The sequence below is a fragment of the Bordetella tumulicola genome (assembly GCF_965138755.1).
Taxonomy (GTDB): domain Bacteria; phylum Pseudomonadota; class Gammaproteobacteria; order Burkholderiales; family Burkholderiaceae_B; genus Bordetella_A; species Bordetella_A tumulicola.
In genome coordinates this window covers 216,819-272,636 of sequence record NZ_CBCSFP010000002.1, presented here as the reverse complement: position 1 = coordinate 272,636, position 55,818 = coordinate 216,819, and the positions used below count along the sequence as shown (strand labels likewise).

Genomic DNA, 55,818 nt, shown 5'->3' with positions numbered 1-55,818 from the left:
CAATGGGGCTTGAGTTTCTGGGTCGCACTAGCGGTCGTACCGCTGCTCGTGGGCGCCTGTGCCTGGATCGTCGAAAAAGTGCTGTTGCGGCATGTGTACGCACAAGCCCATGAATTCCATATCCTGGTCACCGTCGGTCTGGCTCTGGTGCTGCAAGAAGTCATCATCGTGATCTGGGGGCCGCTTGGCGACAACGTTGCGGTGCCGGCGGCGTTCCAAGGCGTCGTGATGTGGGGCAGTTTCATTTATCCCAAATACCGCTTGTTTGTCATCGGTTTCACCGCCGTGTTCGCATTGCTGCTGTGGTACGTACTCGAAGGCACACGGCTGGGCAGCGCCGTGCGCGCGGGCAGCGAATCGACCGAAATGGTGTCCCTGCTGGGCATCAACGTTTTCCGTGTCTTTAGCCTGGTGTTCGCGCTGGGAGCCGCTACCGCGGCGCTGGCTGGCGTACTGGCCGCACCCATACGTGGCGTTGAGCCATTCATGGGTATCGAAGCCTTAGCGATTGCCTTCGTCATTGTCGTGGTGGGCGGCATGGGCAGTTTTTCGGGTGCGCTAGTGGGTGGCCTGCTGATCGGTATCGTGCAAAGTGTCATGAGCACATTGTGGCCCGAAGGCGCCCGCCTGATGATCTACGTGGCCATGGCCTTGGTGTTGCTGTTGCGGCCGCACGGCCTGCTAGGGAGAGGTTGATGGTCCGCTTGAAATCCCACATGCAACTCGTACTGGCGCTGCTCGTCGCGATCGCGCTACCGTTGTGCATGCAGTCCGGGTCGCTGGCGACCGAAGTCCTGATCTACGCCATGGCCGTGCTGGGCTGCAATCTGCTGCTGGGCTTTACCGGTCTGCTGTCGTTCGGACAAGGTATTTTCTTTGGATTGGGTAGTTACACGGTCGGCATCCTGCTGACGCGCTTCGCGCTGCCCATGCCGCTGGCGCTGGCGGCCGCCGTCGTGGTGGGCGCCCTGGCCGCCGCCCTGGTGGGCTGGTTCGCCATACGCCAACGCGGCGCGTATTTCGTCATGCTGACACTGGCCTTTGCGCAGATGTTTTATTTCCTGGCCTATAGCTTGCCCGACCTGACGGGTGGCGACAACGGCCTGCTCGATGTGCCCCGTCCGCCGTTGTCAGTGGCGGGCGTGGAACTCATGTCGCTGGTGTCGCCTTGGCAGTTCTATACCTTTGTGGCGGTGTGTTTCCTGATCCTGTTCTGGCTGTTGTTGCGCGTGACGAATTCCGTGTTTGGCCGCACGTTGCTGGCCATACGCGATAACGAAGCGCGCGCCGCGGCGGTGGGCTATAACGTGCGGCTGTTCAAGCTGGCGGCCTTTGCGATCTCCGGCGCGGTTACCGCCCTGGCGGGTGCATTCCTGGCCATGATGACCGGCATCGCCCCGCTGTCCAGCATCGAATACCATACCAGCGAGATGATCCTGGTCATGACCGTGATCGGTGGCACCGGCAATCTGTTCGCATCGGTACTGGGCGCGGCGTTCTATGTACTGTTTTCGGACTGGCTGTCCACGTTATGGCCGCGTTGGCTGATGCTGCTGGGCTTCTTGTTGATCGCCGTCAGCCTCTTCATGCAAAAAGGATTGTGGGGCCTGGGTGAACGCATCTGGCTGGCGCTGCGCCGCGGGCCAACTGCGAGCGATGCCGCAAAGGAGAAACGCGCATGACGACGCACGACATCCCGGCCACCGCCACTGCGTCCGCCGCGGCCCACCAACCCCTGCTGCACGCACGCGGCATCATCAAGCGGTTTGGTAAATTCGTCGCGTTACATGGTGTGGACTTGCAGGTTTATCCGCGCACCGTACATTCCGTGATCGGTCCCAACGGGGCGGGCAAGACGACCTTGTTCCACACGCTAACCGGCACGTTGCGTGCCAGCGAAGGCAGCGTTGTGTTCGATGGCCGCGACGTCACGCAGGAAGCCGACCATCAGCGCGTGCAGCACGGCATAGCCCGTTCGTTTCAGGTCACCAGCCTCTTCATGAATCTATCGGTACGTGAAAACCTGCGCCTGGCCGCCCAAGGCGTGCACCGCTCGGGCGCGTTCGACTGTTGGCATCCACCGTCGGGCGCACGCGCGCATACCGACGTCGTCGACACGTCGATGGAGCGCATGGGCCTGACACGTCAAGCAAACCTTGCCGCGGGCACGCTGTCGCACGGCCAGCAACGACGACTCGAGGTAAGCATGGCGCTGGCGAGCAAACCGCGGGCCGTGTTCCTGGACGAACCCACGTCCGGCATGGGGATCGACGATATTGATGAAATGAAGCACCTGATCCGCAGCCTGCGCGACGACCATACCGTGGTACTGATCGAACACAATATGAACATCGTGATGGATATCTCGGACACGATCACCGTCATGCAGCAAGGCCGCATCCTGGTCGAAGGAAAACCCAATGACATCCGTAACGATGAACGCGTGCGCGCGGCGTACCTGGGCAACATGATTACCGGGGGCCGCGCATGACCTTGCAGATCGACGCCATCCACAGCTATTACGGTAAAAGCCATATCCTGCAAGGGGTCTCGCTAACAGTGCCCGAGGGTTCCGTGGTCACGCTGCTTGGCCGCAACGGCGCGGGGAAATCTACCACGCTCAAATCAATCGCTGGCGTGATTGCGCCCCAGACCGGAAAGATCCGCTTGAACGACCGTGATATTACGGGCCTGCCCGCGCATAAGATCGCCGCGATGGGCGTCTGCCTGGTGCCGGAACATCGCGGTATTTTCAAGTTGCTGACGGTCGAGGAAAACCTCAAACTGGGCGCACGCCGCCAATCCCCCTGGCAACTGAACGATATTTACCAGATTTTTCCGCGCCTGAAAGAGCGACGCCGTAATGGCGGCGGGCAATTGTCCGGCGGCGAACAGCAAATGCTGTCTATCGGCCGGGCCTTGATGAATCATCCGCGCGTGCTTATGCTGGACGAACCTGTCGAAGGCCTGGCGCCGGTGATCGTGGAAGAAATCGTGGCGCAGATCAAGCTCATCAAACAAGCCGGTGTCACTATTTTGCTGGTTGAGCAAAACCTGGAAGTCTGCACGCAACTAGCGGACCAGCACTTCATCATAGAACAGGGCACCATTGTCTACGAGGGCACCAATGCTGCCTTCCTGGCCGATGACGACGTCAAGGATCGTTACCTGGGCGTAGGCGTCTAGCGCGATCACCGCGCGGAAACTATACAAGACTCACGGAGGAACCCATCATGGAAATGAACACGCTGGAAGCCGTCAGCGCGCTGCGCGTAAACGGAGAGCGTCTGTGGAATTCACTGATGAAGCTGGCGCAGATCGGCGCCACCGACAAGGGCGGCGTCTGCCGCCTGGCGCTGACCGACCTGGACCGCCAGGGCCGCGACCTCGTATCGTCCTGGGCCCGCGACCTGGGCTGCACCGTGCGCGTGGACGCTATTGGCAACATATTCATGCGTCGCGCCGGCTTGCGCGACGAGCTGCCTCCGGTCATGACCGGCAGTCACATCGACACGCAACCTACCGGCGGAAAATTCGACGGTAACTACGGTGTACTGTCCGGCATTGAGGTATTGCGCACGCTACGCGATCACGGCATCGAAACCGAAGCTCCCCTGGAGGTCGTGATATGGACCAACGAAGAGGGATCGCGTTACGTGCCCGTCATGATGGGATCGGGCGTGTATGCCGGCGCCTTTACGCTGGATCATGCGCTGGATGCGACCGATCGCGATGGAATATCGGTGCGACAGGCGCTGAACGACATAGGCTATGCGGGTACGGAACCCATAGGCGGGCGTGATGTCAGTGCGTATTTCGAAGCGCATATCGAACAGGGACCGATCCTGGAAGCGCGAAACATCACTATCGGCGCCGTCCAGGGCGCGTTGGGCCAGCGTTGGTACGACATCACCATCACCGGCCAAGAGGCTCACGCCGGCCCCACACCCATGGAACTGCGCCGAGACGCATTACTGGTGGCCGCCGAGGTGATACGCGCGGTAAATCGCATTGCGCTCGATCACGCCCCTCATGGCCGCGGCACCGTGGGGTGCCTGGATAACTTTCCGAATTCTCGCAACGTCATTCCCGGCCGCGTCGGCCTGACCGTGGACCTGCGCGCGGCCGATGACGCCACATTGGACAGCATGGCCGCCGCATTGGCGCGCACATTACAGGAACTGACCTTGCCGGGCAAAATCGAGATTGAGTCGAAAGAAGTGGTGTATTTCCCGCCACAACCGTTCGAGCCCGGCTTAGTCCAGGCCATCCGCGATGGCGCGGCCACGCTGGGCCTGGATCACCTGGACGTCATCAGCGGTGCGGGACACGACGCCGTATACATGGCACGCGTCACGCCGACAGCCATGATTTTCGTGCCGTGCAAGGATGGCATCAGCCATAACGAAATCGAAGACGCCCAGCCCGACCACCTGGAGGCGGGTTGCAACGTGCTGCTGCACGCGATGTTGCGTTGCTGCGGCGAAATCCGAACCCAAGCAGCAAAGGTTTCCGCATGAAAGTATTGATCGCACGCATGAACCACGAGACCAACACTTTCTCGCCGGTTCCGACCCCATTGTCGTCGTTCGGCAACGACGGCCCTACCTACGACACGGCCGCATACGAAGAAAACAAAGGCAAGCGCACGGCCATGTCGGCATTCATCGACCTGGCCGAAGCACGCGACGCCGAGCTGGTTACTCCTGTTTCGGCCACGGCCTATCCCAGCGGCCGCGTGGACGCGCAGGCCTATCAGCAGATCTGCGATCGCATCGTGGCGGCGGCGCCGGGTTGCGACGCCATCCTGCTGGATCTGCATGGCGCCATGGCTGTTGAAACCACCGACGATGGCGAAGGCGATCTGCTGGAGCGCGTGCGGGCCGCAGCCCCCAACGCACCGATCGCGGTGGCGCTGGATCTGCATGCGAACGTGACGCAAAAGATGGTGGATAACGCCAACGTCATCGTCAGCTTCAAGACGTATCCGCATATTGACATGTACGAGACCGGTGATCATGCGGGTCGCCTGTTGTTCGCGAGTTTGGAAGGAAAGTACAAGCCCGTGCTGGCATGGCGCAGCCTGCCGCTCGTGTCGCATACGCTGCGCAGCAACACCGCCGATGGCGCCATGCGTGACGCCGTGCAAGCCGCGCGCGATGCCGAGGCCGCTGGCGCGCTGGGTGTTTCTATCTTGGCGGGATTTGGCCTGGCCGACATCCCTAACCCGTGCTTAAGCGTCGTCGTGGTTGGCGATGGCGACGCCGCGGTTGCGGATCGCGTGGCCGCCCAGATTGCTGCATCTATCTGGGCCAATCGTGACGGGTTCCTATACGACAGCGAGCCGTTGGCACAATCACTGGCACGCGCCAAATCGTTAGCTGAAACAGCCGACAAACCCGTGTTGCTACTGGATCACGGCGATAACTGCATGAGCGGCGGCACCTGCGACACCATGGATGTACTGATGGCCGCGCTGGACGTCGGCCTGACCGGCATCTACGCCGGACTATATTGCGATCCCGAGGCCGTGGAGATTCTGTCCGAAGCGGGCGTGGGCGCCACAGTCGAATTGCCCGTGGGTAACAAGCGTCCCATCGCGGAAATCGGCCGCGACACGCCGCCGGTCACGTTGCGCGGCACCGTGCGCGCCGTCACCAACGGCGAATACGTGATTTCAGGCCCCACCTATACCGGACAGCGGGTCAGCATGGGCCGCAGCGCCGTGCTGGACATTGGCGCGGCGCAACTGGTGTTGACCGAACGCACGCATGAACCCTGGGACCTGGGCGTGTTCCGCAGCATGGGGCTGGAACCCACGCAGGCCAAATTCATTCTGGTGAAATCACGTATGTATTGCCGACCGGTGTTCGTGCCGATTTCGTCCGCGCTGATCGAATGCGACAGCCCGGGCGTGACCAGTTCGGACTGGTCGCTGTTCGACTTCAAGAAACGCGTTAAACCCTTGTTCCCGTTGGAACCCCTGGCTGTGGATGCATATGACCCTGTACGAGGGCGTTGACGGCCCAGCGCGTATAGCCGCCGCGGGACTCGCGGCACGGCATTTGCGTGCCTTACCATAACCGTTGTACCCCACGCCATAGTTTGCTAAAGATCCCTTCTTAGCCAACTCCTACGCTACGGCTATCGTGTCGCCGGGTACTCTGGTTTAAGCGCGAATGGCACATTCAGAGCGTGCCATTCCACCTCTGCAAGGAGTTGATTATGAACAAAATCCTCGTTCCTATCGACGGCTCCGAGTGCTCTATGCACGCACTGCAGACAGCCATTGCCATGGCAGGCCTGCGCCAAGATACCGAACTGCACTTATTAACCGTGGCTTTTCCCATTGTCTCAGGCCACGCCAAGATGTTTCTCGACCAAAAAGTCGTCGAAGATTACTACAACGACGAGGGCGAAAAAGCTCAGGCCGGCGCGAAAAGCGTCGCTGAAAAATCAGGGGTTAAATTCGTAACTACGATCAAGGTGGGCCAGTCTGCCCAAACCATCACCGATTTCGCGCGCGAGCAGCAATGCTCCCAAATTGTCATGGGCACGCGCGGTCTTAGTGCTTTACCCGGCATATTATTGGGGTCGGTCGCCAGCAAGGTTATCCACCTCGCCGACGTGCCTGTCACGCTCGTGAAATAAGCATAGCGTTCGCGATCGTCAACGCTGGTCGAGTTACTTCAAAACCGTGGGAGGAACCCTATTATGTTTTCACATGTATGCGTCGGCGTCACCGATTTCGATCGTGCCTTGAATTTCTACGAGCGGCTGTTTGCCGTATTGGGAATAGAGCGACGATACTATGACGCGAACGTGCCCTGGGCAGGTTGGCATTCTGCCGGGGGCAATCGTCCTCATTTCATGATCAGCAAACCGTTCAACGACAGCCCGCACAATGCCGGCAATGGGCAGATGTCGGCCTTTCTCGCGTCGTCTCGCGAGCAGGTTCGTCAAGCACATGCCGCCGCACTGGCTGCAGGTGGAACTTGCGAAGGTGAACCGGGTTTGAGGCCGCACTACCACGCGAACTATTTCGGTGCGTATTTCCGCGATCCCGACGGCAATAAGTTGTGCGTGGTGTGCCACCAGCCTGAGTAGACGTGAGCGATCTTTGCATCCGAACGACGCACATCCGATAGCTAACCACTTGCAGAGTCCGCCCGGACTTAAACGTCAATGCGCGATGCGCGTTACAACGCGCTGGTGAAAATGTCATCCCTCGCTCAAGTCCTCCAAGATGCGGCGCCCCGCTTCTCGGGCCTCGTCTTCGGTGGGGAAGTCCTCCTCAGAATAATCAATTCGGCCACGCGTGCCAGGGGATTCGAGTGTAGTAATACACCATCGATATCGTCCTGCGTTCTCGACAACGTCGAAACCGTACCTCTGATCGCTTGCCATGAGTGCTGCCCTCGTGGATTCAGTTTCCCATCGTACCCCACCCCTCACGGGACGGTTCGGAATAAACACCCGGCCGACGGGTGGCCGTTATTGAAACGATAGAGATCCCCCGGCGGCGCTCGTCAGCCTGGGATCAATAGCAAACGGCCAGCCTGGCATGAGTCAACGCGGCCTCGCCTGCCCCACCTCAACCCGTTCATGGCGTTCCTGCGCTTCGATACACAACTCCGCAGTGGGACGAGCCAACAACCGGCCTAGGCCGATAGGCTCGCCACTATCCCGACACCATCCATAGGTTCCATCCTGGATACGCTCGAGCGCATGGTCGACCTTGCGCAATTGTTTGTATTCTCGATCGCGCAGCCGCAGTTCCAAAGTGTGCTCTTCTTCAATGGATGCAGCGTCAGCGGGATCGGCATGCGCTTCATCTTCTTTGAGTCGGCTCTGCAAGGCGTAGGCCGACGCTAGTAATTCCGCGCGCGACTGAGCTAAAAGAACACGGAAAAACTGTAATTGGCGTTCTGACATGTAGTCGCTTTTGGGCGCTTTCAGCAGCGTCGCCAGGGTCACTGGCTGACCGACCTTTGCCAGAACATTGGCATGCTCAGCGGATGGAATTTTCATGACTGCTCCCACAATTGGGGGCATCTGCCGGCCGGCCAATACGACGCCAGCCCTCACAGTTACAGGAATAGTGATACACCTAGGTGAGGACTGCGGCCCAGCACATGCACACTAACACTCAGCATACGCCTATGGTGTGAAGATAACGAGATTTTCGGTCTATGCCAGATTGCAACTTGTAATCTCGCTCTACTCGCCTCGTTCGACGTGAACAAGCATGGCTATGAGCCGCATTACGATCTGATGCGCCCCCAAAGATGATCGACCGCAGCGACATCCCATGCACAAGCATATACCCAGATATTCTTTGTCCCTGCCTCGCACGTTCCCTACCATGACCAAAGGTTATTCAACTCAGTCTCGGGTCAAGCATCATGGGTTCGTCCGCCAACAACACCTCCATCAATCTATCACGCCGCCGCGTGCTTCAGTTCGGTGCCGCCGCCGTTAGCACCGTCGCCCTACCGGGCCTGTCCCTCGCGCAAACACGTGAGCAAGCCACCTTAGCATCAGGCAGTGCTGGGTATACGTGGGCGTTGCCTTTTGTCGCGGAAGGTGCCGGCTATTGGAAAGCAAACAACGTAGACCTGAGGGTCCTGGACTTCCCCACGGGACGCGACTCGATGCAGGCGCTGCTGGCCGGCTCCGCCAATTTCTCCACTACCACGGACACCCCTCTCGTCTTCGCGGTTCTGCGGGGGTTGAAGCCCAGTATCCTGGCCAACTTCAGTCGCTATTCCTACGACATGAAGATCGTGGCGCGCGAAGGCAGTGGCATCGTGGCCGACCAGCCCGCCAGTATCAAGGGTAAGAAGATCGGCACGCCCGCTGGCACATCAGGCCAATATGCTTTGGCCAAGTATCTGGAATTTGCCAAACTTTCCACCAGCGACGTCCAACAAGTCAATCTCGCTCCCACTGATCTTATCGGTGCACTGGTACGCGACGATATTGACGCGTTTTCCTGGACCGCGGTTGCCGGCAAAGCCGCCATCCGCCAAAGCGGTGGCAAGGCATTCGTATTAACTCAGGATGGCTATGAAAAATTCTTCCGTAGCCATCAGTTGTTGTTGGTCAACCAGAATACGTTGGAAACACGCCAACCCCTGGTGAAAGATGCGATTGCGGCTTTGCTCGCCGCCGAAAGGCGGATGGCACAAGACCCCACATGGCCAGCCCTGATCGCTTCACGCATCCGCAGCACACCGGAGGAAGTCAAGGAAGCGACAGCCGTATTCGAGTTCAAGCTCGGTTTCGACAAAAGCTTTCTTGACGATCTTGTCACGCAGGCGAAGTGGGCCATCGACGCCAAGCTGGCGCCTGCGCCAGCAGGCGATCTGCGTGCCCTGTTTCGCGCGGTGATCGAGACCGCGCCGCTTCAGGCCGCCGCGCCAGATCGTGTGACACTGGCCTAACCGCATGGGTACGCTCATCGAATTCCAACGGGTCTCGCAATTCTTTCCAACGCGAGGCGACGTTCCAGCGCAGGCGCTGCAAGAGGTGTCGCTGGATGTACGCGCGGGGGAATTCGTCTGCCTGATTGGACCTTCGGGATGCGGCAAGACCACGCTTCTTCATCTACTTGCAGGGTTCCTGCAGCCGACCGAGGGCAAGGTGCGGTTTAACGACCAGACGGTGCGTGAACCGGGACCGGAACGAGGCGTGGTGTTCCAGGAATACGCCCTCTTTCCCTGGATGACGGCGCGCCAAAACGTGGAATTCGGCTTACGCGCGCAGGCCGTACCGACAACGCAAAGACGGAATCGCGCGTTGTTGGCCTTGACGCGTGTCGGACTAGAAGCCGCCGCAGATCGATATCCACACGAATTATCCGGTGGCATGCGCCAGCGCATCGCGGTGGCACGCTCGCTGGTCGTGGAACCCAAAGTGTTGTTGATGGATGAGCCGTTCGCAGCTGTCGACGCTATGACACGCAGCACGCTGCAGAAAGACTTGTTGCGCCTTTGGCAAGAAACCGGCGTCTCGGTGTTGTTCGTGACCCACAATATCGACGAGGCCATTTTCCTGGCGCAGCGGGTGGTGGTCATGGCGCCGCACCCGGGCACAATCAGTGCCGATTTTTCAGTGAATCTCGGCTATCCGCGCCAGCGCGGATCCCTCGATTTCGCGAACTACTACAACCGCATCGAGACTGCATTGGCAGCCGGTGCATTCAGGCAAGTTGCATGACATCTGCAGCCTTAAAACGCGTCCCGCAGTCAGATTCCACGCATGGGGTCTATGATGCACATCCGACAATCCACTCAAGCGACGTGGGCCAGCGCTTTCAACAGGAACATCGCAGACTCGCACGCAGCAAGCGTCGGCACCGCGTGATACTCAATATCGCCGGTCTGGTCTTCTTTCTGCTGGCCTGGGAGGCGATCCCGCATCTATCTTCGTGGATGAACCCGGCACTTTTCCCTCCACCATCACGGGTATTTACCGCTGCCTTGCCGCTTATCGCTTCTGGCGAACTGGCCACACATATTTCTGCGAGTCTTATGCGTGCGACATCAGGATTCTCCATCGCGCTGGTGCTTGGCATCACAGCGGGATTCCTGACGGCGCGCATAGAAACCCTGCATCATCTCAGTGAGCCGGTACTGCACGGGTTCAGATCAGTGCCATCGCTGGCGGTAGTACCACTGGCGGTACTGTGGTTTGGCATCGGGGAATTACCCAAGATCGCGCTGATTGCCTGGGGTGCTTTCTTTCCCATCTGGATCACGACCTTTATCGGCGTACGAGACACTAACATCGTGTATCTACGATCTGCAGCGGCGCTGGGAGCTAGCCGTGTGCGCACGCTCTTCCTGGTTATTCTTCCTGCTGCGCTGCCATTTATCCTGGCAGGTGTCAGGCAAGCCATTGCCGTGTCGCTGATCGTGCTGGTTGCTGCCGAACTATCTGGCTCGAACGCGGGCATTGCCTACATGATGTCCTTGGGTCATCAGTTGTTCCAGGTCGAGATCATGTTTATCGGGCTGGTGTTATTGGGTGCATTCGGTTTTGTGGCTGACCGACTTTTTGTATGGGTCGTGAAACGCCTGTTCCCTTGGTACCAGAGCGCATCCTGATTCGTCAGATTTGTACATAGTTATGTCACTCCCCATGCCGCGCACGCTGGTGTTGCACAACGCTCGCATCCATACCTTTCACGATGCCTACCCGCGCGCACATGCCATCGCGATCGTCGACGGTCGTGTCGCGGCCTATGACAACGCGGCATTAACTACCGCCACCTCGAATGACCAGGCACAGGTCATTGATCTGCAAGGCGCCTGCGTCATCCCTGGCATTAATGACGCGCACGCACACATGGAACGTGAGGGCCTGAAAACCTTGCGCCCCTCGTTGGCCCATGCACGTACAGTCGAAGATGTGCTCCAGGTCATACGTGAACAAGCAAGGATCACGCCCCCAGGGGTTTACATCGTCACTATGCCCGTGGGTACACCTCCTTATTTCTTTGGGGGCGCCGCCCAACTGGCCGAAAGTCGCTTGCCCACTCGCCAGGAACTAGATGCAGCCGCGCCCGAGCACCCGGTCTACATCCCCGCCCCTTTCGGTAATTGGGGCAAGCCACCAGGCACTGCGGCGCTAAACAGCCTGGCCCTGCAGCGCAATGGCCTGACACCTGCCTCGCAGCCGACCTGTGCCGGCATCGAGATCGGTAAGGACGCCTCCGGGGGATTGAGCGGGATCATTGTGGAGCGCAATACACGCCCCGCCGTGGAATTCGATCTGTTGCCGGACATTCCGCGCTTCGGGTTTGCCGAGCGGTTAAAAGGCTTGCGCATATCGCAAAAAATGTATCACGCGAAAGGCACCACTAGCATCTACGAAGGTCACGGCAGTGCACCCGAAACTATTTCGATCTATCGCAAACTTTGGGAAGAAGGAGACCTGACGATGCGCACGGGGTTGGTGGTCAGTCCGACGTGGGGCAATCTGCCCGAGGCGGCCCGCGCCATGCGCGACTGGCTGGCCGCCGCCCGTGGTCGCGGACTGGGAGACCCGTCGTTTCGGATTAGCGGCATCCACATCGCCTACGGAGGCGATCCCCTAGTTGCCTGCTGTGCGCGCGCCAATCTGCCCGACACCGGCTGGTCAGGTTTTGTGGAACAGGCCGTTACGCCGTCGGATTTTAAGGCGCTGTGCCTTCTGGCGGCCGAGCACGATCTGCGCGTCAATGTGATTGTCTCGGACAAGCTTCACGAGATCCTGCCCGTCCTGCTGGCCGTCGATAAGAAATTTCCGCTGGCGGGAAAACGTTGGGTATTGCAGCACATTGCCCGGGCGCGCGTGGAAGATCTTCAGGCGCTGAAGGCTTTGGGGGTGCTAATCACCACCATCCCCACGTACTTCCTATGGAAAGGTGGTGCCGCTTATCTGGACGAGGCGGATGGAGGTGACAGCGTGGTGGCACACGCCACCATGCTTGAACTTGGACTAGACCTTGCACTTGCGACCGACAACATCCCTTACGATCCCTTTTTCACGCTATGGGTGGCGGGGGCTCGCCAAGAAAGAGTCACGGGCCAGGTGATCGGTAGCCATCAAACCCTGTCCGCAGATGCTGCCTTGCGTGCTTTCACCATCGCGGGCGCGCGACTGACATTTGACGAACATTGGAAAGGTCCGCTGGCGCCCGGCTTTGCGGGTGACCTCGCCGTTCTTGATCGGGATCCGATGACACTTTCGGTCAATGCCTGGCGTGATATCCAATGCACGATGACAGTCGTTGGTGGACGAATCGTGCACGGCACTGACAGTACTTGACTACTTCTTAGGCCCGCCACCCAGCAACTTGAACGAATCATCCACCGCACGCAGACTCCGGGTCTCACGGTGCCAACCGATCTGTCGACGATAGCTCCCCAGCAGGCCCGCATCGACGAGTTCAGTTTCGTCCACCACGGTCGGCCCGTCGGCATTGGGCGAGACATACATGGCGTCCTCCGGACACCACGCCTCGCACATGAAGCAGGTTTGACAGGCATCCTGCCGTGCAATGATCGGCGCGGCACCTTCAACGATATCGAATACATTGACCGGGCAGACACGCACGCAGATATTGCAGGCGGTGCAGCGGGTGTCGCTGATGAGTTCTATCATGCTGCCAACATTTGTTTTGCCGCAGGAATTTCCCGCGCGCTTACCGGGAGCGGCTGTACCCACACCTCGTCCAGACCACCCGAGATCAAGTGGTGATACTGCGCTGCGTCCTGCTCGAGAAAATCATAGCGTTTATGCATGCCACGCGTTTCACGACGCGCCAACGCACTGCGATACATCCAACGTGCCGTGGCCAGCATGGCAGCAGCCTCACGTGTAGCGAGCAAAGATATGCTATCCGGCGCCGCGGTACCTGCCAGCGATCGCCACTGCGCATCCAGCCGCGCGATGGAAGGCTCAAGCACATCGGCGTGGCGGAAGTAATTGCGCTCGAACGGCATGACCTCGTTCTGTACCCCGCGGGTCAGCGCGGCGGCATCAGCGGGACGTACGCCGGTGCCGCGCAGGCCCGCACGACCGGCCCCCACCGCCGTCCGAGCTACCCCACGCCCTCGCACTTCGATCGCATGCGCTGCCGCCGCTTCCCCCGCCCATGATCCTGATGAAATCGCCCAGGCAGCGTTATGACTGCCCCCGCCGGTAAAACCACCGCAGATCGGCTCGCGCGTGGCGGCGTCACCCGCCGCATAGAGCCCTACAACAGAGGTCGCACAGTCAGGGCCCATAAGACGCAACCCACCTGTCCCGCGCACGGTGCCTTCCAAACGCAACGTCACCGAAAACCGCTGCGTGAAAGGATCGATCCCATTGCGGTCAAACGGGAGAAAGAAATTAGGTTGGGCGGCACGCATGGCGCGCGCAGTCGCTTCATCTGCCTGATCCAGGCGTGCATAAACTTTTTGGCGCAACAGTTCACGAGCGATGACCGAACGGCCACCTTTGGACGCCGCACCCGGAATCACCACACCTTCGCCGTCTGTAAATGTGGCCCAGTTGTAGAACAGCGTCTTGGTGATCGACCCAAATTCCGGCGCAATTCCATAGGCATTGGAAAACTCCATGCCCGACATCTCGGCACCCAGTTCGGCAGCAATCAGCAGGCCATCGCCGGTGAGCACGTTACAGCCCAACGCACGACTCAAGAACGCGCAGCCCCCGGTCGCAATCACCACGGCGCCTGCGCGCACCGACCACACGCGCCCGCGCTGGCGATCGATGCCCGCAGCACCCGCCACGGCACCGTGCTCGTCACGCAACAGCTCAAGAACCGGGCTGTGATCCAGAATCTTGGCGCCCGCACTTTTTACCTGCTTGCGCATCAAGCGCATGTATTCCGGACCCTGCAGGGAGTTTCGGCGCGACTGCCCTGTTGGATCTTGTGGGAAAGGATAGCCCCAGTCGGCAAGCGTGTTGATGCCATCCCAGGTCCGGTCGAGCACACGGCTCATCCAGCCATGATCGGAGAGCCGGCCACCCATATCGTAGCGGCTAGCCATGGCGAGTTCCCGTTTGTGCGGATCGGGATCTACATACCAGACCGCCGTACCGGCGGCCGCGGTCGCACCAGACGAACCGCAATAACCCTTGTCGACCAAGATGACGCTGGCACCGCGTTGTGCCGCATTGACTGCGGCCCATGTACCCGCGGGCCCACCGCCTATGACGAGGACATCGGCTTCATAGCCTGCTGTGGCGCTGCCTTGTGGCGTAGATGTGTTCGAAGTCATGGATCTCTTCCCTGATGACATGCAAGGTAAAGATCGATGGTAGATGCCGTGACCCCGATAACGAACGATGCATTCGTGATTTACAAATCACCTGCGCTGTGGCTGTGGTCGCTGGCTTAGTCAGGCTGGGTGTTCGCTCATCGGATGACGGCAGCCCGTTCGCCATATCGGTCAGCCAATATGCCCGGTAGGCTGTTCTATTTTTCAGCGATATCGGCGTCCTTAATAATGCCGGGCCACTGCGCGAATTCGTGGTTCATCAAGGCATCGAGGTCGGCGGCAGAGCCGCCGATTGGACGTGTACCACCTTCTTGCAGCTTGGCCGACACCATCGGATCCTGTACGGCCTGCATGAATGCCTGCTCCAGACGGGTGCGCACGGCGGGCGGCACGCCCGCTGGCGAAACAATGCCTATCCAATAAGTGGACTCGAAGCCCGGATAGCCCGACTCAGCAACCGTGGGTACGTCGGGCAACTGGGGCATCCGCTGTGCACTGGTCACAGCATACAGCTTCAACCTGCCGGCATCGACGAACCCCTTGGCAGTGATGTAGGCATCGGCCTTGATCTGGTACACGCCACCCACCAAATCAGCCAATGCGGGCGCCGCACCCCGATAGGGGATATGTACCATGTCCAGCCCGGCTGCGTGCCTAAACAACTCCATCGACAAATGCGGGAAGGTCCCCGAGCCGGCACTACCATACGAGACTCTGTGGGTCTTGGCGTAGGCCACGAATTCCCCCAGGGTATTGGCGGGCACCGATGGATGAGCCACCATCAGGCCCGGCATGTCCCCCACCAGTGAGATAGAAGTAAAGTCTTTCCGGGTATCGTAGGGCAGCTTCTTGTAGATGGATGGATTGGCCGTATGCGAGGTAGTGACCATCAACAACGTGTAGCCGTCGGCCTCCGATTTCGCCACGTACTCCGACGCGATCATGCCACCCGCCCCTGCACGGTTCTCGACCACCACAGGCTGGCCCAACCGTTGGGCCACCTGGGCGGCGACCAGGCGTCCGACCAGATCGGTGCTGCCACCGGGCGAAAAGGGCACCACCAGATGCAAGGGTCGATCGGGAAACGTCTGCCCGTAAACGGCAGTGGTCAGCAGGGCCGCGCCAAGCAGGGCCTGCAGCTTGCAGAAAGCGCTACGCATGACAAGTCTCCTGGGCAAGCGCCGCAACGCCTGCCTTGTTATGAAAGGCCAGACACGTGCCCAGCCACTACGTGGGGCCGGTCTAGCCCCGAGCGGGCGCGCCGTACAGCGCATTGGGATTGGTAACCAGGATGCGCTCACGGTCGGCCGCATCCGGCGCCCAGTCGGCCAGCAGGTCGAATAGTTCACCGTCATTCGGCATGCCTCGCCCCACCATGTTCACGTGCGGCCAGTCCGAGCCCCACACCATGCGCTCGGGTGCATGGCGAATCAGTGTCCGTGCAATGGGCGTGACCTCAGCGTAAGGCAGGTCGCCCTTGGCGCAACGCATGGGGCCAGACAGCTTGATCCAGACTCGCCCGGTATCGAGCATTTTCAGCACGGTCTTCAGCGCGGGTTGGTCCGCGCCCTTGGCCGCGGGAATACTGGCGAAATGATCCAGCACGATCTTGCTGCTGCGTAGCGCCAACAGCGACTCGGCGTACTCAATAATGTCTTCGCCGTGAGGATAGAAGTGCACCGGCCAGCCTATGTTCTCGGCCTGCGCGGCCATGTCGGGCAAAATCTGCGGCAAGTTCGAAGCGCGCCGGGCGCTGACAAAACGCACACCTCTGACGCCGAATTTATCCAAGCGTGCGAACTCTTCGTCGGGCAAGGTATCTGGTGGCAAAATGACTCCTACGAACCGTTGCGGAAAGCGTCGCAGCACATCCAGCAGGTAACGATAGTCGCGGCCATAGCCACCGCCGCTGACCACCACCGCACGAGCCAAGCCCAGCGTGTCGAGCAGCTTGATCGCGGTTTCGGGCAAGGCTTCGCCCGACACATACGGGCTGTCCGGATCAAAGGGATACTGATCCGCCGGGCCGAACAGGTGGATCTGGCAGTCCCATCCGCCAGGAGGCACCGTGGTGGCCGGTGTCCTGGGTGAGGCATCCGGCGCGGGAGTCAAGTACGGCATGGCGTGTCTCCGTTATATAGGTATCAAGTTGCCGTAGTATGGTGGCGCTGCGCACGCGCTGGGAAATGCCTTCTAGGCCAGTAAGATGCTTTTTTCTTATGTCTGCCGCTGTCGTGCGAGTGCGCCGTGGCACCGCAGCGATCGCCTGACCGGAGTCACCATGGACCTACGCCAGCTGGAATATTTCGTGCACGTCGCCGAACTGGGCAGTTTCACCAAGGCCGCGGCCATACTTGATGTGGCGCAACCTGCGCTCAGCCGGCAAGTGCGCAGCCTGGAGATCGAACTGCGGCAGACCTTGTTGTATCGCAATGGCCGCGGCGTCAATCCCACCGAGGCCGGCCAGCGTCTATTGGTGCACGGGCGTGGCATTCTGATGCAGGTGGAACGCGCACGACAAGAGGTCGAGGACGTGCGCGGCGCGCCCATCGGTCGTGTCGTAGTGGGTGTACCTTACTCGGTGGGTCGCCTGATCACCGCCCCGCTAGTTACCGAGTTCAAGCGCGCCTTTCCGCAGGCCTCACTGTCAATGACCGAAGGGCTGACGGTGCACCTGTGTGAATGGCTGTTGTCCGGCCGCATCGACATCGCGCTGCTGCACGACCCGGTACCATCACCAGAGCTCGAGATTATCCCGCTGCGTGAAGACCCACTTTTCCTGGTCGAGCGACGCGGAACGGCCCCAGGGCTGCGTGGCTCCGTGCCAATGAGGCACTTGGCCAATGTACCGCTGATCATCCCCAGCCGCCCGCATCCGCTGCGCATGCAAGTCGAGACCCGGCTGGCCAACATCGGCAAGAAGCCACGCATTGCATTGGAAATCGATGCGGTTGGCGCGATTGTCGATCTGGTCGACCAAGGCCTGGGGCAAGCCATCGTTACGCTTAACGCTTTGCTTATTTCCCGTGCCGCACCGGCATTGTCTGCGCGGCGCATTATCTCGCCGCGCATGACCAGCGTGCTGGCGCTGGCCACCTCGACCGAGCGGCCCGGCACCACGCTGGCACGCCACACCGCCGCACTGATCCGCGACTTTCTGCCGCGCATCATGGCCGAGGCCGAGAAAGCCTCGCCGCTGTTGCAGCAGCACACCCGCACGCCCTGCCTTTGACGATCTCTTGCTCAGGCGGATGACGTGCAGACTGGCAGTGATATTCCTGTTTCTCATAACAGCTAGATCAGAAATGCCATTTCGGTATCAAAGCGCAGCGATTAGCATTCGAGCACTGCGCGAGCAGCCGCAGCCGTTGCAAGGAGTCCCGCATGCTGATTACCGATACCCAGGTGCATTTCTGGGAGGCCCATCGCGCCGACCAACCCTGGCCCGCCGAAGAAATCGGCAAGAAAACCTTTGTCGCCGTTCCCGGTGCCCGACCGCACCGCGAGGCGCCGTTGCTGGCCGAAGAATTTCTGCCCATCATGAACGCCGCCGGCGTGGCGCGGGCCATCATCGTGCCTCCCTCGCCCGTGGGCGACAGCAACATCACCGCACTGCGCGAGGCGCAGCGCCACCCTTCGCGGCTGGCCATCATGGGCCGTTTCAATCCCGATGCGGACGATGCATGCTCGCGACTGGAACAGTGGCTTGAACAGCCACAGATGCTGGGCATCCGGATGACCTTCCATAAGCCCAAATGGCGCGGCTGGCTGGAGCCCGGCGTACTGGACTGGTATTGGTCTGCCTGCGAGCGCATGGGCATTGCATTGATGCTGTTTGTGCCGGGTGCGGTAGACAAGATTGCACCCATCGCACAGCGTTACCCGGGCCTGACCATTGTGCTCGATCACATGGCACGAGAAAGCCAATTGCGCGACGATGCCTGCTTTGCCGACCTGGACCGGCTGTTGGCTCTGGCGCGGCTGCCAAACGTCTACGTAAAGATGTCGGCCGCGCCTTGCTACAGCAGCGAGCCCTATCCGTTCCAAAACATTCAACCGTACCTGCGGCGCATCTATGACGCCTTTGGCCCGCGGCGAAGCATGTGGGGCTCGGACTTCACCCGCCTGCCCTGCACCTATCAGGAATGCGTGGATCACTTCCGTCTAGCCCTGAATTTCATTGACCCCGAAGACCTGGAATGGGTTATGGGCAAGACCGCGGCACAGGTACTGCGCTGGCCCGAGGCGGCCGCGCTGCGCGGCTGATATTCGGCGCAGACCGTTCAATCGAATCACAGGAGACCCACTATGAAAGCCATATCCATCCGCACGTTGATCCCGGCGCTGGCCGCCGTGGGCGTACTTGCGCTGGCATTACAGCCCGCTTGCGTCCAGGCACAGGATGCTTACCCCAGCAAGCCGATCCATTTGGTGGTGCCGTTTCCGCCAGGCGGCGCTGTCGACATCCTGGGCCGCCTGATAGGCCAACACTTAAGTGAACAACTGCACCAGTCTGTTGTCGTAGAAAACCGTGCGGGTGCCAACGGAACCATTGCCTACGAATACACCGCCAAATCTGCGCCTGACGGCTATACCATCCTGATCGGCAGCAACGGGTTGGCAACCAACACCTCGCTATATCCCAATCGCACTTTCTCGGAACTGGAGTCGCTGGCCCCCATTGCCAAACTTGGCTCGTCGCCCCTGATCATGGTGGTGCCGGCCAACTCTCCCTATCAGACGCTGAAAGATGTCACCGATGCGGCCAAGGCCGATCCCGCCAAGATTTCGTATGCGTCGGCCGGCAGCGGCAGTTCGGCCCACCTAGGGTCGGAAATGCTGAAATCGGTCACCGGCACGGACATGCTGCATATCCCGTACAAGGGCGGCGCGCCGGCCATCGTCGACCTGACTGCCGGGCGAGTGTCATTCATGCTGCTCGACCCCCTGCAGGCGCTGCCCCAGATCGAATCGAAACGGTTACGGCCGATCATGGTGGCCGACCCCGCGCGCCTGCCGCTTATCCCGTCTGTACCGTCGGCCGTCGATGCCGGCTATCCTAAACTGGAGGCTTCGGTATGGTGGGGCTTCGTGGCCCCAAAAGATACGCCTCAACCCATCATCGAGGCGCTGAACAAGCAGATCAACGCGGCGTTGACCAAGCCCGACGTACGCGAGAGATTGTCTGCCATGGGCGTCAGGGAGGCATCCGGTTCTCCGGATGATTTCGGCACCTTCCTGCACGACCAGGCCGCCACCTGGGGCGCATTGATCAAATCGGCCCACATCACGAACGAATAAGCCTTTCGGCGCATGGCAACGCACGGCCGCCAGCGGCCGCTGCGCGTGCTACCGTACGGCATGCAGATTGACTTCCTGGGCATGCAAGCATTTCTGGCAATTGCCGAGCATGGCAGTTTCCAGCAAGCCGCCTTGCATCTGAACCTGTCGCAAACCGCGGTCAGCCATCGCATCCGCAAGCTGGAAGACAGTCTGGGCGTGATGCTGGTGGCGCGCACGACGCGCGACGTGACGCTTACCGATGCCGGCAGAGCGCTACTGCCACGCGTGCGCAGCGCCATGCGCGAACTGGCCCTGTCTTACGAAACCGTGCGCCAGCACCGCAGCACCGCGCCAAAATGGTTGGCGTTCGCCTGCCTGCCGACGCTGGCCGCGCAGCGCATATCGCCAGTGTTGCGGCATTTTTCCAGTGTGTACCCTGAGCTGGCAATACGTGTCTTCGATAGCTCTATCAGCGAGATCGCCGAATTGGTCGAATCCGGTGTCGCCGCATTCGGTGTGTCGATCACCACGCCAGCTCGCCCGGCACTCGCCATCGAGCCCTTCACTGAAGAGCCGTTCATGCTGGCGTGCCCCGCTGGCCACCACCTGGCACAGCTGGCGTCAGTAACCTGGGACCAACTGGCGGGCGAACCCCTCATTCGCATCAGCCTGTCGGCGGGCAACAGCACCACCATCGACGATGCACTGGGCGAACGGCGGCTGGGCTTGCGCTGGATCTACGAAGCGCAGCACACTGCCGTGGCACTCAACTTCGTGGAGGCAGGCTTGGGGCTGACAGTAGCGCCGGCATTATCGATGCGCGCGTCGGCCGGCATTGTCGTCAAGCCACTGGATCAGCCGCGCATCACGCGCAAACTAGCGATCATTACCCGCCATGGCGCCGTCTTGACACCCCCCGCAGCCACCTTGCGCGACCTGATCGTGCAGACACTGACCAACTCCGCTAGCGCCCCGCCCACAACGATCCCGGCACCCGCACCCGGCCATCCATGATCAGCGCGGCCGTGCGCAACAGCGCCGCACGTACCGTATCCTCGGGTTGGTCCGCGCTGTCTTTCTCCAGATCTACCGTGAACTCGCCAGTCGGATGTTCGATGACCAGGCGTCGGGCCAGCCCGTCGGGCACCTGCGCAATTCCTTGCGTCACCGAACCGGGCAATACCGCCGCCGTCGCCACGCTGACCGCCCCCAGCACGCCGATGGAAGCATGCACTCGGTGCGGGATAAAGGTGCGTGTGCAGACCGCGCCACCCGCGCGCGGCCGCGACACAAGGGTCATTTTCGGAACCGTGCGCTGCGCGACGTTGCCCAAGTTCATCATGGATCCGGCCTGCAGCCGGATGGCTTCTATCCGCGACCTGAGTGTCGCATCGGTTTCCAGCGTGTCGCGGTCTTCGTAACCGGAAATGCCGAAGTCGGCAGCGCGCAGCAATACCACCGGCATACCATTGTCGATGCAAGTCACCGCTACGCCATCGATCTCATCGCGCGCGCGGCCGGTGGGCAGCAGCGCACCGCAGGTCGATCCAGCAGTATCACGGAACTCGATAGGCACCGCAGCCGCGGTGCCGGGCACACCATCGATTCGCGCATCACCCTCATAGTTGACCTGTCCATTGGGCGTACTGACGTCAGCCACCGCGATTTGCCCCGTATTGACCATATGGATGGCCACGCGTGTGCGCTTACCCTGGATGGCCACCAGCCCGCGTTCGATCGCGAAAGGTGCCACGCCGGCCAGGATATTGCCGCAATTCTGTCCGTAATCCACGCGCGGTTCATTCACCAGCACTTGCGCGAACAGGTAATCGATATCGGCATCTGCTCGCTCGGAAACATTGACGATGGCGATCTTGCTAGTCAAGGGATCGGCGCCGCCCAGGCCATCTATCTGGCGTGGATCTGGCGATCCCATGACTCGCAGCAACACCCGATCGCGCAACGTCGCATCGGCGGGCAGATCATCGCGCAGGAAGTACACGCCCTTGGACGTGCCACCGCGCATGACGGCGCAAGCGATGGATGTCATGCCAGATTCTCTGGAACGGTGGGTGTCAGGCGCATATACGCCTCGGCGTACTTGATGTTGCGCGCCGCGGTGATGCCGATGTTTCGCTTGGCCTGTACGCCGCGCTGCAGCGCAACCCGCGTGTAGTATTCCCACAGGTGCTCTTGCCCCGCCATGGCCTCGATCGCCTGCCGCTTGGTGTCCCACACCTCGGTGATATCCAGAAAGGTATTGGGGATCCAGCCGCATTGCTCGGTCTGGTGAGGTTCGAAGGCCAGCACGTGCGGCGCGCCGATGATGCCGGCGCCGGGCTCGTAGCCTTCGGCCTGCGCGATAATGCGGGCCTCTTGCGCAACGCGCATCGCCAATGGGTGATCGTAGTTGTACGGGTCTTGCTCGGAATGGCTCAACACAAAACTGGGCTGCAGCTCGCGGTACACATCGGCCAGGCGGAACAGCGCCTCATCCGGGACGCGCAGCGGATAGTCGCCCAGGTCAAAAAATTCGATCTCGGCGCCCAGGATATCGGCGGCGACCTGCGCCTCTTCCCGCCGCGCCGCCTTGACACTGGACTCGGTCATGCCCCCCTTGCGCCACAGCTTGGCCGACTCGCCGCGCTCACCGAACGACAGGCACACCACTTTCATGCGAAAACCCTGCTTCACGTGCAAGGCAATGGCTCCGGCCGCGCGCCACACGAAATCGGCAGAATGCGCGCTGACAATCAGCCCGGTTTTCTGGGAAAGGGGGGAAGAAGACATGAATACTCCAGCGGAAAGGGTCCAATGTAGACCAGGATAACGTAGCCCGTAGCTTCGCCCCACCGTGGTAATCCCGCCAATGACTATCGCCGCCGAAGCGATGAGTTCTTTTTATATCCTGCCGTGATCGTGTTAGGTCAGGCGGCAGCGGCGGTCTGCCGCAATGCAACAAGAAACGCCGTCATCGCGGGCGACGGCTCGCTGTCACGCAAATACGCCAAGCCGATACGCCGTTGCGTATGCGGCACCGACACAGGTACCGGTACGACCCGCAAGATGCCCTGCTGCAGTTCCTGCTGCACCTGGCGAGTCGACAACAAGGCCATTCGGTCGCTGGACAGCAGCAAGGCACGGACAATGGATGGGCTGTTCGCTTGGACCGCGACCTGAGGCGGCTCGACGCCTTCGGCGCGAAATGCCCGCTCAAACGCGCCCCGCGACGGCGTGCCCGCCAGAGGTAACACCCACGGTTCGTCGCACAATTCGCGCAGACTGGTTAGTGTGCCGCGCCGTAACACGGGATGATGGGCACGCACCACCACATTCAATGAATCGGTGAACAGCGGCTCGTGCCGCGCGTAGGGTTCCTGGTCGTCGGCGCGCAACGCGCCCACAATGACATTGACCTCGGCGCAGCGCAGACCATAGCTCAGCGTCGCATAGGTACCGTCGATGATGCTGATGCTTAAGTCCGGATGCGCCCGCAAGGTACGATCCACCGCGCCAGGTACCAGGTAGCCGCTGGACAGCGGCAGCGCGCCGATGACCAGTTGCCCGTTCAGGCGCCCGCGCATCGATGCCAGCTCTTCGCCGGCCACACGGATCTCGGCCAGTGCCAGCTTGGCATGCCGCAACAGCGTTTCACCAGCGTCGGTCAGGCGCGTGCCGCGGCCCGACCGCACGAAGAGCGCCACGGCGGCCAGCTCCTCCAGTTGGCGCAAGGTGCGGTTTAGCGCGGGCTGTGTCACCCGGACCATCGCCGCGGCCGCCGACTCGCCGCCATGGCGCGCAATAGCCACCAGCGCACACAGCATGCGCTCGGTAATCACCTCGCCCAGACGTCCAGACCGGACGACCCCGCGCGACCCGTCGGCCGAAGACCGGATCTCGGATTCGGCCAGTTGCAATTCCCGCAAGGCCCGCTGCGCGCGCCGCCATACCAGTTCGCCCGCTTCGGTCAGCGTCATACCCTTGGTCGTGCGCTCGAACAAAGCCGTGCCCAGCGTGTCCTCGAGTTGCTGCACGGCACGCGATACAGCAGGCTGCGACAGGTGTATCACCTGGGCCGCGCGATGTACGTTGCCGTGCTGCGCAACGGCCTCGAACGCTCGCAATTTATGCAACGGCACAATCCCTGGATAGGCATGCTTCATCGGGGCTCTGGCGGGTTTGTTGGGGAAAGATCATGATACGCCGGCGTCATATATGAACGCCCCGCATCAATCGGGACAAACAATTCATTTGTCATGACCTTCCCGCATACCTAGACTGCGGGCAGTCCACACCGATGGACATGGCGGCATTGCCACGCCGCCTGATACTCACAACGAGGAGACTGACATGCGCAGTTCCATTGCGCCATCGCGCCGTGCCATGTGCCGCCTGCTGGGTGGCCTGCTGGTGATGGCTTGCGTCGCAAGCCCCCCGCACGCCGCGCCCTCGTACCCAGGGGACCGGCCCATCCGCTTCATCGTGCCTTTCGGGGTAGGCGGTCTGGCTGATATTTCGCTGCGCCTGGTCGCGCAAAAAATGAGCGAGCACTTCGGCGAGAAAATCATCGTCGAAAACCGGCCGGGCGCCGGTGGTATCGTCGCGGCCAGCGCAGTGCTGAACGCACCACCCGACGGTTACACGCTGGCCGTGTTTGCCAATGGCACGGCGATCAGCAAGTCGCTGTTCAAACTGCCTTTCGATCCCGAAAAAGATTTCGCACCCATCTCAACCGTTGCCTACTTCGACCTACTGCTGCTAACCAACCCCAAGGGCAAAATCGGGAGCGTGGCCGACTTGCTGGCCGAAGGCAAGCGGCGCCAGTTGATACTGGGTACCATCAATCCCGGCAGTACCCAGAACCTGTCGGCCGAGCTGTTCCGCTCGACCGCCGGGCTCAATGCCATCATCGTTCCGTTTCGGACCACGGCCGATGTCATGTCGGCACTGGTCCGCGGCGACATCGATGTGGCCTTCGAATCCTATGCCGCGCTGAAGGGGCCCATCGATGCCGGCACGGTGCAGCCTATTGCGGCGACCGGGGACAAGCGTTCTTCTTGGCTACCTCAAGTGCCCACCGTTAAGGAAAGCGGGCTACCCGACTACGACGTCACGGGATGGAACGCGCTGTTCGCGCCTGCTGGCACGCCGCCCGAGGTGATCCAGCTCCTGAACCGCCAGTTGGCCGAAGTGCTGCAACTGCCTGACCTGCGCCAGCGCTTCGAGAACCTGGGTACCGAGGCCCGAAGCAGCACACCTGAAGAGATGGGCGCCATCCTGCACCGCGACGTCGGCAAATGGGCCGCCGTTATCAAACAAGCGGGCATTCAACCCCAATAAGCAACACGGAGCATTTCATGGCATTGACGACTCATCCGGAACACGGCCTGCTTATCGACACGCATGTGCATGTATTCACACAAGATATGCCGCTGATCCCCGATCCCCGCCATCGTCCTGACTACAGTTTCACGGGGCAGCAACTGATAGACGTCATGGATACGAATGGCGTGCGCTTTGCGGTGGTGGCCGCGGCTAGCCCCTGGGGCGACTACAACGACTACATCATCGAGACGCTGCGACGCTATCCGCGCTTGCGTGGCACAGTCATCCTACAGCCCTCGGTGGAACGCATTGTGCTCGACGAGATGGACCGCGACGGCGTGGTGGGCGTGCGGTTACCTTTCATCAGCATGACAGAATTGCCCGACCTGGACAGTTGGGACTACCGAAAATTCCTGCGTCGCCTGGTCGACCTGGACTGGCACGTCCATGTGCACATTGATGGGCCGCGGCTGCCACGGGTATTGCCTCTGCTGGAACGTTCTGGCGTGAAGATCGTGATCGACCACATCGGCCGTCCAGACCCGGTTGCCGGCATTGACAGCGACGGGTTCAAAGCCATGGTGAAATCAGTAGAAAAAGGCCGCACTTGGGTCAAGCTGTCGGGCGCCTACCGCCTGGGAGAAAACGCCCGCGCCTGCGCACAAGAACTATGCCGGCGCGTGGGATACGAGAAGATGGTGTGGGCCAGCGATTGCCCATTTGTGGGCGGAGAACAAGATATTGATTATCCCGCTGCAATTCAGTGGTTGAACGAAACCATCACCAATGAGGCTGACCGGCGGCGGGTGTTTGGAGAGAATGCGTTGGAGTTATATTTTTCGTAGCGCATTCGTCTCATTTTTAAGCGTTGTGGATTCAAACGCTCACTGCAACATAGTATCCAGCGCTTTAGCTGGGTTTGCGGAAGTCGTTTTCGACCCAAGCCGTGGCTGTACCAAGAGTGAATTTGAAATTCGGAGCGACAGTCACCTCGGCGATCGTGTCGCCGTATTCACCCACGGCGCTAAGCACCGCGAAGGGCTCGTCTTCGTCGGGGACGACATCCAGCTTGACCGTGAGTGTGGCTTCCGACGTGGCCACTTTGACGCTCTTGTGTAGTTGCGCGTGCAGCTGTTGCTCGTGCCGGCGAATAACCTCGGATGCCGTCTTGATCAGGGTGCGAAAGGCGGAGGGATCCAATGGCTTGGGGTTCTTTTTGTCCCGTCCCATGGTCCAGGGGCCCACCAGCGCTGGCTCGGACTCGCCCTCGCGGGTCATCTCGACGGCCCAGCCGTCGTCGTCTTCGTTCTTGATGACGCGTGCGGTCCAGCCGTCGTCGCGCCACAAGCGTGGCTCGTGGATGCTGTCGTCCGTAGTGTCTTCGCCATCGTGCTCAAGGGCGGGTGCGTCTTGGTGTATGCCCACAGTGGGTGCTCCGTGTTGCGATGCCAGCCATCCGGGCTGGATACTGGATATTTATCCACTATTATCGCAGGGAATGCGAGCGACGATGGCTCGTAACATCACTACTCCAACACGTCGTCAACCCGGTGCAATTCGGATCAGGGTTTTCTCTCCGGTAGCCATTCTCGAGCAACTCTTGATCGCTTCGAGCGTCAACACCTGTTGCAGCGAAATTTCTTTGGTGTAATGGCTGGCAAACGTACTGGTCAGTTCGTCGGAGACCCGCTGCTGAAGCTGCTGTGTCCGTTGAGGCCCAAGACGTTGCAGGAACGGAAAGACCAACCAACCGCCGACGCCCCAGGCCATCCCGAAGCTGCGCTCAATTTCGACAGGTGCTGGATTCAGGCCACCATACAGGTACACCTGTTTATGGATGTCAGTGCCATAACGGCTATAAACATGCCCAGGCTGGCGCAACAAGGCTGCCTCCATCGCGGCAAGAATCTGCCCAGCAAGTCGGCCGCCGCCAATCGCATCGAAAGCCAACGTCGCGCCAGTCGCTGCAATCGCGTCGACGAGGTTTGCCGTAAAGTCGGGAACACTGCTGTCCACCACCTGTAGCGCCCCCTGCTCTCTCAACAAAGTTGCATGCTCAGGTTTGCGCACGATGTTCACCAGAGGCACGCCATCTTTTAAGCAAATGCGGTTGAGCATCTGACCTAGATTGGATGCGCCAACGGTATGTACCAGCGCACGGTGGCCCTCAGTGCGCATGGTCTCGACCATGCCCAGTGCCGTGAGCGGATTGATAAAACTTGACGCGCCTTGGGTTGCTGTCGCGCCGGCGGGCAAGGGTAAACATTGCTTGACCGACACTGCGCGATATTCAGCGTACATCGCACCACCGTACAGCGCGACCCTTTTACCCAGCAGCGCCTGAGCTTCAGCCGCATCCCCGGCGGCAATCACGGTACCCGCGCCCTCGTTGCCCACGGGCATCGCGGTGCCCACCCTGGCTGTCCCGGCCGCCATCGCGCCGGCGGACAGCGGCGCGGTGATGACGGGTCGCTCGACACTGCCGGACTGGCTCGCCCGAGTCATATCGGCGCCCGCCAAAAGCAAGCCCATGTCTGAAGGATTCAGCGGAGAGGCTTCCATGTGCACAAGCACTTCGTCGGAAGCAGTGATCGTTGGCATCGGCACCTCAACCAGCGATAGCTCCAACGTGGCATCTGGCCGAACAAGGGAACGTAATTGCAGGGGCATACGACCTCCGGAGGGATTATTTAGGAGAGTCTATCCGGTTAGCGATTCGGTGCAAAGGCTGAAGAACGGCAGGCTGAAGACAGCGCCATAGGGATCAGCAAATCCCGGTGTCACAATCGAGCTAAAATCGGCAAGCGTTTCGAACCGCCCGCCTCCACAGGCGGGCCCCCTGAACGAAACTTCCTCTCAAGTGCTGTCCACCATCGACACGCCCTCTCCGTCCGTCCCGTCGTCAGGCTCATCGTACGCCGCGCGCATCCATCGGGTGCAGGTCGACGCGCTGCGGCAAAGCTTTCCGTTTGCCCTGGCGGGATCACTCATCTGCGCCTGCTTTGCCGCATACGCGCTACTTGAGGTGCTGCCCCGACAAGAAATCGCTCTGTGGATCACCTTCACACTAGTCATCGGCGTCTTGCGACTGGTCGCCATGCTCGCGTACGACCGCCACCGCACAGATCCGCTAGCGTCCCGGCTCTGGGTTCGCCGTATGCTGATTGGCAATCTGTGTTCGGGCATGATGTGGGGGCTGCCCTTCGCCTACTGGACGTTCTTCGTTCCACTGGAATATCAGCTCTTTTTCATCGTCATCCTGTTCGGGCTGGGTACGGGCGCCATCTACTCGAACTATATGTTGCTGCCGGTCATGTACGCGTTCGAAATACCGGCTTTCGCACCGATGTTCATCGCGTTGGCGGCGCAGCCGTCCGCCATCCACTTGACGCTAGTGACGGGCGGCCTCGCGTATTTGATCGCGACCCTGGCGTTTATTCATCGCATGAATCGCACCCATCTCGACGCCTTGCGATTAGGTTATGAAAACCTGGCGCTACTGGATCAAGTACGCCAAGAGAAAACCGCTGCTGAGCGCAGCGACCTAGAAAAATCCCGCTTTCTGGCCGCCGCCAGCCACGATCTGCGGCAGCCCGTGCACGCAGTCAACCTGTTCCTGGGCCTGCTGACGAACGAACGTATGTCCCAGCACGGACGCTACCTCGTCGACAATATCGCTAGCGCGATTTCGGCAATGGGCCTTTTGTTCGACGCCCTACTGAACCTGTCGAGGCTGGATGCGGGTGTCATCAAACCTCGCTTTCAGACGTTCCCATTGAGACCGCTGTTGGATCAATTGCGGGCCGAATATGCACCGCAGGCCAACGAGAATGGCATACAACTACGCGTGCGAGCGTGTCGGACCAGCATCCGGTCAGATCCTATGCTGCTGGAGCGCATCCTGCGCAATTTCATCAGCAATGCCATCACGCATACGGCTAACGGACGCGTCCTGATCGGTTGTCGCCGCGTCGCGGACCAATTGCGCATTGAAGTCTGGGACAACGGCCCCGGCATCCCGGCAGACGAGCAAGACCGGGTCTTCTGGGAATTCCATCAACTCGACAATCCCGAGCGTGACCGCAGCAAGGGCCTGGGCTTGGGCCTGGCCATCGTGCGCCGAACCGCCCGACTGCTTGGGCACGAACTTTCACTGCGCTCCAAAGTGGGGCACGGCGCCGTCTTTACGGTGATCGTTCCTGTCGCGGATTTCGTGGTCCCCCACGCGTCCGTCGCCGAGCCAGATCCCACTCCACCGGCGCCCCCTGCCTCCGAAGACGGTCTACGTGGAAAGCTGGCGCTGCTGGTAGACGACGATGCACAGAACCTCGCGGGCCTCTCCATGCTATTTGAAAGCTGGGGTTGTCGAGTCATTGCCGCCACCAGCGGTAATGCGCTGTTCGAGCGCGTGTTGCCACTCGCCGAGCCCCCATCCTTGATGGTCAGCGATTACCGACTGCGCGACCATGAGACCGGCATCCACGTCATCGAACGCCTGCGAGAGGAATACAACGATCCCGACTTACCCGCGCTACTCATCAGCGGTGACACCGACCCCGCGCGACTGGCTGAGGCCGCTGCCCGCGGCATCTTTCTACTGCATAAACCGGTGCAGGTTCAAGCCCTGCGCGATCATGTGATAAACATGCTACGCGCCACACACCCTAATCCCGTCGGAGATACCGAATGACGGCCGCGTTATTGATTGACGATCATGCGATGTTCCGCGAGGCGCTAGGCATGGCGCTGATCAGCGTCATGCCGAATCTGACACTTCATCCCGCAGCCAGTGGCCAAGAAGCGCTTGACGTGCTAGACCAGCATACAACGATCCAGCACGCCATCATGGATCTCTACCTGCCCGACATGTCAGGGGTCGATCTGCTCAAACGCCTACGTCAACGTCGAGGACAACTGCGTGTCTTGGTACTGTCTGCTTCACAGGATCCCGAAGACAAGCGTCGTGCGATGGAAGCGGGTGCGCTGGGCTTTCTCAACAAATCCGCGAGTTGCCAAGACCTGGCTGCCGCATTGCTCGCCGTCAGCGACGCACCTCTTCAGCCCTATCGCAGTGGACCCGCGACCACGCCGCGCGCCGGTGGATCAGATGACGCCGTGTTGCTATCGGCACTCACGCCACGCCAAAACGACGTCTTGCGCCTGATGTGCGACGGGTTGCGCAACAAGGAAATCTCGGAGCAGTTGAACATGACGGAAAAAACCGTCAAGACACACGTATCCGCTATCCTGGCAACCTTGGGCGTGCTCAATCGTACGCAGGCGACATTAGTGGCTCGGCGTGGGGGAGTGTTCGGGAAGCCGGTGTAGATGCGGTCACCCGGCTGCTGTCGCTGGCAACCTTACCCGCCACCAACGAGATTTCACGCCCGGCCGCCGCGATCGTGTCGGGACGATGGGCCACGATCACGCGCGTCATGTGAAGCTTGGCAATCGCCGTGTTAACCACCCGTTCTCGTGCAATATCCAGATGGCTCGTCGCCTCGTCCAGAAACAGGATAGCCGGCTGCTTATACAGCGAACGCGCTAACAGCACGCGCTGTTTCTGGCCGCCAGAAAGCACCGTGCCCATATCGCCGACCAGCGTGTTGTAGCCCATCGGCATGGCGCTAATGTCGTCGTGAATTGCGGCAATCTCCGCACACCGACTGGCGCGCTCGGGATCGTATTGTGGATCGAAGAAGCTGATGTTCTCGGCGATAGATCCCGCAAACAACACGTCATCCTGCAGCACGGTACCCGCAATCCGGCGCAAAGCCGCTGCCCCCGCGCCTCTTGCCGGGACACCGTCGACTAAAACCTCGCCGTCAGTCGGTGCCAGAAAACCCAACAGGATGCTGATCAAGGTGGTCTTGCCGCTTCCCGAGGGCCCCGTGATCGCGACAGACTCGCCCGGCTCGATTTTGAAGCTGACACCATCCAGCACATAGGGCTCCTGCGGACTATATCGGAAACGCAGGTTGCGAACCTCGATCACTGGTGAATGCGTCGGAGGGCGGCCCGTGGTCGACATCTCGCCTGTGGGCTCCGGTGGCTCGCGCACGATATCGGCCAGACGTTCACCCTGTAGCCTCAGCATCTGCACTTCCACGAGCTTGTCTAATAGGGCCGCGATGCGTTGGCCAAACAAGGTGTTGTAGACGATGAAGGCCAGCAGTGCGCCCACCGTAAACTGGCCGTCCAGTACGAGCCTTGCTCCCAGCCAAAGAATAGCGATCGAGGACAGGCCGAACAGCAAACCATCAAACACGCGAAAAAACAGCGTCCACTTCTGCACACGCAGATCCGCATTGATCTCGTTCACCAAGAGCGACAGCCACCGAGAGCGTCGATCATCCTGATGCTGGAACAGCTTGATCGTCTTGACGCCCCGCACCGTTTCCAGGAAATGCGACTGTTCTTTAGCGGCATGCACGATGTGTTCCTCAGTCGCATGCCGCAGCGACGTATAGCAGGCCCAACGCGCCAACCCGTATAGCGCCATCGCGCCCAGCGCGATCCATGTCAGCGACGGGCTGTACAGGAACATCAACACCAACGTGATCAACATGACCAACCCGTCCAGCATCGCCTCCAGGAACGACGTCGTGACAGTGCGTTCAATCGTATCGATCGCGCCGAACCGCGACACTACGTCCCCCAGATGTCGTTTTTCAAAATAGCTGATGGGCAGACGCAGCAGGTGCGTAAATACATTGGCGCGCCACTGCAGATTCAGCGTCGTCCCCATGACCATCAGCATCCAGCCGCGCGCTACCGAGGTCAGTTGTTTCATCACCATCAACAGCCCGAAAGCCAGTGCCAATGTGGTCAAGAGATCTCGGTCGCCAGTATTCAGCACATGGTCCACGACCCACTGCAGAAAGAACGGCTGAACCACGGTCAGGATCTCTAGCGCCAACGCCAGCAACAACACTTGCGAGACTGCCCCGCCCAGGCCCGAAACGCGCCCCGTCAGTTCGCGCAGCCGCACGGGCTTGTTCTCGCGAACCTCCACGAAATCCGGCGTCGGCCACAGTTCCAGCGCGACGCCGGTGAACGAAGATGACAGCTCACTAATAGAGCATTTGCGTGTACCGGACGCCGGATCGATAACGGTAGCCGAACGCGCGCTGACCGACGTCAGCACCACGAAGTGATTGAACTCCCAATGCAGGATGCAAGGCAACTTCAGATTGTTCAAGGCATCCAGGCTGACCTTGACGGGCCGTGACGCCAGGCCCAGCTGGCTGGCCACATGGATCAGCGTCGCCAGCGTTGCCCCTTTCAGCGACACCGGGAAACGCCCGCGCAAGGCCGCCAGAGTCTGGTGGTGACCGTAGAACCCCGCGATCATGCCCACGCAGGCCAAGCCACATTCGGCCGTTTCGGTCTGCAAGAGCCGGGGCACTCGCCGCTTGCCCCCCAACATCAGGCGATCAAGCATGATCAAAGCTTCTCTGAAAGCCGGTATGCGGGATCAAATGCCCACTGATACAAGCGGCGCGTTTGCTGAAGCAAATCCGCCTCTAACCGCATCCCGGGACGCAGCGCCAACGCCTGCCCTTGAAGTCCCCGGGCCGGTGTGGCCAGCGACACGGTGATCCGGTACACCGCCTCTTGATCAGAGTCGCCCGCCGCGGCATCGTTTAATTCCCTTGGTGGCAAGGCACTGCGGGTCACCGTCTGAACCACACCCGCCTGCTGCCCGAAGGTCTGATAGGGATATGCCGCAAAACGAATCAACACGCGGTCCCCAGGCGCCACAAAGCCCACCGCCCGGCTCGGGGCAAACAACTCAGCCAATAGCTTGGCATCGGCCGGCACGATGGTCGCCAGCGGTCGCCGGCTGTCCACGGCCTGCCCCACGTCGGCGGTCACGGCGGTCACGACACCCGCCTGAGGCGCAGTCACCACGACGCGACGCTTGGCTTCGCTTTGTGTCAGCTCGACCACGACATCGGCGAGATCGCGATCCAGTTGCGCCAACTGATTCTGCTGGCGCAGCGCCAGGTCGGCCAACGAGGTCTGCCGATTAGACAGATCCATCTCGATGCCGATGCGATCCCGTAGCAACACCTGCAGATCATTGCGCTGCTGCAAAAGCTCCGCGCGCTTCTCGTCGACCTTTGCAGATGACAGAAAACCCTCACCCATCAATTTACTAAACCGTTGAACACTGGCCTCAGCCAATTTGATACGACTGCGTTGATCCTCAACCTGGCTACTGATGGCCGTCAGCTGTGCCTTCAGACCGGTGATGGCGACCGCTTGGTTGTTGTGCTCACTTTGCTGCAACAACACGGTCTTGTCGCGCACCTGCCGCAGACTGTCCCGACGCTGCCGGATCTGCGCACTGATGGCTTCCTGTGTATCGCCCAGCGTGCTCTGCTGATCCCCGGATACCACGTAAAGCATATCGCCCGCGTTAACATGCTCGCCCTCGAGTACATAACGTTCCAGCACGATCCCGCTTTGCGGGACGTAGAGTTTGAGCAACCCGGTATCCGGCATTAATTGGCCATTGACCGTCGCGCGCTTGGTGTAAGTGCCCAGCGCCAAGAACACACACACAGCCAGCACAAAACCCGCCAACACTGTCGTGACAAGCGCGAACGACACCGGTCGAATCAGGACGATATTTCCCAATCCGACGGAACGTTGCGCGGCAAGCGCCTCTTTGCGATAGAGCGACACGGCGTCAAGACCTGAAGACAGTTGAGGCAAGCATGGAAAGCCCCGGGAAAGGAAAAAAACCGCGGCGAACGGCGCCGCCACGGCTCAAGCTTTTTCGCCGGTGTGGCAAAAGCTGCGGCATAGGTGAAAACCAAGCCGCCCTAGGGGATCAGGCAGAAAAAACCGATTTCCCGCTACCAAGCGTAGAACGGCTACGTGCCGATGACAGCGAGGCACCCAACGATCTCTTTGAACCCACGCCGCCACTGACAGCCTTGATTTCTTCCAGGCTCAACGGCACGATCTGGCCCTTAGCTTCATCCTTCTGCGGGAAAGATTCCTTTTTTTTCATATCAATCTCCTATTGCTTGCTGACGGAAGAAGCCGCGCCAGCCTCGGCAGAGCATCAACGAACGAACAGCTCCCATCTGCATTGCCATACAGATGGGAACACCGTGGCGCAACCGCTGACTGGCTCAGGGGCGACAATAGCAGCCACCTATTACATGCGCATCGGTCTTTAGTCGTAGAAAACAGTAACGATCTCAAAAAAGAGGTGCAGTTGAACAGGAGGCGATTGTGGTGCGATCGCACCAGCCGACAACCGTTTGCGCAGCAGGCTGACAACAGCGGCGAGTCTCTTCCGTTCGAATAAGACTGCAAACTGAGGTCGCTATCGCTCATGGAGCAGTCAACTAAGCAGCGTCCCGTGCGCGTGCATTCTGTTGAGTTTTGACATATTGGCCAGGCGGCATGCCGGCGTACCGAGTGAAGGCTACTGTGAAAGTGCTCGACGAACTATATCCGACTAGCGCCGCGACCTCGGCAATCGTCTTTTCCCGCTGAAGATAATCTCTTGCCAGTGCCATCCGCCACGACAGCAAGTAGTCCATTGGCGTGGCACCCACGGCTGAGCTGAATCGCTTAAAAAATGTAGAACGAGATAGCGCCGATGCTTTCGCTAAACGCTCAACGGTCCAGGGCTCGTTTGGGCTTTCATGGATAAGTCGTATTGCGCTTGCTAATCGGCTATCGGTAAGTCCGCGTAGCAATCCCTGCGACGTTACCGCATTGTTCGAAGAGCGTAAGGCTTCTATCAATAGGACCTCTAGCAGACGCTCAAGGACAACTTCTTTCGCAGGTCGCTGCGAGCGCGATTCATCGATGACTAACTGAACCAGCGCAGACAGTCGACAGTCACCCCTAATATGTACCAGTTTCGGCAGCAGCGTCAAAAGCAAAGCGGAGTCTGGTGATGCTAGACGGCAAAATCCAACTAGCGTTCGTACGTCTGCATCGGCCGCGACCAAGCCGCTACGGTGTTCCCCGTTTTCTAGCAATGTAGGTTCCGACTGCCACTCATCGTCGGAAGGGACTTCGTAACTGGTTACCGAGAATTCCGACATCGACGGAATCAATACAAAATCGCCGGCTTCAACGACCAGTTGAGTTCCATCAGCCGTGTAACGCATCCTGCCTTCCATAATGACGCAGCAAAACAATGGCGCATCATCGAATTTGCCGCGCAGGCCCCAGCGTCCTGCACCGGTCACAATTTTCGAATACGCCATCTTTGGCTGGAGGAACGTTACAACGGACGTTAGAGGATCAATCACATCGGACTCTTGCAAACAAAATTAGGACTTTTGATTGTAGATGGTTTGCATTGCACGGACTATTGTCGTGTTTCCCCTGACGTTGTGAGAATTCGCATGAAAACCGTTTTAATCACTGGCTGCTCTTCCGGATTTGGACTGGAAATCGCCAAATACTTTTTAGAGCGTAATTGGAAAGTCATCGCCACAATGCGTACGCCGCGCGAGGATGTTCTGCCCAAATCAGAGCATTTGCGCGTCTTAAAATTGGACGTAACTGATGCAGAGAGCATCCGACATGCAGTCAAGGAAGCCGGGCAGATCGATGTCTTGGTGAACAACGCTGGTGTCGGTATGCTAGGGCCATTCGAAAGTACTTCGATGGATGCGGTACGCGAAGTGTTCGAAACGAATACATTCGGTACGATGTCCATGATTCAGGCATTTCTAGCCCAATTTCGGGCGCGTCGTGCTGGCACTATCGTCAATGTCGCTTCGACCGTAACGCTAAAAGCATTACCCCTGCTTCCCGTCTACACGGCCAGCAAGGCTGCGGTAGTCGCGTTCACGGCGTCCTTGGCGCTAGAACTGCAGGATTTCAACATTCAGGTTGGTGTCGTTCTGCCAGGTATGGCTCCGGAAACTGCTTTTGCCAACAACGCGCATGCAAGAATCGCTCAGACCTTTCCCGAAGATTACGCTGCCGCCATGGACTCAGTGCTCTCCGGATTTCAAAATTACGACGGCTTAGTCACACACTCGACTGATGTCGCAGAAGCTGTCTGGAATGTTGTGCAGGGCGGCACGACTGCATTCCGCGTTCCAGCAGGAGCCGACGCGATTGAATGGTTCAATCAGAGCAAATAGAAGTGTTGGTTGGACAGCAGAAATACGACACACATTTCCGGTTGTATGGCGTACTCCAGCACATCTGCTGATGATCGCCAAGGCTGTGTGAAAACGCACGTTCGTTATGGACTTTCGCCATATCGACCTCTCCGTTCCCCGCAGGATCGATTTTCTTGGACTCGGCAAGGAGAGGGGCAGCGACCTTTAAAACTGTCAGCGAATCGCGTTTTCTCACAGCCTCGGCCGATTGCGAAGGAACGCCAAGCATCCTCCACCAAAGAGGACAAGACATACGCCTATTCCCATGGGCAAGGTAATTGACTCATCGAAGAACAAGGCTCCAAAGACAGACCCGTAGATTATCCAAGCATATCGAATCGGCCCAACTACGCTGGCGTTTGCTTGTCGGAACGCGTTGATATTGCAGCACTGTGCCAATATGGCGACGGGACCGAGCATTAAGAACGCGAACAACCATTGGAACGGAATGGTCTGCCAGCTGGAAATCCCGAGCCATGCAAGAATCATGGACCCGAATAGGTTGACATAGAACAGCACGGTAAGCGCGGCTTCGGTCCTAACCAGAGTCTTGATCATGATGCTTTCAATCGCGATTAGCATTGCGCCTGCAAGTGCAATGAGCGCCGGACCGGTGTATTCCACGTCCCAGTTCGAAAACGCCCCCTGTGCCCCGACAACCGTCATCGCCCCTGCCAGGCTCGCTATCGTCGCGAGCCATTGACGCAGGGGCACATATTCCCGAAGGACAATCAATCCCAATAGCACTGTAAACAGACCATCTAATAGCCCTATCGCGCTAGCTGAGGCGACGGGCATGTTGCCCGCGACGAATACGGCCGCGACACCACCGAATCCCCCGGCTGCAGCTCTGCATGCGTGAAGAAAGGGCTGTGTCGTTGACAGGATGCCGACAATGTCGCGTCGTACGAGCAAAGCCACTACCATTGTCGCGAACCCGCCGACATAGCGCAGCCATATGATCTGAAGCGCAGAAGCTTCAGTGCCGCTGAGCCTGCCGGACACATAGATGAAGGCGAATAATCCGACCCCCGCAAGGGCCCAAAGGACTCCGCTTAGGTTCGAAGCGCCTTGTGATCGTGTCAAGTGATAGTTACGGTTTGGTATAAAGTAATCTCTAACTGGTCTAGCAACGAAGGATGCGGGCAAAGATTACGACACGGACCCAGATTCGCGCTTTCAAAATATTGCGGTTCGCGGCGCGTGACTCACTGGCGGGAGATTCTATGAAGGTCGATTGGATTCCGGGTGCACCCCATACCGTTCGACACACCATTACGTATACAGCCCCCACGATCAGGATTCGCATGGGATGCGGATTCGGCGCAGAATCTTTCAACGGTGAACCACTCAGTCAGACGCTTTGGCCTGCTGGAGCGTTAGAGTGCATCCCGCCCGCAGTGGAGCATTCGCACACCACTGACGTGGATACGGACTGGTTGTCCGTAGCGTTCGACGACATTGAGTGGGAAGATTTCATCGATATCGGTGGCGCTAAAGGCGATTTACTTCGATGCGATGCCGGTCAACGCTATGTGGATTATCAAAATCTTATTCACTGCGTCTATGGCCTTATGGCTGTGGATCCCCAGGATGCTGCGTTCTCCCGACATGCTTTAGGCATCGAGATCGCTAACTATTATCGGTCTATGGTCGCGCCACCATCCCGTGATCGAAATTCAGGCTCCTTGAATTTTTCGACACTTAGGCGACTCGCCGATTTTGTCGAAGATCATTTGCACTCGGGCATAGGACTTGAGCAGATGGCTAATGAGGCGCGGCTAAGCAAGTTTCATTTCACATCCGCATTCCGTCGCGCAACAGGCTCGACGCCTTATCAGTATGTCGTCGACCGTCGCCTTATCCGAGCACAAAAACTGCTTCGCCGCTCAAGAGAGTCCATTACCAACTTGGCCTTGGAGTGCGGGTTCTCCAGTCATGCTCATTTGAGCTCGGCGTTCAAGTCCAAATATGGAATCTCTCCGACGGTATACCGACGACACACAGCATCCCGTTAGTCTCGCGACAGATAGTTTCAGAAAGCTGCTCCGACTCGCTTTTCAACAGGATAGGCCAACAGTAAGCATCGACGCCAACATCGCGCGATTCAATTCTGCGCTGTCTGGGGGGGACACTATCTTCGGAGCGTGCGTTATGCTGATGCTACAGATACAGTATCAACTCAAGTAATGTGCCCTCGTAATGAAGCGCTGCGAAGCCACATTCCGGAAGAGGAGAAGAGCAATGCGACATCCCGTCATGATCCAAATGGAGCAGCACAAAAATGGGTAATCTCGTTCTCTTGTTGCTAGGCGTTGATTCTCTGAAGCACCGAGCTCGAGCACTGGTCGTCATTGGCGCGATATTCCTGCTGGCTGGGGTGGTACTGGTCATCGACGCGTTGGATAACGCACTGTATTTCCCAATCAATTTCTTTGCCGTGTTGTTTGTCATAGATGGTGTGGCGACACTGATCATCGCGCAGTCTGGCGTCGGCGGCCAGCGCGTCCTGCGCTATGCGAAGGGAGGGTTCATGCTGGTCGCCGGAATCCTGATTCTGGCTGGCCATCATCATGGACACTTCGTATTGTCGATGATCTTCGGCCTGCTGTTTCTGGTCGACGGACTGATGCAGTGCATTGCCTCTTATGTTGTACGTTATGAACGCTGGCGCTACGTCTTCGCCTCTGGCGTAGCCGAAGTGTTTTTGGCCATCTTCTTTTTCCAGCCCTATCCCACGCACTATGCCGGCACTGTTCCGTATTTTCTTGGATTGTTCCTGATATTTTCGGGGCTGAAGCTATTATCGTTGGCTCGACGCGCTCAGCGACTTGAGTCTAATCCGGGCCTCACCACTAACGCGCATCCAGATTTCATGCCGACGCGTGCCGACACGACACGACAGACGGTATTCGACGGTCCCCCTCAAGCGTCGGAGCATGCGCTCACCGTCCACGTCTGGACACCCTCCGGTTCGGCCAAAAAAGAAACACGTAATTATCCCCTGGTGGACCGCTACATCGCCGCGGTTGACATAAACGGGGTGGTGTCCACCGGACATGCCGCGCTAGAAGCCCCGGAGGGCATATACGTTAGCCTGTATCCCGCTGCGGAAATCGATCGTTCCCCCGAACAATTCGGAACGCTTTTACGCGCCACGGCCGAAAATAACGTCCCCGGGGTATTCCAGCCGGACTACCCGACTGAATCCAAAACGTGGTGCCCATCGACTGTGCAGGTACGCATCCGCAACTACGATGCGGCAAAACTGCAAGCATTCTGGAACGAATACCGCGAGAACACGACGTATAACCTGACGCACCGCAATTGCTCCAGCTCGGTGTCCGCTGCACTCGAAGCGGCCTTGGACGGTGTGGTGGGACGCCTGCATGGGCCGAATGCCGGTTGGAACGTGTTACTGCGCCTCTTGCTGACCCCAGAACTTTGGGTAGCGTCGCAGATCCGCAAGCGAGCCCTGACGATGGCGTGGACACCGGGCCTGACGTTGGACTATGCGCGCGCACTCAGCATGCTGGCGGACCCGCGCCCCTTCGGTTGGTGGAAAATGTCCCAGGCGGCCATACGACAAATCTCTGAACTACGTGCGGGCTGGCGCAAGCAGGATCGCCAAGCAGTCTCGCGCAATACGCAAGTCGAGTCCGCACAAGAAACGCAATGATCCGGTGCGCAGACACCTGCTCGTGGCTCCCGGCCCACCGGCTAGACCTTCGATGTTGAGGTATCAAACAAGTCGGGGTGCTCGGACGCCCCTGCGAACAGTACCGATAGAAACCGCGGCACCACCGGATTAAGGTTATCGGTTCGCCATGCACAGGACAGCGCCGNCGTCGGCGCTACACAGCCTGCCGGCAACGCCAGTTCTCTCCATTCCAGTCGACCCGTCATATCGCGCATCGCTGAGATGGGTGCCAACGCGGCCCCCATGCCCGCCTCCACTAATGCCAATAGGGTAGGCAGCAAACTGACATGTTGCACATCGGGCTGCACGTTTGCCGAGCCAAGAACTTTTTCCTCCAGTTCATGGAAATAGCGAGCACCCTGGGGCGCATATCCTACCCAGGGCAGGCCCTGCAGAAGATGAATCGGCACGCGGGTGTGCGCGGCCAGCGGATGCCCCAGCGGCAGCACCAGCACCATGGACTCATGGGCAATCACTCGTGACGTCAGATCCGCGCTTTCCATTGAAGCGGACAACCGGAGTATGGCAACGTCCAGACGGCCACTGCGCACATCTTCCGCCAACAAGTCGGAGGTCAGCTGCCGCAGTTCGAGCCCCACCTTTGGAAAGCCTTGCCTGAAAAGCTGCAGTGCTTTGGGTAAAACGCGATAGACCGTGCTGTGGCTAAATCCCAAGCTCAGCAATCCTTCGTCGCCGACAGCACAACGCCTCACCGCGTGCAGGGCAGCTTCGGTGTCGGCCAGCAGCAGGTGGGCCCGCTCTAGCAGCAAGCGTCCTGCGGGCGTGAGGTGGACAGAGCGTGTGGTACGCACGAACAGTGTCGCACCCACGTCCTCTTCGAACTGCCGGATTTGCTGACTGAGGGGTGGCTGGCTGATGTGTAGCCTCTGTGCAGCCCTGCCGAAATGGAGTTCCTCGGCCACCGCGACAAACGCCAGGAGATTGCGAGATAACATGATTATGTCGATATACGTCTCAATTCTGATCAATTTTATATTAGACGTATAAGTGACATGCACGTAGGCTAATGCATGCTTTCCCCAACTCTCACTGTTGCACGACCATGACCTACTCTTTCTGTGCCTCCCGTCGCATTTTCGTGACGTCGGCCACTCTCGCTTTGGCCATTGCTGCTACACCCGCGCGTGCACAAACCACCGCGCCCGATAGCTATCCCAGCAAGCCCATCACCATGGTGGTTCCTTTCGCGGCAGGCAGCGTGACGGATATCCTCGCGCGCATCGTATCGCAACGCCTTGGCGACGCGTTGGGACAGTCCGTCATCGTGGAGAACAAGGCGGGCGCCGACGGCAATATCGGTGCCGCCTACGCGGCGGCAGCGGCACCGGACGGCTACACCTTGATGATGGGCGCAGCCAGTACCAACGCGATCAATCCCAGCCTGCATAAAAATTTGAAGTTCAATGCGCTTAAGGACTTTACGCCCATCACGAATGTCGCGTCCATGCCAAACGTCCTGGTGGTGGGTCCCGACGTGCCCGCGCGCGATGTCAAAGCATTCATCCAGGCGGCGAAAACCGGACAGTACAGTTTCGCGTCCAGTGGCGCCGGCGGCAGCATGCACCTGTCGGGTGAACTGTTCAAAAGCATGGCCCAGATTCCCGACTTTCTGCACATCCCTTACAAAGGCGGCAGCGCGCCAGTCACCGATGTGATGGCGGGTCGTGTCAACGCCATGTTTTGCAACTTGCCGCTATGTTTGCCCCATATCCGGGCCGGCAAGCTCCATGCGCTCGGTGTAACGTCGAGTACCCGTACACCGTTGTTGCCCGATGTGCCCACGATCGCCGAGGCGGGCGTTCCCGGCTATAACGTCATCGGCTGGTTCGGGCTTTTCGTTCCCACTGGGGTGCCGCAGCCCATCGTTGAGCGGCTTAACCACGAGGTCGTGCAGATCCTCCATGACCCCAAGGTAAAAGAGTTGTTGCTGGCTCAAGGCGCCGAGCCAATCGGCAATAGCCCCGAAGATTTCTCGGCCTTTGTGCAAAACGAGCATGACCGTTGGGCGGAGATCATCCGTGAAGCCGGCATCAGCCCTCAATAAATCACGACAACACAATAATGAAATCTCCGAACCAGCTATCGGTGTGGCAAGCACTGCATGCCATGGAAGAAGGCCGTCTCACGAGCGAAGCGCTCACGAGGGCATGCCTGGAACGTATCGAAGAGCGTAACGCGCAAGTCCAGGCCTTCACGGCAGTGGACGCCGAATGGGCGCTGGAGCAGGCGCGAGCTGCGGATCACAACCCTGTCGGGCCGTTACGCGGCATCCCCTTTGCCGTAAAGGACGTACTGGATACCCGGCATCTGGTCACCGCGTACGGCTCTCCCATTTATACCGGGCATCGGCCTCAGGCAGATGCGGCTTGCGTCGCGCGTGTCAAAGAATATGGAGGGCTTATCCTGGGCAAAGTCGCGACGAGCGAGTTCGCGACACAGACGCCGAGCCAGACCCGCAACCCACTCAATTTAGCGCATACCCCAGGGGGATCATCCAGTGGGTCGGCCGCGGCTGTCGCGGACTTCATGGCGCCAGTCGCCTTTGGTACGCAAACCACCGCCTCCACGGTAAGACCCGCGTCGTATTGCGGCATTGTCGGCTACAAACCCACCTATGGTTTTGTGAACGTCGCGGGCCTCAAGCCGTTGAGCCCCTCTCAGGACACTATTTCCATTCTGACCCGCTCGGTAGAGGACGCGGCATGGTGTGGTTTTGGCGTGCACGGTGATCGAGTTCGCGTCGAGGTCATCGAGCGCCCTCGATTGGCCGTCTGTTATTCATCGCAGTGGGATGCGGTGCGGCCCGAGATGGCGCAAGCCATCGAAGATCTGGCGGCAGCGGCCGAGCGTGCGGGAGCATCGTTAAAACGCATCCGTCTTTCCGCAGAAATGGAATCGCTGATTGAGTTGCAAGGACAATTGTTTGCGTTTGAGGCCCGCCAGTCTTTAGCCGACGAGCGACGACATCACGCTGCGCAGTTTAGTGAACGTCTGAAAGCTCGCCTGGCGGGCGGCGAAAACATTGATAGTAAGCAATACCTGTCCATGCGCCAACGTGCGCTGACGGCTCGACACGAAATGGGCGAGCTGTTCGACCATATAGATGCGCTGCTGTATCCGCCTGCTCAGGGTGAGGCCGACGAAGGCATCGCCGACTCAGGGTCTGCGCAGTTCGGCGCGCTATGGAGTCTGATGCACGTGCCTTGTGTGTCCGTGCCCATGGCCAGAGGTCCACGGGGGTTACCGATGGGTGTCCAGGTCATTGGTGCCTACGGGGATGATTTACGTACTTTGCAAGTCGCGGCATTTGTCGAACGTACCGCGTCAATGTTCCATTAACCCCGTCGTTTCGGTCCGCCAACTAGATGTCATCCCAATACGGCGGACTCCCGATTGCATCGAGCAAGAAATCCAGCACGACTCGGACTTTATGCGAGCGCAATCGGTTTTCCGGTGAAATGAGCGAAATATCGATGGGGGTCGGATCCTGCGAAGGGATCCAGTCAGGCATTAGTTTGACCAGTTTCTTGCTATGAAAGCAGGTCTTGTCGAACATCCATGTCGGAAACAGCACGATCCCCCTACCCGCCAACGCCGCCGCGACCAGTACTTCAGCATCGTTGCTTTTCAGCGGTCCATCAACCTGTACGGGATGCGTCGCGTCAGTGTCACGTTGTCGAAAACTCCAGCGCTGCGTACCCAACAATCCTTTGTAGGATAGACAACTGTGATCTCGCAGATCTTCGGGCGTCCTCGGTTTGCCAAATTTTTTGATGTATGACGAACCCGCGCACAGCACATACTTCTGTTCACCAATTCTCCGCGCGATCAAGCCCGAATCGGCCAGTCTGCCTATACGTAGGGTAATGTCGGCGCCTTCTTGGATCGGGTCGATATACGCATCGGTCAACGTGAGTTCGACAGACAGGTCAGGATGTGCCGCCTGCAACCTGTTGACTATCTCCGCAATATGCAACCTGCCCAGCGCCACAGGCACATTCAGGCGAACCAATCCTCGCACGTCTGTCTCTTTCCCCGCGGCTTGCTCGGTGGCGATGTCCAAGGCGTCGAGGACTTCGCGTACCTGCAAGTAATAGCGCTCACCGGCCTCGGTCAGTCGCACCGAACGCGTGTTCCGATAAAACAATTGCTGGCCGACCTCGCGTTCCAGCGCGGAAACGAAGCGCGACACCGATGATGGCTGCACTTGGAAATGCCGCGCTGTACCGACAAAACTGCCGGTCGCGGCGACCATCACAAAATATCGAAGTGCGATTAACTGCATGGTGTGCGGTACCGATTTCACCGGTTGGCCCAGAGATTATCTGGATTGATGTGATTATCGCAATTATGATTTGCTTATTTCTATAATTGTTGTTCTAGCGTATCTCAATTTAAGATTCTTCGCATCAGCATCGATGGCAGACAGAACAAAGTCTGCCCATGATCCGAAGGAACTCCAGTAATGAACACGCTATTTGAAAACTTCAATTTATCCGGCCTGACACTCCGGAACCGCATCGTGATGGCGCCGTTAACCCGCGCACGCGCACCACGGGATATTGCAGACGAGCGCGTCGCGCTGTACTACGCGCAGCGCGCCACAGCGGGCTTGATCGTCAGCGAAGGCACGCCGATTTCACGCGAAGGTCAAGGCTATCTGTTTAACCCCGGCATCTTTACGCCCGAGCAGATCGCGGGCTGGCGGCTCACCACAAATTCCGTCCATGCCGTCGGGGGCCGCATCTTTGCGCAGATCTGGCACGTCGGCCGCGTATCGCATCCTTCTATTCAGGCTAACGGTCAGTTGCCGGTCAGTGCCAGCGCCAAGCAGCCCCTCGGTGCGAAAGCATTTGGCTACGACGAAAACGGTGTCCCCAATCTGGTTGAATCACCCGCCCCCCGCCAACTCGGCACGGAGGAGATCCCGCGCATCGTCGAGCAGTTCGCACAGGCCGCCGACAATGCCGTGCAAGCCGGCTTTGATGGCGTTGAAATTCATGGCGCGAATGGATACCTGTTCGAACAGTTCATGAATCCTCTGGTGAACGATCGCACGGACCAGTACTCGGCCAAAACCATGGCGGATCGATTGAGGTTCACACTGGAAGTTGTGGATGCGGTGATCGCAAGGATTGGCGCCCGCAAAGTCGGCATCCGCATTTCCCCATACGGACAACTCTTTGATATGCCGTTGCACCCAGAGATCGATGACACTTATACCCAGCTAGCCATCGAACTCGGAAAGCGCGGGCTGACGTATGTCCATGTGATGGATCAATCCGGATTTGCCGTCGGCGACGCCACGATCGAAGGTGCAGCGTTGTCGAAGTTCGATGCGCTTTTGCGGACCATTAAAAGCCACCTGCCCAAGACTGCCCTCATTCTGGCCGGCGGGATGACACGTGATCGCGCAGAACAAATGATCGAGAAAGGCGTCATCGATCTGGCGGCATTTGGCTCGAGCTTTATCAGTAATCCAGATCTGGTCGCACGACTGCGCAATCGCTGGCCGTTGACGGATCCCGATCGCAGCACATTCTATGGTGGCGATGCGAAGGGCTATATCGACTACGAGCCTTACACCGCGGTCTAAGTGCGCAGGGGATTGAGAGAAACACTCAAGCGTCAGTTTTCATCACTATTCTAAAAGTGATGAAAACTGAGGTCATGTCATCATGAATCTCGGCCAAATGCACGACATGACCACCCAAACCGTAGAGCGGAAATCTCAATCCGCGTAGCCAGGCATCACTCGGTCCAACACCCTCATCATCGCTTCGAAATAGAGCCTCTCACGCTCCTCGCGGGAATGGCTGTCTTCGGGGTTGGGGGTGTCCACCTTGTCCACGAGCGCGTCTGGCAGCAGCGAAAGCGGTTTACCGGCCGACATCGCCAGGACCTGGGCGCGACACACCTTCTCGAGCCGATACAAGCGACGGTACGCCTGCGCCACGGTATCGCCTACCGCCAGCACCCCATGGTTCTTCATAAAAAGCACCTGCTTGTCTCCAAGCTGGGTGGCAAGGCGCTCTCCCTCGCTCAGTGCCGAGGCCAGACCCGTATACCCATCGTCATAGGCGATATGCTTGGTGATAAAGGCTGCCGTCTGACTGCAGGGTAATAGCCGGTTGTCCTCCAGCATGTTCAGCGCCAGTGCCCAGGTCTGGTGGGTGTGCAATATGACCTTGGCGCCGGTGATCCGGTGCAGCGGCGCGTGGATACAGAATGCACTCAGCTCCAAGTCTCCTTGGCCTTCCAGCACCTGTCCGCGCTCGTCGAAGACAATGAGGTCGCTGGCGCGGGCCTCTGACCAATGGCGGCCGAACGGCAGCACCAGGTAGCGGTCTTCATAGCCGGGCACCATCATGGTGAAATGGTTGTCGATGCCTTCTTCCAACTCGTCGTAGACGGCGAGTCGATTCGCTGCCGCAAGATGGACACGGGCGAGCCAAGCGGCATCAGCGTGAGTTTCGGGCGATTGGGGGGATAGTGAACGGTTCATGCGCGGCTTCTCCAATGGGATCCCTCCGTTTTAATCGATACCCCAAAAAAGCTCCAGCGGTAACTCCCGGGGGCTCCCTCAAACCATACGAATCGGGCTTCCCTGGAACTAGGGGCAAGCGTATCGCTCAACGTGGCGCAAGTACATTCACTGCCGTGGCAGCTTCGCCTGACTGACGAGCTTTTCTACAATAGGCTGCTCATTACGAATCTGTTCGGTGAGCTCGCGTGCGGATCCTGACCGCGGCTCGATGCCCATGGTCAGCATTCTGTCACGCACGGCTGGATCTTGCAGTGTGGTGGTCAAGGCTTGTTGCAACGTGGCCAGCACATCGGATGGCGTGCCGGGTGGGGCGACAAAGCTAAACCAAGCACTGAGGTTGAATGACGGATAACCTTGTTCCGCCAGCGTCGGTACATCAGGCAGAGTGGGTAAACGGCTCTTGCTCGTAATACCGAGCACGTTAAGCTTGCCGGCCGTGACCTGAGGCATGCCAGTCGCCACCATATCGAAGAACAGATCGACGTCGCCGTTGATCAGGGTCGGCAAGGCCTGCGTCGCGCCCTTGAACGGCACATGCAGCAGATTAATTCCCGCTTCTTGTTTAAATAATTCGCCGGCCAAGTGCGATGAGGTACCCGGCCCGAAGGAAGCGAATGTTAGTGGCTCAGGACGCTGCTTGGCACTTGCCACGATGTCGGTGATTTTGGTGAAGCCGTTTTTGTTGTTGGTTAGCAGAATCATTGGGCCAATCCCAACCATGCCGATGGGGGCATAGGCATCTGGATCGTACGGTAGTGATTTATACAGATAGCGGTTGGTGACCAAAGTTGAGTTGGTAGCCATCAGCAATGTGTAGCCATCGGGTTTAGCCCGCGCGACATAAGAGGCTCCGATGGTGGTGCCGGCACCTGCCTTGTTCTCGACGATGATTTTCTGATCCAGCGCCGTGCTCATGCGACTGGCCAGAATGCGAGTCAGCGCATCGGTAGCACCACCCGCGGGAAAGGGCGAAACGATGGTGATGGGTTGTTCTGGATAGGCGGCATGGGCCAGTCCCGCGCATGCCGACAGTGCTAGCGCGGCGGCAAAGGTAGAGACTCGTTGGAACATATTTTTCCCCTTGATGTGGTGGACGAGGCTATCTACTTCTTGTAAATTCCGAACAATGGAATTTAATTCCATTATTAGAAATTAACTATAAAAGCGAAGCAGCCTCTATGCAACCCCCAGTCGATTCATCTGATCCCGGCGAAGAAACTACCGAACGAAGCGGACCTGCGCGTCGTCGTCGAGGCAGCAGCCAGGGAAGGTCGGGGCCCAATTTCATCGAAGCATTGGCGCGCGGGCTTGGGGTATTGCGCTGTTTCGGGCCCGGGGCCACGATCTTGGGCAATCAGGACCTAGCGGGCCTGACTGGGTTGCCTAAGCCAACCATCAGCCGCATCACCTACACCTTGGCCGAGTTGGGCTATTTGCGCTATCACACCGATAGCGGCAAGTATTCCCCCGGCTATGGTGTATTGGCACTGGGGTTTGGCGTACTAGTCGGACTGGAAGTACGCGAGTTGGCGAAAGCGTCGATGGTGCAACTCGCACGTGAGACAGGCGGTGCAGTAGCGTTGGGCACGTTCGATGGCGATGCGATGGTCTATGTGGAAGCCATTCACGGCTCGTCCGAGTTGTATTTGCGTCTGCCCGTGGGATATCGGGCCAGCCTGGATAGCGCGATGGGACTGGCTCACGTCGCGGCCTTGCCCGATGTGTCGCGCGACGCGTTGCTACAGCGTCTGGGACGAGCGGCCCCAGCTGGGGATGTCGTGCAGCAAGCTTGCTCGGATCTGGCGGCTACCGGATGTTGTTTCTCGTTGGAAGCCTGGAAGACGGGTATTAATGCCGTGGCGGTGCCGTTCCAGGCTGTCACGGGCGAAGGTGTATTCGTGATGAGTTGCGGAGGGCCGGCGTCACTGTTGCCTGCGGCGGTGTTACGTGAACGGGTGGGGCCTGCGTTGCGGGATATTGTGCGGCAGTTGTCGGGGATACGTTAGACGGAAATTTCGGTGAGATAGAATTGCATTTGCAACCGAAATAATATGAGAGAAGCTTGGTTATGACAGCGGCAAAACCTGACCTTTGGTACTCATTTGTGCGCGCACATCGAATGATGATCCGGGAGGTTGAGCGCCGTTTGGCGGATGCCAATCTGCCCAGCTACGCGTGGTATGACACGCTCTGGGGCTTGGAGAGCGGGCCGGGAGGAACGCGGCGCATGCACGAGCTCGCCGACACGCTGGTCATTGAGCGCTACAACCTGACGAGACTGGTGGACCGCCTGGAGCAAGAAGGCTTGGTGACACGCAGTCGTTCGGCCACGGACGGCCGTGCGGCCTACGCGTCCATCACAAGAGAAGGACGCGTACTACGCAAGAAGATGTGGAAGGTGTACCAATCCACCATCACCGAACTGTTCCTCAATCAGTTCAGCGCCAGCGAACAGCAGGCCTTGGCCGAGGGTCTTGATCGGACTTTCGAGACCGTTCGTGCATCTAGGGACAGCGCCGTTGCGTAAGTTCATGCATACAGTGCCCATTAATGGCAAGCCTCTTACCTAACAGGTTGCAGAAATTTTTATTTGTCCATAGAATTGCAATTGCAATGATTGCAATTGCAATTCTATGGACAAATAAGAGGCAACCATGAATCACACCAACTCCCTCACGTTCTATACCGCGAACACGCCAAATGGACAGAAGATCGCTATCTTCTTGAATGAGGCGGGGCTCGACTATGACCAAGTGAATCTCGATCTATCGCGGGGCGATCAGCACCAGCCGAGCTACCGGAGGATCAACCCCAACGGCAAGATTCCGGCCATTTTTGATAAAGAGTCCGGTGTGACGGTCTTCGAATCGGGAGCCATTCTTTCCTATCTATCGGCAAAGACTGGATGCCTATTGCCACCGACGGACGTCGAACAAGTGGCCGTCCAGCAGTGGTTGCATTTTCAAATTGGAGGCATTGGCCCGATGCTTGGTCAATTATGGTGGTTTCTCCACGGATCAAAGACTGAAAATCCTGAGGCCATTCAGCGGTACCGGAAAGAGGCATTGCGTTTGTATCAGGTCGTGGATGCTCGACTAAGCGAGTCCGCTTTCATCGCTTTGCCAAGCTACAGCATTGCGGACATCGCGGCATTCGCATGGTTGCGCACCTGGAGCGAATTGAGTTTGGACATTTCGCCGTTCTCGCATGTTCGCCGTTGGCTGGATTTGATCGAGTCAAAGCCTGCCGTGCAGCAAGGACTCTTGGTGTCCAAGCAAGAGGGCTCTCCTTTCGATCAGAACCAACTTGATCTTCCGAAAGGCTGAACCATGGCATGGACATATCTATTCCTTGCTGCGGCGTTGGAAATTTTGATGGGGCTTTTCCTGAAGTTAAATGAGGGTTGGTCAAGACCTGGGCCTAGCATCGTTGCCGTGATGGCCGCGTTGAGCAGCATCTTTTTGCTTGCACTTGCTCTTCGTTCATTACCGGTCGGAACTGCCTATGCCATTTGGACAGGCGTAGGCACCATCGGTCTAGTTCTGATCGGACTCGTGTTCTTTAACGAGCAACTCAGTTGGACTCGCGTCTTCTTCCTTGTATTAGCGATCACAGGTATTGCAGGTTTGCGCTTCTCCGAGGCTGCATGAAGAACATGCCACACTCAACAGTAGGAGACACCTTGTGTAAGGTTAAAAATCAGCAACCGCGCCTGGTGACGATGCGTCAGGTGAGCCATTGCGTCTCCCCACTCAACCAGCAGCCTGGCGCATCGGTACGGCGACGTAGCTGGATTGCCGAGGGCGAGCCCATCGCCACGCCCTGGCGCACGGTACATATCTGGTCGGCCGGCACCTCGCCCACGCTGTCCAAATGACCCCACAAGGCTGCCGCGGCAATGCCGGTGGCGGCGTCTTCAGGATAGCCCGAGGCTTTAGGGAACTGGCGTGCAAAGACACCATCGTCCGAGACGGCATACGGATACAAGCCAGTGGAATCGATGGCGTCGCACAGGTCACGCATCGCACCGAAGTCCGGCGCCAAAGCATCCAAAGCGGCTGCGTCAGGCATCCGGACCAGGGTCTTGACTCGGCTCGTGCTGGCATTGACAGCGTGCAGTCCGGGATCAATCCGCAAGACTGTGGCGATCGCGTCACACTGTTGGGCGGGCAGCAAAGCCAAGGTCACGGCGGGTTGCGATATCCACGCCCAGCCGCGGGCCTCGTCCCATTCGATGTCGACACTGCCACTAAGTGTCTGCACACGCGCCCAAGGCGTAGTCCAGTAGCCCCATTGCCGTAGCGCCCACAGCGCTCCCACCGTCGCATGACCGCACATCTCCATTTCATGGCCGGGCACGAAGAAGCGCAGCCGACACAGATAGTCCGGCTCATCGGCCGGCAGCACGAAGGCAGACTCGTGGCCATGGTAGGCGGCCAAGGCCTGCATGTCCTCGGCCTGCATCCCGCGGGCATCCCGCACGAGAGGGACGGGGTTGCCGCCAGACACGCTGGCGGACGCGTCGACAAATACGCTCAGCAACGCTGCCTCGCCGGCCTGCGGCTCCACGGGGCGAATCGAAGAAAGATCAGTCAAACTGGACTCCATTTTTCTTGATGAGCTCGCCCCAGAAAGCGAGATCTTGGGCAACGCTACGGGTCAGCGCATCAGCCGTGTCCGGCCGGACATCGACGCCTTTGGCGGCCAGATCCGCCGCGATGGCCGGATCCCGCAGCGCGGCGTTCAGGGCGCCGTTCATCCGCTCTACGATGGCGGGTGGCGTATCTTTCGGAAAAGCCAGACCGTACCAGAGCGACTGCGTGTAGGTCGGCATGCCCTGCGCGGCGAATGTCGGCACGTCGGGCAGAATCGGCGTTGCGGCCGTGGTGGCCACAGCCGCGAGCTTACCGCTCTGCACGAACGGTGCGAGGCCAACGGGGTTGTCGAACATGACATCGACTTCGCCGCCGACCAAATCCGTATAAGCCGGAGCAGCGCCACGGTATGGGATATGAGTCAGGTCCAGCTTTTCGTCCTTCGCAAACATTTCACCAAGCAGGTGCGACACGGTGCCGGCGCCGACCGAGGCAAAAGTGCCTTGCCCGCGGGATTTCAGCGCTGTGATAAGCGCGGGCAACGTGAAGGCTTTAAGAGACGGGTGCGCAGCCAGGACATACGGCGACGTTCCGATGAAGCCGACATAGGCAAAATCCTGCGCGGGACGGTAAGCCAGATTCTTGTAAAGATTGGCGGCCAGGGCTGTGGTGCTGGTGGTGACGGCAAGAGCCGTATAACCGTCCGGCTTGGCGCGCGCTGCCTGTCCCGAGCCGACTGTTCCGCCCGCGCCACCGGCGTTCTGGATGACGACAGTCTGGCCCAATTGCTTGCTCAGAGCCGGTTGCAGCGTCCGCACGACCAGATCGGTTCCCCCGCCAGCCGGGAACGGTACGATCAGGGTGACCGGTCTGTCCGGCCAGGCGGAATCAGCAAAACTCGCAGCCGGGACCGCGGACAGTACGAGGCCCAGGATCAGGGCGAATGACGGTGTGCGCATCATGCACATCCCCTTGTAATGGTTTAGTGCGACTTATCGTAGAGATGGCCGGAAACCCACGCGAACCGAAGAGCGACAGAAGACAATCCCAAACGCGACAGCGACCCGCAACCTTGCATTAATAAACCGGCGCGCCGATACTGAACCCCATTGTCTGCATGCGCCGCCAGGGCGCGTGCCGTTGTTTCGTGCCTCCCGCTCTACTGCCATGACGCGCTGCACTACACTTTCGTCCAAACAGAAACTGATCGCTCAAGCCGGCTTTGCTTTTGCCACCAGCCGTGAACCGCGCTACGCCTTTCATTGGCATGAGCACGATTGCGCCATGCTGCTCTGGCCGCGTGCAGGCGTGCTTGACAGCGCGTGGCAGGATGACGGAGGTACGCGCCGCCGCGGCCGGTTAGTGCGAGGTCAGGCGCTCTTGCTCCCGTCCTACTTCAAACACAGTACGCGCGCGGAAAGCGTCGCCCAGCAGCATGGCGAACTGTATCTCGCCCCCGAACTGCTGCGTAACTGCAACGCGAGCGGCGTCCTGCAACTCGATGGCGCCGCCCAGACCATGCTAGATGCACTCTGGAAACCGGCGCTGTCGCCCAGCGCCTTGCCGGCGTTAATCTCCGCATTGATTGCACAACTCGGCAGTAGTCGGCCCATCGAGGTCTTGCTCGCTGGCTCGCCCAATCTGGCACAACGCTGGGTCGACGCCCTGCGCGAGAAGCTCGAGGAAGGGCACTCCCCGCCCGCCGTAGCCGATTCGGCGGACGCGCTGGGTGTTTCCACGCGAACGTTGCAACGCGCATGCCTCACGGCCTACGGGCTCCCGCCGGTTGCGTTGCGGCGCATACTCGTGGCGCAGGCCGCTCGTCAGCGCATCGCCCTCGGCGAGGCGGTGGCGCGCGTGAGTACCGACCTGGGTTTCTCTAGCAGTGGGCATCTCGGGCGCCTTTTGCGCGCGATCGACGCGACCCAAGACCTACCGGGCAAGGGCGAGTGAGTGCGACTCGTCCAGGCCGCTAAGCAGCCAGCGAAAGCAAATACCTGAACAATGCTGCTGTAACGATGCCCGCCGCGATGGCTGGCAGGGGCTTCTTCAACAGCAGCATGGTCGTCGCCGTCGCTAATAGCGCGAGTCGTGCACCGTTATCCCCATGCACCGCCATTGGTGCCAAAAGTGCTACCAGCACCGAGCCGGACATAGCACTGATGAACTGCTTAACTCGGTCGCTAATGGGAACGAGCGACATGATAAACACCCCGCCCCAGCGGGTGGCCAGCGTTACGACCGCGACGACCAGCACGACGGCCAGTGTGCCGGTACCTGACGTTTCGATATTCACTGCCCTTTCTCCGTCCAAAAGGCGCCGAACGTGCCGCCTGCCAGGGCGCCCACCATCACATGACTGTTCTCGGGCAGATACCCGTCAGCGATCAACGAAGAGCATGCCGCCACTACCCATATAAAAATCACGCGCGGACTCTTCCGTCCGCCAACCGCCATGGCCAAGAGGAAGCAGCCCATTACCATGTCCAAACCCAGACTCACGGGGTCGTGAATGACGCTACCCACGTAAAGGCCCAGCCAGGAGCCTAGTATCCAGGACAGCCAAAGGGCAATTCCACCGCCCAGCAACAATCCCATGCCCGACTCTCCACGTCCAAACGCCTGCATGGACATAGCCCAATTGGCGTCAGACACAACGAGCATCACGCCGTAGCGCTTCGCGGGCGACAGATGGCACAGCCATGGGAAGAGTGCAGCGCCCATCAACAGATGACGAGCGTTGATGGCAAACACGGTAATAGCCAGAGGAACCAGCGGCACTTGCGCGCCCCACAGATCCAGCACCGCAAACTGTGCCGCGCCAGCAAAGGCCAACGTGCTCATGAGAACGACCGAGACACTGTCCAATCCCATCTGCTTAGCCGCAAGTCCGAATGCCACGCCAAAAACAGTCACGAAAATCGCTATGGGAAGCAGCTGCGTGAAACCGGACCATACGCGATGAGGATCAAGTGCATATAAATCTACGGCATCGCGTGTCAAAACGGGGACTCCTTCATCGATATCCACCAACCTGCAAGTACGGCATCCATGACTTGCAACGGCAAGCTAGAGACCGAAAGTCTGCACTGGCGATGAACTATGCCTCGGATATTGGATGTTAAAAAGCGCATAATTCTTCTGTATGCCATTTGAAAAACGAATACATAGGAAATGCCATGGCCTATCCGGATCTACATGTCGATTGGCTTAGATGCTTCGTCACAGTCGTGGATGCGGGCTCGCTGTCCAACGCTGCGCCAGAGGTGCACAGGTCCCAGTCGGCCGTCAGCATGCAGTTGAAAAAACTGGAGGCCGCCGTAGGGCGGCAATTGCTTGTAAGAGGCCCCCGGGAGCACCAACTCACACCGGATGGGCAACGTCTGCTGGGTTACGCTCGACGAATACTCGACCTACACGCGGAAGCGCAAACGGCCTTTCATGGCGAGACAGTAGGAGGCCGCATTCGCCTTGGGGTGCCTGACGACTACGCTGCCAAATACCTGACGCCAGTCCTCAAGCGTTTTGCACCAAGATACGGCACCGTTGACATCGAACTGGACTGCGAGCAGTCGACATCCCTTATCCCTCGTGTCGAACGTGGCGACCTAGACCTGGCGTTGATTTCACGGGATCATGCACGACGGGGCACCTTGCTGTTTCATGAACCGATGGTGTGGGTGGGTTCGCCGCAGTTCGATACCTGGCTGCGCGACCCGCTGCCTATTGCCGTCTATGAAGACAGTAGCCTTGCCAGACGAAGCGCGATCAATTCATTGAACCTGCAAGGTCGCCGATATAGGGTGGTCTACAACAGCTCCAGTCTGGCGGGTCAGATTGCCGCCGTCGAAAGCGGATTAGCCGTCGCAGTCCTGACCCGGTGCAGCGCACCTGCCCATCTCGAAATCCTGGACAGCGCGCATGGACTAGGGCCTCTCAAGCCGATGGAGGTGTCGGTGTATCGCAGCCGTGCTTCACAAGGCTCCAAGGCTGTCGACAGCCTGTACCATCTACTGATCAAGACGCTCAGAATCTCTAAGCCCTCGTGATGGGATAAAAGGGGCATGTCGGTGCCGCGTCACGCGGCGGCTTTCGAAGTCGTTTACACCGTAACCAGCGCCGCCACTCGCGAGCTGATCGAAGAGCGCGGTCAACAAGACTGGGACCCTGAGTTCGGCCGCATACCCCGCCTGTTCAAGGGACCCGAGAGCGTGCCCGGGTTGAATTGGCCGACTATCGCCTTCGACGACCGTTATGTGATCGAGCTAAGCGGTAGCCGCGGCACTGTGGCATGGAACTCTAGAAACTGATGGTGGCGATAATGGTGTCACGATAGGTGCCTGGAGTGGGCGTACTCTGAGCAGGCACTGACCCGTAGATCGTCAAGGTTTGGGCCAAGCCACTACCTGCT

At 59.1% G+C, this 55,818-nt stretch carries 57 protein-coding genes and 1 pseudogene (2 of these 58 running past the window's edge); 33 read left to right on the top strand and 25 right to left on the bottom strand.

The features are described 5' to 3' along the window. From ACNAZS_RS06945 to ACNAZS_RS06910, 8 genes are all read left to right on the top strand, one after another. Positions 1–696: the 3' portion of a branched-chain amino acid ABC transporter permease gene (locus tag ACNAZS_RS06945; RefSeq protein WP_415787585.1), read on the top strand. It extends 162 nt beyond the left edge of the window; 696 of the gene's 858 nt are visible here — the last part of the coding sequence; its start codon lies beyond the left edge, outside the window; its stop codon occupies positions 694–696. 20 nt (positions 697–716) lie between these two features. Further along, positions 717–1,682 carry a branched-chain amino acid ABC transporter permease gene (locus tag ACNAZS_RS06940; protein WP_415787583.1) on the top strand — a complete coding sequence of 322 codons (966 nt, stop codon included), beginning with the start codon at positions 717–719 and terminating at the stop codon, positions 1,680–1,682. Beyond that, complete coding sequence (locus ACNAZS_RS06935) at positions 1,679–2,491, top strand: ABC transporter ATP-binding protein (RefSeq protein ID WP_415787581.1); 813 nt, start codon at positions 1,679–1,681, stop codon at positions 2,489–2,491. The genes ACNAZS_RS06940 and ACNAZS_RS06935 overlap by 4 nt, the downstream gene beginning before the upstream one ends. Beyond that, on the top strand, positions 2,488–3,186 hold the full coding sequence (locus ACNAZS_RS06930; RefSeq protein WP_415787579.1) for an ABC transporter ATP-binding protein: 699 nt from the start codon (positions 2,488–2,490) through the stop codon (positions 3,184–3,186). Before ACNAZS_RS06935 ends, ACNAZS_RS06930 begins: the two co-directional genes overlap by 4 nt. Before the next feature lie 47 nt (positions 3,187–3,233). Beyond that, positions 3,234–4,520 (top strand): Zn-dependent hydrolase, encoded by a 1,287-nt coding sequence (locus ACNAZS_RS06925; RefSeq protein ID WP_415787577.1) that lies wholly within the window; start codon positions 3,234–3,236, stop codon positions 4,518–4,520. Next, positions 4,517–6,022, top strand: a complete 1,506-nt coding sequence (locus ACNAZS_RS06920) for a M81 family metallopeptidase (RefSeq protein ID WP_415787575.1) — start codon at positions 4,517–4,519, stop codon at positions 6,020–6,022. Before ACNAZS_RS06925 ends, ACNAZS_RS06920 begins: the two co-directional genes overlap by 4 nt. Before the next feature lie 203 nt (positions 6,023–6,225). Beyond that, a complete protein-coding gene (locus ACNAZS_RS06915; protein ID WP_415787573.1) occupies positions 6,226–6,651 on the top strand; it encodes a universal stress protein in 426 nt (141 codons plus the stop codon). 63 nt (positions 6,652–6,714) lie between these two features. After that, complete coding sequence (locus ACNAZS_RS06910; protein ID WP_415787571.1) at positions 6,715–7,107, top strand: VOC family protein; 393 nt, start codon at positions 6,715–6,717, stop codon at positions 7,105–7,107. 462 nt (positions 7,108–7,569) lie between these two features. Here the strand turns inward: ACNAZS_RS06910 and dksA are convergent, their stop codons facing one another. Next, positions 7,570–8,031, bottom strand: coding sequence for an RNA polymerase-binding protein DksA (gene dksA / locus ACNAZS_RS06905; protein WP_415787569.1), 462 nt, complete (start codon positions 8,029–8,031; stop codon positions 7,570–7,572). 374 nt (positions 8,032–8,405) lie between these two features. Here dksA and ACNAZS_RS06900 point away from each other — a divergent pair, with 374 nt between their 5' ends. The 4 genes from ACNAZS_RS06900 to ACNAZS_RS06885 are packed head-to-tail and all read left to right on the top strand — an operon-like array spanning position 8,406 to position 12,816. Then, on the top strand, positions 8,406–9,446 hold the full coding sequence (locus tag ACNAZS_RS06900) for an ABC transporter substrate-binding protein (protein ID WP_415787567.1): 1,041 nt from the start codon (positions 8,406–8,408) through the stop codon (positions 9,444–9,446). Positions 9,447–9,450: 4 nt separating this feature from the next. Next, positions 9,451–10,221 (top strand): ABC transporter ATP-binding protein, encoded by a 771-nt coding sequence (locus ACNAZS_RS06895; protein WP_415787565.1) that lies wholly within the window; start codon positions 9,451–9,453, stop codon positions 10,219–10,221. Continuing rightward, positions 10,218–11,111, top strand: a complete 894-nt coding sequence (locus tag ACNAZS_RS06890; protein ID WP_415787563.1) for an ABC transporter permease — start codon at positions 10,218–10,220, stop codon at positions 11,109–11,111. Before ACNAZS_RS06895 ends, ACNAZS_RS06890 begins: the two co-directional genes overlap by 4 nt. A gap of 22 nt (positions 11,112–11,133) precedes the next feature. Beyond that, on the top strand, positions 11,134–12,816 hold the full coding sequence (locus ACNAZS_RS06885; RefSeq protein WP_415787561.1) for an amidohydrolase: 1,683 nt from the start codon (positions 11,134–11,136) through the stop codon (positions 12,814–12,816). Here the strand turns inward: ACNAZS_RS06885 and ACNAZS_RS06880 are convergent, their stop codons facing one another. From ACNAZS_RS06880 to ACNAZS_RS06865, 4 genes are all read right to left on the bottom strand, one after another. Further along, the gene (locus ACNAZS_RS06880) at positions 12,817–13,152 is read right to left on the bottom strand and encodes a 4Fe-4S dicluster domain-containing protein (RefSeq protein WP_415787559.1); all 336 of its coding nucleotides are present in this window, start codon (positions 13,150–13,152) and stop codon (positions 12,817–12,819) included. Beyond that, positions 13,149–14,780 carry an FAD-dependent oxidoreductase gene (locus ACNAZS_RS06875; protein WP_415787557.1) on the bottom strand — a complete coding sequence of 544 codons (1,632 nt, stop codon included), beginning with the start codon at positions 14,778–14,780 and terminating at the stop codon, positions 13,149–13,151. Before ACNAZS_RS06875 ends, ACNAZS_RS06880 begins: the two co-directional genes overlap by 4 nt. 197 nt (positions 14,781–14,977) lie before the next feature. Further along, positions 14,978–15,940 (bottom strand): tripartite tricarboxylate transporter substrate binding protein, encoded by a 963-nt coding sequence (locus tag ACNAZS_RS06870; RefSeq protein ID WP_415787555.1) that lies wholly within the window; start codon positions 15,938–15,940, stop codon positions 14,978–14,980. Between the two features lie 82 nt (positions 15,941–16,022). Further along, on the bottom strand, positions 16,023–16,901 hold the full coding sequence (locus ACNAZS_RS06865; RefSeq protein WP_415787553.1) for an amidohydrolase family protein: 879 nt from the start codon (positions 16,899–16,901) through the stop codon (positions 16,023–16,025). 160 nt (positions 16,902–17,061) lie between these two features. Between ACNAZS_RS06865 and ACNAZS_RS06860 the strand changes: the two genes are divergently transcribed. From ACNAZS_RS06860 to ACNAZS_RS06845, 4 genes are all read left to right on the top strand, one after another. Further along, positions 17,062–18,012 carry a LysR family transcriptional regulator gene (locus tag ACNAZS_RS06860; protein WP_415787551.1) on the top strand — a complete coding sequence of 317 codons (951 nt, stop codon included), beginning with the start codon at positions 17,062–17,064 and terminating at the stop codon, positions 18,010–18,012. A 152-nt stretch (positions 18,013–18,164) separates the two neighbouring features. Further along, positions 18,165–19,046: an amidohydrolase family protein gene (locus ACNAZS_RS06855; protein WP_415787549.1), complete on the top strand. Its 882-nt coding sequence runs from the start codon at positions 18,165–18,167 to the stop codon at positions 19,044–19,046. A 42-nt stretch (positions 19,047–19,088) separates the two neighbouring features. Beyond that, entirely contained in the window at positions 19,089–20,081 is a 993-nt protein-coding gene (locus ACNAZS_RS06850) for a Bug family tripartite tricarboxylate transporter substrate binding protein (protein WP_415787547.1), read from the top strand. A 12-nt stretch (positions 20,082–20,093) separates the two neighbouring features. After that, positions 20,094–21,077 (top strand): LysR family transcriptional regulator, encoded by a 984-nt coding sequence (locus ACNAZS_RS06845; RefSeq protein WP_415787545.1) that lies wholly within the window; start codon positions 20,094–20,096, stop codon positions 21,075–21,077. Here the strand turns inward: ACNAZS_RS06845 and ACNAZS_RS06840 are convergent. The 3 genes from ACNAZS_RS06840 to ACNAZS_RS06830 form a co-directional block, all read right to left on the bottom strand. Further along, positions 21,028–22,113, bottom strand: coding sequence for a 4-oxalomesaconate tautomerase (locus ACNAZS_RS06840; protein ID WP_415787543.1), 1,086 nt, complete (start codon positions 22,111–22,113; stop codon positions 21,028–21,030). The genes ACNAZS_RS06845 and ACNAZS_RS06840 overlap by 50 nt on opposite strands. Beyond that, complete coding sequence (locus ACNAZS_RS06835) at positions 22,110–22,853, bottom strand: PIG-L deacetylase family protein (protein WP_415787541.1); 744 nt, start codon at positions 22,851–22,853, stop codon at positions 22,110–22,112. Before ACNAZS_RS06835 ends, ACNAZS_RS06840 begins: the two co-directional genes overlap by 4 nt. 137 nt (positions 22,854–22,990) lie before the next feature. Next, the gene (locus tag ACNAZS_RS06830; RefSeq protein WP_415787539.1) at positions 22,991–24,226 is read right to left on the bottom strand and encodes a LysR family transcriptional regulator; all 1,236 of its coding nucleotides are present in this window, start codon (positions 24,224–24,226) and stop codon (positions 22,991–22,993) included. A 187-nt stretch (positions 24,227–24,413) separates the two neighbouring features. Between ACNAZS_RS06830 and ACNAZS_RS06825 the strand changes: the two genes are divergently transcribed. Both ACNAZS_RS06825 and ACNAZS_RS06820 read left to right on the top strand, forming a co-directional pair. Then, a complete protein-coding gene (locus tag ACNAZS_RS06825) occupies positions 24,414–25,403 on the top strand; it encodes a Bug family tripartite tricarboxylate transporter substrate binding protein (protein WP_415787537.1) in 990 nt (329 codons plus the stop codon). A 17-nt stretch (positions 25,404–25,420) separates the two neighbouring features. Beyond that, positions 25,421–26,233 carry an amidohydrolase family protein gene (locus tag ACNAZS_RS06820; protein WP_415787535.1) on the top strand — a complete coding sequence of 271 codons (813 nt, stop codon included), beginning with the start codon at positions 25,421–25,423 and terminating at the stop codon, positions 26,231–26,233. Positions 26,234–26,297: 64 nt separating this feature from the next. Here the strand turns inward: ACNAZS_RS06820 and ACNAZS_RS06815 are convergent, their stop codons facing one another. Beyond that, positions 26,298–26,807, bottom strand: coding sequence for a hypothetical protein (locus ACNAZS_RS06815; protein ID WP_415788844.1), 510 nt, complete (start codon positions 26,805–26,807; stop codon positions 26,298–26,300). 123 nt (positions 26,808–26,930) lie between these two features. Continuing rightward, positions 26,931–28,058, bottom strand: coding sequence for a zinc-binding dehydrogenase (locus ACNAZS_RS06810; protein ID WP_415787533.1), 1,128 nt, complete (start codon positions 28,056–28,058; stop codon positions 26,931–26,933). A gap of 190 nt (positions 28,059–28,248) precedes the next feature. On the opposite strand from ACNAZS_RS06810, the gene ACNAZS_RS06805 reads away from it, so the two are divergent. After that, on the top strand, positions 28,249–30,078 hold the full coding sequence (locus ACNAZS_RS06805) for an ATP-binding response regulator (protein ID WP_415787531.1): 1,830 nt from the start codon (positions 28,249–28,251) through the stop codon (positions 30,076–30,078). Further along, complete coding sequence (locus tag ACNAZS_RS06800; protein ID WP_415787529.1) at positions 30,075–30,716, top strand: response regulator; 642 nt, start codon at positions 30,075–30,077, stop codon at positions 30,714–30,716. The genes ACNAZS_RS06805 and ACNAZS_RS06800 overlap by 4 nt, the downstream gene beginning before the upstream one ends. Here ACNAZS_RS06800 and ACNAZS_RS06795 read toward each other — a convergent pair. The 4 genes from ACNAZS_RS06795 to ACNAZS_RS06780 all read right to left on the bottom strand — a co-directional run bounded on the left by ACNAZS_RS06795 (position 30,655) and on the right by ACNAZS_RS06780 (position 35,677). Further along, positions 30,655–32,838 carry a peptidase domain-containing ABC transporter gene (locus ACNAZS_RS06795; protein ID WP_415787527.1) on the bottom strand — a complete coding sequence of 728 codons (2,184 nt, stop codon included), beginning with the start codon at positions 32,836–32,838 and terminating at the stop codon, positions 30,655–30,657. The two genes, ACNAZS_RS06800 and ACNAZS_RS06795, sit on opposite strands and share 62 nt — an antisense overlap. Next, on the bottom strand, positions 32,835–34,112 hold the full coding sequence (locus ACNAZS_RS06790; protein WP_415787525.1) for an HlyD family secretion protein: 1,278 nt from the start codon (positions 34,110–34,112) through the stop codon (positions 32,835–32,837). Before ACNAZS_RS06790 ends, ACNAZS_RS06795 begins: the two co-directional genes overlap by 4 nt. 118 nt (positions 34,113–34,230) lie before the next feature. Continuing rightward, positions 34,231–34,413: a hypothetical protein gene (locus ACNAZS_RS06785; protein ID WP_415787523.1), complete on the bottom strand. Its 183-nt coding sequence runs from the start codon at positions 34,411–34,413 to the stop codon at positions 34,231–34,233. A 343-nt stretch (positions 34,414–34,756) separates the two neighbouring features. Next, positions 34,757–35,677, bottom strand: a complete 921-nt coding sequence (locus tag ACNAZS_RS06780; RefSeq protein WP_415787521.1) for a helix-turn-helix transcriptional regulator — start codon at positions 35,675–35,677, stop codon at positions 34,757–34,759. A 96-nt stretch (positions 35,678–35,773) separates the two neighbouring features. On the opposite strand from ACNAZS_RS06780, the gene ACNAZS_RS06775 reads away from it, so the two are divergent. Beyond that, entirely contained in the window at positions 35,774–36,523 is a 750-nt protein-coding gene (locus ACNAZS_RS06775) for an SDR family oxidoreductase (protein WP_415787519.1), read from the top strand. A gap of 213 nt (positions 36,524–36,736) precedes the next feature. Here the strand turns inward: ACNAZS_RS06775 and ACNAZS_RS06770 are convergent, their stop codons facing one another. Next, on the bottom strand, positions 36,737–37,630 hold the full coding sequence (locus ACNAZS_RS06770; protein WP_415787517.1) for a DMT family transporter: 894 nt from the start codon (positions 37,628–37,630) through the stop codon (positions 36,737–36,739). 140 nt (positions 37,631–37,770) lie between these two features. Here ACNAZS_RS06770 and ACNAZS_RS06765 point away from each other — a divergent pair, with 140 nt between their 5' ends. Beyond that, positions 37,771–38,562, top strand: coding sequence for a helix-turn-helix domain-containing protein (locus tag ACNAZS_RS06765; protein ID WP_415787515.1), 792 nt, complete (start codon positions 37,771–37,773; stop codon positions 38,560–38,562). Between the two features lie 266 nt (positions 38,563–38,828). Further along, positions 38,829–40,223, top strand: coding sequence for an HdeD family acid-resistance protein (locus ACNAZS_RS06760; RefSeq protein ID WP_415787513.1), 1,395 nt, complete (start codon positions 38,829–38,831; stop codon positions 40,221–40,223). 41 nt (positions 40,224–40,264) lie between these two features. On the opposite strand, the pseudogene ACNAZS_RS06755 reads toward ACNAZS_RS06760, so the two are convergent. Together ACNAZS_RS06755 and ACNAZS_RS06750 are read right to left on the bottom strand one after the other, a co-directional pair. Continuing rightward, a pseudogene (locus ACNAZS_RS06755) lies at positions 40,265–40,389 on the bottom strand (hypothetical protein); the annotation flags it as partial. 1 nt (position 40,390) lies between these two features. After that, positions 40,391–41,200, bottom strand: an 810-nt coding sequence (locus ACNAZS_RS06750) for a LysR family transcriptional regulator (protein WP_415787511.1), incomplete at its 3' end; no start/stop codon positions are given. Between the two features lie 107 nt (positions 41,201–41,307). On the opposite strand from ACNAZS_RS06750, the gene ACNAZS_RS06745 reads away from it, so the two are divergent. Next, entirely contained in the window at positions 41,308–42,309 is a 1,002-nt protein-coding gene (locus ACNAZS_RS06745; protein WP_415787509.1) for a Bug family tripartite tricarboxylate transporter substrate binding protein, read from the top strand. A gap of 17 nt (positions 42,310–42,326) precedes the next feature. Continuing rightward, positions 42,327–43,604, top strand: a complete 1,278-nt coding sequence (locus ACNAZS_RS06740; protein WP_415787508.1) for an amidase — start codon at positions 42,327–42,329, stop codon at positions 43,602–43,604. A gap of 22 nt (positions 43,605–43,626) precedes the next feature. Here the strand turns inward: ACNAZS_RS06740 and ACNAZS_RS06735 are convergent, their stop codons facing one another. Continuing rightward, positions 43,627–44,550, bottom strand: coding sequence for a LysR family transcriptional regulator (locus ACNAZS_RS06735; protein ID WP_415787506.1), 924 nt, complete (start codon positions 44,548–44,550; stop codon positions 43,627–43,629). Between the two features lie 180 nt (positions 44,551–44,730). On the opposite strand from ACNAZS_RS06735, the gene ACNAZS_RS06730 reads away from it, so the two are divergent. Next, positions 44,731–45,861 carry an alkene reductase gene (locus ACNAZS_RS06730; protein WP_415787504.1) on the top strand — a complete coding sequence of 377 codons (1,131 nt, stop codon included), beginning with the start codon at positions 44,731–44,733 and terminating at the stop codon, positions 45,859–45,861. A 135-nt stretch (positions 45,862–45,996) separates the two neighbouring features. Here the strand turns inward: ACNAZS_RS06730 and ACNAZS_RS06725 are convergent, their stop codons facing one another. Both ACNAZS_RS06725 and ACNAZS_RS06720 read right to left on the bottom strand, forming a co-directional pair. Continuing rightward, on the bottom strand, positions 45,997–46,770 hold the full coding sequence (locus ACNAZS_RS06725) for a class II aldolase/adducin family protein (RefSeq protein WP_415787502.1): 774 nt from the start codon (positions 46,768–46,770) through the stop codon (positions 45,997–45,999). Between the two features lie 147 nt (positions 46,771–46,917). Further along, positions 46,918–47,883, bottom strand: coding sequence for a Bug family tripartite tricarboxylate transporter substrate binding protein (locus tag ACNAZS_RS06720; RefSeq protein ID WP_415788842.1), 966 nt, complete (start codon positions 47,881–47,883; stop codon positions 46,918–46,920). Between the two features lie 107 nt (positions 47,884–47,990). Between ACNAZS_RS06720 and ACNAZS_RS06715 the strand changes: the two genes are divergently transcribed. The 4 genes from ACNAZS_RS06715 to ACNAZS_RS06700 all read left to right on the top strand — a co-directional run bounded on the left by ACNAZS_RS06715 (position 47,991) and on the right by ACNAZS_RS06700 (position 50,462). Further along, a complete protein-coding gene (locus ACNAZS_RS06715) occupies positions 47,991–48,818 on the top strand; it encodes an IclR family transcriptional regulator (RefSeq protein ID WP_415787500.1) in 828 nt (275 codons plus the stop codon). Between the two features lie 62 nt (positions 48,819–48,880). Beyond that, positions 48,881–49,339 (top strand): MarR family winged helix-turn-helix transcriptional regulator, encoded by a 459-nt coding sequence (locus ACNAZS_RS06710; RefSeq protein ID WP_415787498.1) that lies wholly within the window; start codon positions 48,881–48,883, stop codon positions 49,337–49,339. Positions 49,340–49,466: 127 nt separating this feature from the next. Then, entirely contained in the window at positions 49,467–50,138 is a 672-nt protein-coding gene (locus ACNAZS_RS06705; protein ID WP_415787496.1) for a glutathione S-transferase family protein, read from the top strand. Positions 50,139–50,141: 3 nt separating this feature from the next. Beyond that, on the top strand, positions 50,142–50,462 hold the full coding sequence (locus tag ACNAZS_RS06700) for a DMT family transporter (protein ID WP_415787494.1): 321 nt from the start codon (positions 50,142–50,144) through the stop codon (positions 50,460–50,462). Positions 50,463–50,538: 76 nt separating this feature from the next. On the opposite strand, the gene ACNAZS_RS06695 is transcribed toward ACNAZS_RS06700, so the two are convergent. Further along, positions 50,539–51,408, bottom strand: coding sequence for a PhzF family phenazine biosynthesis protein (locus tag ACNAZS_RS06695; protein WP_415787492.1), 870 nt, complete (start codon positions 51,406–51,408; stop codon positions 50,539–50,541). Beyond that, positions 51,401–52,369, bottom strand: coding sequence for a Bug family tripartite tricarboxylate transporter substrate binding protein (locus ACNAZS_RS06690; RefSeq protein WP_415787490.1), 969 nt, complete (start codon positions 52,367–52,369; stop codon positions 51,401–51,403). The genes ACNAZS_RS06695 and ACNAZS_RS06690 overlap by 8 nt, the downstream gene beginning before the upstream one ends. A 205-nt stretch (positions 52,370–52,574) precedes the next feature. On the opposite strand from ACNAZS_RS06690, the gene ACNAZS_RS06685 reads away from it, so the two are divergent. Next, on the top strand, positions 52,575–53,360 hold the full coding sequence (locus ACNAZS_RS06685; protein WP_415787488.1) for an AraC family transcriptional regulator: 786 nt from the start codon (positions 52,575–52,577) through the stop codon (positions 53,358–53,360). 19 nt (positions 53,361–53,379) lie between these two features. Here the strand turns inward: ACNAZS_RS06685 and ACNAZS_RS06680 are convergent, their stop codons facing one another. Both ACNAZS_RS06680 and ACNAZS_RS06675 read right to left on the bottom strand, forming a co-directional pair. Next, positions 53,380–53,703, bottom strand: coding sequence for an AzlD family protein (locus ACNAZS_RS06680; RefSeq protein ID WP_415787486.1), 324 nt, complete (start codon positions 53,701–53,703; stop codon positions 53,380–53,382). Next, positions 53,700–54,437, bottom strand: coding sequence for an AzlC family ABC transporter permease (locus ACNAZS_RS06675; protein WP_415787484.1), 738 nt, complete (start codon positions 54,435–54,437; stop codon positions 53,700–53,702). Before ACNAZS_RS06675 ends, ACNAZS_RS06680 begins: the two co-directional genes overlap by 4 nt. 149 nt (positions 54,438–54,586) lie before the next feature. On the opposite strand from ACNAZS_RS06675, the gene ACNAZS_RS06670 reads away from it, so the two are divergent. Further along, a complete protein-coding gene (locus ACNAZS_RS06670; protein WP_415787482.1) occupies positions 54,587–55,456 on the top strand; it encodes a LysR family transcriptional regulator in 870 nt (289 codons plus the stop codon). Positions 55,457–55,471: 15 nt separating this feature from the next. Continuing rightward, positions 55,472–55,717, top strand: coding sequence for an MBL fold metallo-hydrolase (locus ACNAZS_RS06665; protein WP_415787480.1), 246 nt, complete (start codon positions 55,472–55,474; stop codon positions 55,715–55,717). Here the strand turns inward: ACNAZS_RS06665 and ACNAZS_RS06660 are convergent. Then, positions 55,707–55,818 carry the final stretch of a Csu type fimbrial protein gene (locus ACNAZS_RS06660; protein ID WP_415787478.1) on the bottom strand. It continues 902 nt past the right edge of the window, so 112 of the gene's 1,014 nt are visible here — the last part of the coding sequence; the start codon falls outside the window, past its right edge; its stop codon occupies positions 55,707–55,709. The two genes, ACNAZS_RS06665 and ACNAZS_RS06660, sit on opposite strands and share 11 nt — an antisense overlap.

What these genes read in the sequence shown, in the direction of transcription:
- ACNAZS_RS06845 (WP_415787545.1), top strand. Translation starts at nt 20,094, where the DNA reads ATGGCAACGCACGGCCGCCAGCGGCCGCTGCGCGTGCTACCGTACGGC.
- ACNAZS_RS06830 (WP_415787539.1), bottom strand. Translation starts at nt 24,226, where the DNA reads ATGAAGCATGCCTATCCAGGGATTGTGCCGTTGCATAAATTGCGAGCG.
- ACNAZS_RS06860 (WP_415787551.1), top strand. Translation starts at nt 17,062, where the DNA reads ATGGACCTACGCCAGCTGGAATATTTCGTGCACGTCGCCGAACTGGGC.
- ACNAZS_RS06870 (WP_415787555.1), bottom strand. Translation starts at nt 15,940, where the DNA reads ATGCGTAGCGCTTTCTGCAAGCTGCAGGCCCTGCTTGGCGCGGCCCTG.
- ACNAZS_RS06725 (WP_415787502.1), bottom strand. Translation starts at nt 46,770, where the DNA reads ATGAACCGTTCACTATCCCCCCAATCGCCCGAAACTCACGCTGATGCC.
- ACNAZS_RS06720 (WP_415788842.1), bottom strand. Translation starts at nt 47,883, where the DNA reads ATGTTCCAACGAGTCTCTACCTTTGCCGCCGCGCTAGCACTGTCGGCA.
- ACNAZS_RS06825 (WP_415787537.1), top strand. Translation starts at nt 24,414, where the DNA reads ATGCGCAGTTCCATTGCGCCATCGCGCCGTGCCATGTGCCGCCTGCTG.
- ACNAZS_RS06760 (WP_415787513.1), top strand. Translation starts at nt 38,829, where the DNA reads ATGGGTAATCTCGTTCTCTTGTTGCTAGGCGTTGATTCTCTGAAGCAC.
- ACNAZS_RS06940 (WP_415787583.1), top strand. Translation starts at nt 717, where the DNA reads ATGCAACTCGTACTGGCGCTGCTCGTCGCGATCGCGCTACCGTTGTGC.
- ACNAZS_RS06685 (WP_415787488.1), top strand. Translation starts at nt 52,575, where the DNA reads ATGACGCGCTGCACTACACTTTCGTCCAAACAGAAACTGATCGCTCAA.
- ACNAZS_RS06735 (WP_415787506.1), bottom strand. Translation starts at nt 44,550, where the DNA reads ATGCAGTTAATCGCACTTCGATATTTTGTGATGGTCGCCGCGACCGGC.
- ACNAZS_RS06875 (WP_415787557.1), bottom strand. Translation starts at nt 14,780, where the DNA reads ATGACTTCGAACACATCTACGCCACAAGGCAGCGCCACAGCAGGCTAT.
- ACNAZS_RS06880 (WP_415787559.1), bottom strand. Translation starts at nt 13,152, where the DNA reads ATGATAGAACTCATCAGCGACACCCGCTGCACCGCCTGCAATATCTGC.
- ACNAZS_RS06785 (WP_415787523.1), bottom strand. Translation starts at nt 34,413, where the DNA reads ATGAAAAAAAAGGAATCTTTCCCGCAGAAGGATGAAGCTAAGGGCCAG.
- ACNAZS_RS06935 (WP_415787581.1), top strand. Translation starts at nt 1,679, where the DNA reads ATGACGACGCACGACATCCCGGCCACCGCCACTGCGTCCGCCGCGGCC.
- ACNAZS_RS06915 (WP_415787573.1), top strand. Translation starts at nt 6,226, where the DNA reads ATGAACAAAATCCTCGTTCCTATCGACGGCTCCGAGTGCTCTATGCAC.
- ACNAZS_RS06700 (WP_415787494.1), top strand. Translation starts at nt 50,142, where the DNA reads ATGGCATGGACATATCTATTCCTTGCTGCGGCGTTGGAAATTTTGATG.
- ACNAZS_RS06835 (WP_415787541.1), bottom strand. Translation starts at nt 22,853, where the DNA reads ATGTCTTCTTCCCCCCTTTCCCAGAAAACCGGGCTGATTGTCAGCGCG.
- ACNAZS_RS06730 (WP_415787504.1), top strand. Translation starts at nt 44,731, where the DNA reads ATGAACACGCTATTTGAAAACTTCAATTTATCCGGCCTGACACTCCGG.
- ACNAZS_RS06885 (WP_415787561.1), top strand. Translation starts at nt 11,134, where the DNA reads ATGTCACTCCCCATGCCGCGCACGCTGGTGTTGCACAACGCTCGCATC.
- dksA (WP_415787569.1), bottom strand. Translation starts at nt 8,031, where the DNA reads ATGAAAATTCCATCCGCTGAGCATGCCAATGTTCTGGCAAAGGTCGGT.
- ACNAZS_RS06920 (WP_415787575.1), top strand. Translation starts at nt 4,517, where the DNA reads ATGAAAGTATTGATCGCACGCATGAACCACGAGACCAACACTTTCTCG.
- ACNAZS_RS06810 (WP_415787533.1), bottom strand. Translation starts at nt 28,058, where the DNA reads ATGCCCCTGCAATTACGTTCCCTTGTTCGGCCAGATGCCACGTTGGAG.
- ACNAZS_RS06665 (WP_415787480.1), top strand. Translation starts at nt 55,472, where the DNA reads ATGTCGGTGCCGCGTCACGCGGCGGCTTTCGAAGTCGTTTACACCGTA.
- ACNAZS_RS06765 (WP_415787515.1), top strand. Translation starts at nt 37,771, where the DNA reads ATGAAGGTCGATTGGATTCCGGGTGCACCCCATACCGTTCGACACACC.
- ACNAZS_RS06745 (WP_415787509.1), top strand. Translation starts at nt 41,308, where the DNA reads ATGACCTACTCTTTCTGTGCCTCCCGTCGCATTTTCGTGACGTCGGCC.
- ACNAZS_RS06800 (WP_415787529.1), top strand. Translation starts at nt 30,075, where the DNA reads ATGACGGCCGCGTTATTGATTGACGATCATGCGATGTTCCGCGAGGCG.
- ACNAZS_RS06895 (WP_415787565.1), top strand. Translation starts at nt 9,451, where the DNA reads ATGGGTACGCTCATCGAATTCCAACGGGTCTCGCAATTCTTTCCAACG.
- ACNAZS_RS06855 (WP_415787549.1), top strand. Translation starts at nt 18,165, where the DNA reads ATGCTGATTACCGATACCCAGGTGCATTTCTGGGAGGCCCATCGCGCC.
- ACNAZS_RS06705 (WP_415787496.1), top strand. Translation starts at nt 49,467, where the DNA reads ATGAATCACACCAACTCCCTCACGTTCTATACCGCGAACACGCCAAAT.
- ACNAZS_RS06890 (WP_415787563.1), top strand. Translation starts at nt 10,218, where the DNA reads ATGACATCTGCAGCCTTAAAACGCGTCCCGCAGTCAGATTCCACGCAT.
- ACNAZS_RS06775 (WP_415787519.1), top strand. Translation starts at nt 35,774, where the DNA reads ATGAAAACCGTTTTAATCACTGGCTGCTCTTCCGGATTTGGACTGGAA.
- ACNAZS_RS06840 (WP_415787543.1), bottom strand. Translation starts at nt 22,113, where the DNA reads ATGACATCCATCGCTTGCGCCGTCATGCGCGGTGGCACGTCCAAGGGC.
- ACNAZS_RS06850 (WP_415787547.1), top strand. Translation starts at nt 19,089, where the DNA reads ATGAAAGCCATATCCATCCGCACGTTGATCCCGGCGCTGGCCGCCGTG.
- ACNAZS_RS06925 (WP_415787577.1), top strand. Translation starts at nt 3,234, where the DNA reads ATGGAAATGAACACGCTGGAAGCCGTCAGCGCGCTGCGCGTAAACGGA.
- ACNAZS_RS06900 (WP_415787567.1), top strand. Translation starts at nt 8,406, where the DNA reads ATGGGTTCGTCCGCCAACAACACCTCCATCAATCTATCACGCCGCCGC.
- ACNAZS_RS06740 (WP_415787508.1), top strand. Translation starts at nt 42,327, where the DNA reads ATGAAATCTCCGAACCAGCTATCGGTGTGGCAAGCACTGCATGCCATG.
- ACNAZS_RS06910 (WP_415787571.1), top strand. Translation starts at nt 6,715, where the DNA reads ATGTTTTCACATGTATGCGTCGGCGTCACCGATTTCGATCGTGCCTTG.
- ACNAZS_RS06670 (WP_415787482.1), top strand. Translation starts at nt 54,587, where the DNA reads ATGGCCTATCCGGATCTACATGTCGATTGGCTTAGATGCTTCGTCACA.
- ACNAZS_RS06710 (WP_415787498.1), top strand. Translation starts at nt 48,881, where the DNA reads ATGACAGCGGCAAAACCTGACCTTTGGTACTCATTTGTGCGCGCACAT.
- ACNAZS_RS06930 (WP_415787579.1), top strand. Translation starts at nt 2,488, where the DNA reads ATGACCTTGCAGATCGACGCCATCCACAGCTATTACGGTAAAAGCCAT.
- ACNAZS_RS06820 (WP_415787535.1), top strand. Translation starts at nt 25,421, where the DNA reads ATGGCATTGACGACTCATCCGGAACACGGCCTGCTTATCGACACGCAT.
- ACNAZS_RS06715 (WP_415787500.1), top strand. Translation starts at nt 47,991, where the DNA reads ATGCAACCCCCAGTCGATTCATCTGATCCCGGCGAAGAAACTACCGAA.
- ACNAZS_RS06865 (WP_415787553.1), bottom strand. Translation starts at nt 16,901, where the DNA reads ATGCCGTACTTGACTCCCGCGCCGGATGCCTCACCCAGGACACCGGCC.
- ACNAZS_RS06690 (WP_415787490.1), bottom strand. Translation starts at nt 52,369, where the DNA reads ATGATGCGCACACCGTCATTCGCCCTGATCCTGGGCCTCGTACTGTCC.